The sequence below is a fragment of the Streptomyces sp. NPDC054796 genome (genome assembly GCF_053611545.1).
Genome location: NZ_JBSHAO010000008.1, coordinates 77535 through 134078 on the forward strand (window position 1 = coordinate 77535; position 56544 = coordinate 134078).

The 56544-nt window shown below is 71.9% G+C and carries 51 protein-coding genes, 1 pseudogene and 1 riboswitch (1 of these 53 cut by a window edge); of the genes and pseudogenes, 29 read left to right on the forward strand and 23 right to left on the reverse strand.

What is annotated here, in order from left to right:
- Window positions 1–259 precede the first annotated feature (259 nt).
- Together ACWGJ2_RS09285 and ACWGJ2_RS09290 are read left to right on the forward strand one after the other, a co-directional pair.
- Window positions 260–1033, forward strand: coding sequence for a D-Ala-D-Ala carboxypeptidase family metallohydrolase (locus ACWGJ2_RS09285; RefSeq protein ID WP_453345389.1), 774 nt, complete (start codon window positions 260–262; stop codon window positions 1031–1033).
- 41 nt (window positions 1034–1074) lie between these two features.
- Window positions 1075–1629 (forward strand): hypothetical protein, encoded by a 555-nt coding sequence (locus ACWGJ2_RS09290; RefSeq protein WP_453345390.1) that lies wholly within the window; start codon window positions 1075–1077, stop codon window positions 1627–1629.
- Window positions 1630–1689: 60 nt separating this feature from the next.
- Here ACWGJ2_RS09290 and ACWGJ2_RS09295 read toward each other — a convergent pair whose 3' ends face one another.
- From ACWGJ2_RS09295 to ACWGJ2_RS09325, 7 genes are all read right to left on the reverse strand, one after another.
- On the reverse strand, window positions 1690–2790 hold the full coding sequence (locus ACWGJ2_RS09295; protein ID WP_453345508.1) for a ribonucleotide-diphosphate reductase subunit beta: 1101 nt from the start codon (window positions 2788–2790) through the stop codon (window positions 1690–1692).
- Window positions 2790–5318 (reverse strand): ribonucleoside-diphosphate reductase subunit alpha, encoded by a 2529-nt coding sequence (locus tag ACWGJ2_RS09300; protein ID WP_453345391.1) that lies wholly within the window; start codon window positions 5316–5318, stop codon window positions 2790–2792. Before ACWGJ2_RS09300 ends, ACWGJ2_RS09295 begins: the two co-directional genes overlap by 1 nt.
- Window positions 5319–5454: 136 nt before the next feature.
- Window positions 5455–5595, reverse strand: a riboswitch (cobalamin riboswitch).
- Between the two features lie 157 nt (window positions 5596–5752).
- Window positions 5753–7453: a monocarboxylate uptake permease MctP gene (mctP, locus tag ACWGJ2_RS09305; RefSeq protein WP_453345392.1), complete on the reverse strand. Its 1701-nt coding sequence runs from the start codon at window positions 7451–7453 to the stop codon at window positions 5753–5755.
- Window positions 7450–7749: a DUF3311 domain-containing protein gene (locus tag ACWGJ2_RS09310; protein ID WP_453345393.1), complete on the reverse strand. Its 300-nt coding sequence runs from the start codon at window positions 7747–7749 to the stop codon at window positions 7450–7452. The genes mctP and ACWGJ2_RS09310 overlap by 4 nt, the downstream gene beginning before the upstream one ends.
- 150 nt (window positions 7750–7899) lie before the next feature.
- On the reverse strand, window positions 7900–8097 hold the full coding sequence (locus ACWGJ2_RS09315) for a YbdD/YjiX family protein (protein ID WP_453345394.1): 198 nt from the start codon (window positions 8095–8097) through the stop codon (window positions 7900–7902).
- A gap of 3 nt (window positions 8098–8100) precedes the next feature.
- Window positions 8101–10308, reverse strand: a complete 2208-nt coding sequence (locus ACWGJ2_RS09320; RefSeq protein WP_453345395.1) for a carbon starvation CstA family protein — start codon at window positions 10306–10308, stop codon at window positions 8101–8103.
- Window positions 10309–10528: 220 nt separating this feature from the next.
- Window positions 10529–11425, reverse strand: a complete 897-nt coding sequence (locus ACWGJ2_RS09325; RefSeq protein WP_453345396.1) for a (2Fe-2S)-binding protein — start codon at window positions 11423–11425, stop codon at window positions 10529–10531.
- Between the two features lie 277 nt (window positions 11426–11702).
- On the opposite strand from ACWGJ2_RS09325, the gene ACWGJ2_RS09330 reads away from it, so the two are divergent.
- The 4 genes from ACWGJ2_RS09330 (at window position 11703) to ACWGJ2_RS09345 (ending at window position 18101) form a co-directional block, all read left to right on the forward strand.
- Window positions 11703–12929: an ATP-grasp domain-containing protein gene (locus ACWGJ2_RS09330; protein WP_453345509.1), complete on the forward strand. Its 1227-nt coding sequence runs from the start codon at window positions 11703–11705 to the stop codon at window positions 12927–12929.
- A complete protein-coding gene (locus ACWGJ2_RS09335) occupies window positions 12926–14830 on the forward strand; it encodes an IucA/IucC family protein (RefSeq protein ID WP_453345397.1) in 1905 nt (634 codons plus the stop codon). Before ACWGJ2_RS09330 ends, ACWGJ2_RS09335 begins: the two co-directional genes overlap by 4 nt.
- Before the next feature lie 89 nt (window positions 14831–14919).
- Window positions 14920–16803, forward strand: a complete 1884-nt coding sequence (locus ACWGJ2_RS09340) for an IucA/IucC family protein (RefSeq protein ID WP_453345398.1) — start codon at window positions 14920–14922, stop codon at window positions 16801–16803.
- Window positions 16800–18101 (forward strand): type III PLP-dependent enzyme, encoded by a 1302-nt coding sequence (locus ACWGJ2_RS09345; protein WP_453345399.1) that lies wholly within the window; start codon window positions 16800–16802, stop codon window positions 18099–18101. Before ACWGJ2_RS09340 ends, ACWGJ2_RS09345 begins: the two co-directional genes overlap by 4 nt.
- Before the next feature lie 26 nt (window positions 18102–18127).
- On the opposite strand, the gene ACWGJ2_RS09350 is transcribed toward ACWGJ2_RS09345, so the two are convergent.
- Complete coding sequence (locus ACWGJ2_RS09350; protein ID WP_453345400.1) at window positions 18128–18916, reverse strand: GntR family transcriptional regulator; 789 nt, start codon at window positions 18914–18916, stop codon at window positions 18128–18130.
- 231 nt (window positions 18917–19147) lie between these two features.
- On the opposite strand from ACWGJ2_RS09350, the gene ACWGJ2_RS09355 reads away from it, so the two are divergent.
- From ACWGJ2_RS09355 to ACWGJ2_RS09380, 6 genes are all read left to right on the forward strand, one after another.
- Window positions 19148–20416 carry an extracellular solute-binding protein gene (locus ACWGJ2_RS09355; RefSeq protein WP_453345401.1) on the forward strand — a complete coding sequence of 423 codons (1269 nt, stop codon included), beginning with the start codon at window positions 19148–19150 and terminating at the stop codon, window positions 20414–20416.
- Window positions 20417–20572: 156 nt separating this feature from the next.
- Window positions 20573–21565 (forward strand): carbohydrate ABC transporter permease, encoded by a 993-nt coding sequence (locus tag ACWGJ2_RS09360; RefSeq protein WP_453345402.1) that lies wholly within the window; start codon window positions 20573–20575, stop codon window positions 21563–21565.
- The gene (locus ACWGJ2_RS09365) at window positions 21562–22392 is read left to right on the forward strand and encodes a carbohydrate ABC transporter permease (protein WP_453345403.1); all 831 of its coding nucleotides are present in this window, start codon (window positions 21562–21564) and stop codon (window positions 22390–22392) included. Before ACWGJ2_RS09360 ends, ACWGJ2_RS09365 begins: the two co-directional genes overlap by 4 nt.
- A 116-nt stretch (window positions 22393–22508) precedes the next feature.
- On the forward strand, window positions 22509–24059 hold the full coding sequence (locus ACWGJ2_RS09370; RefSeq protein WP_453345404.1) for a glycoside hydrolase family 3 protein: 1551 nt from the start codon (window positions 22509–22511) through the stop codon (window positions 24057–24059).
- Window positions 24060–24158: 99 nt separating this feature from the next.
- Complete coding sequence (locus ACWGJ2_RS09375) at window positions 24159–25241, forward strand: SIS domain-containing protein (RefSeq protein WP_453345405.1); 1083 nt, start codon at window positions 24159–24161, stop codon at window positions 25239–25241.
- Window positions 25242–25599: 358 nt separating this feature from the next.
- Window positions 25600–27096, forward strand: coding sequence for a PAS domain-containing sensor histidine kinase (locus ACWGJ2_RS09380; RefSeq protein ID WP_453345510.1), 1497 nt, complete (start codon window positions 25600–25602; stop codon window positions 27094–27096).
- A gap of 219 nt (window positions 27097–27315) precedes the next feature.
- Here ACWGJ2_RS09380 and ACWGJ2_RS09385 read toward each other — a convergent pair whose 3' ends face one another.
- Both ACWGJ2_RS09385 and ACWGJ2_RS09390 read right to left on the reverse strand, forming a co-directional pair.
- Entirely contained in the window at window positions 27316–27579 is a 264-nt protein-coding gene (locus ACWGJ2_RS09385) for a WhiB family transcriptional regulator (RefSeq protein WP_016469673.1), read from the reverse strand.
- 319 nt (window positions 27580–27898) lie between these two features.
- The gene (locus ACWGJ2_RS09390; RefSeq protein WP_453345406.1) at window positions 27899–28867 is read right to left on the reverse strand and encodes a diacylglycerol/lipid kinase family protein; all 969 of its coding nucleotides are present in this window, start codon (window positions 28865–28867) and stop codon (window positions 27899–27901) included.
- Window positions 28868–28950: 83 nt separating this feature from the next.
- Between ACWGJ2_RS09390 and ACWGJ2_RS09395 the strand changes: the two genes are divergently transcribed.
- On the forward strand, window positions 28951–29376 hold the full coding sequence (locus tag ACWGJ2_RS09395) for a hypothetical protein (protein WP_453345407.1): 426 nt from the start codon (window positions 28951–28953) through the stop codon (window positions 29374–29376).
- Between the two features lie 91 nt (window positions 29377–29467).
- Here the strand turns inward: ACWGJ2_RS09395 and ACWGJ2_RS09400 are convergent, their stop codons facing one another.
- The 6 genes from ACWGJ2_RS09400 to ACWGJ2_RS09425 all read right to left on the reverse strand — a co-directional run bounded on the left by ACWGJ2_RS09400 (window position 29468) and on the right by ACWGJ2_RS09425 (window position 35026).
- Entirely contained in the window at window positions 29468–30436 is a 969-nt protein-coding gene (locus tag ACWGJ2_RS09400) for an RNA polymerase sigma factor SigF (protein WP_453345408.1), read from the reverse strand.
- On the reverse strand, window positions 30433–30855 hold the full coding sequence (locus ACWGJ2_RS09405) for an anti-sigma regulatory factor (RefSeq protein ID WP_453345409.1): 423 nt from the start codon (window positions 30853–30855) through the stop codon (window positions 30433–30435). The genes ACWGJ2_RS09400 and ACWGJ2_RS09405 overlap by 4 nt, the downstream gene beginning before the upstream one ends.
- 257 nt (window positions 30856–31112) lie before the next feature.
- Window positions 31113–31643, reverse strand: a complete 531-nt coding sequence (locus ACWGJ2_RS09410; RefSeq protein WP_453345410.1) for an N-acetyltransferase family protein — start codon at window positions 31641–31643, stop codon at window positions 31113–31115.
- A gap of 89 nt (window positions 31644–31732) precedes the next feature.
- Complete coding sequence (locus ACWGJ2_RS09415; RefSeq protein WP_453345411.1) at window positions 31733–32641, reverse strand: 1-aminocyclopropane-1-carboxylate deaminase/D-cysteine desulfhydrase; 909 nt, start codon at window positions 32639–32641, stop codon at window positions 31733–31735.
- A 172-nt stretch (window positions 32642–32813) separates the two neighbouring features.
- Entirely contained in the window at window positions 32814–33404 is a 591-nt protein-coding gene (locus tag ACWGJ2_RS09420; protein ID WP_453345412.1) for an N-acetylmuramoyl-L-alanine amidase, read from the reverse strand.
- Between the two features lie 113 nt (window positions 33405–33517).
- Entirely contained in the window at window positions 33518–35026 is a 1509-nt protein-coding gene (locus ACWGJ2_RS09425; protein WP_453345413.1) for a hypothetical protein, read from the reverse strand.
- A gap of 216 nt (window positions 35027–35242) precedes the next feature.
- On the opposite strand from ACWGJ2_RS09425, the gene ACWGJ2_RS09430 reads away from it, so the two are divergent.
- Both ACWGJ2_RS09430 and ACWGJ2_RS09435 read left to right on the forward strand, forming a co-directional pair.
- Window positions 35243–36589: a transcriptional regulator gene (locus tag ACWGJ2_RS09430; protein WP_453345414.1), complete on the forward strand. Its 1347-nt coding sequence runs from the start codon at window positions 35243–35245 to the stop codon at window positions 36587–36589.
- Between the two features lie 155 nt (window positions 36590–36744).
- Window positions 36745–37275, forward strand: coding sequence for an NUDIX hydrolase (locus ACWGJ2_RS09435; RefSeq protein WP_453345415.1), 531 nt, complete (start codon window positions 36745–36747; stop codon window positions 37273–37275).
- A gap of 333 nt (window positions 37276–37608) precedes the next feature.
- Here ACWGJ2_RS09435 and ACWGJ2_RS09440 read toward each other — a convergent pair whose 3' ends face one another.
- On the reverse strand, window positions 37609–37860 hold the full coding sequence (locus ACWGJ2_RS09440) for a hypothetical protein (protein WP_453345416.1): 252 nt from the start codon (window positions 37858–37860) through the stop codon (window positions 37609–37611).
- 216 nt (window positions 37861–38076) lie between these two features.
- Between ACWGJ2_RS09440 and ACWGJ2_RS09445 the strand changes: the two genes are divergently transcribed.
- The 8 genes from ACWGJ2_RS09445 to ACWGJ2_RS09480 all read left to right on the forward strand — a co-directional run bounded on the left by ACWGJ2_RS09445 (window position 38077) and on the right by ACWGJ2_RS09480 (window position 45354).
- Window positions 38077–39063, forward strand: coding sequence for an EamA family transporter (locus ACWGJ2_RS09445; RefSeq protein ID WP_453345417.1), 987 nt, complete (start codon window positions 38077–38079; stop codon window positions 39061–39063).
- A 98-nt stretch (window positions 39064–39161) separates the two neighbouring features.
- Window positions 39162–40334 carry a methyltransferase gene (locus ACWGJ2_RS09450; RefSeq protein WP_453345511.1) on the forward strand — a complete coding sequence of 391 codons (1173 nt, stop codon included), beginning with the start codon at window positions 39162–39164 and terminating at the stop codon, window positions 40332–40334.
- Between the two features lie 664 nt (window positions 40335–40998).
- A complete protein-coding gene (locus ACWGJ2_RS09455; protein WP_453345418.1) occupies window positions 40999–41907 on the forward strand; it encodes a YceI family protein in 909 nt (302 codons plus the stop codon).
- 216 nt (window positions 41908–42123) lie between these two features.
- On the forward strand, window positions 42124–42540 hold the full coding sequence (locus ACWGJ2_RS09460) for a YciI family protein (RefSeq protein ID WP_453345419.1): 417 nt from the start codon (window positions 42124–42126) through the stop codon (window positions 42538–42540).
- A gap of 71 nt (window positions 42541–42611) precedes the next feature.
- Window positions 42612–43049, forward strand: coding sequence for a hypothetical protein (locus ACWGJ2_RS09465; RefSeq protein ID WP_453345420.1), 438 nt, complete (start codon window positions 42612–42614; stop codon window positions 43047–43049).
- A 306-nt stretch (window positions 43050–43355) separates the two neighbouring features.
- Window positions 43356–43988, forward strand: a complete 633-nt coding sequence (locus ACWGJ2_RS09470; protein WP_453345421.1) for a hypothetical protein — start codon at window positions 43356–43358, stop codon at window positions 43986–43988.
- 464 nt (window positions 43989–44452) lie between these two features.
- Window positions 44453–44917 carry a hypothetical protein gene (locus ACWGJ2_RS09475; protein ID WP_453345422.1) on the forward strand — a complete coding sequence of 155 codons (465 nt, stop codon included), beginning with the start codon at window positions 44453–44455 and terminating at the stop codon, window positions 44915–44917.
- 104 nt (window positions 44918–45021) lie between these two features.
- On the forward strand, window positions 45022–45354 hold the full coding sequence (locus ACWGJ2_RS09480) for a hypothetical protein (RefSeq protein WP_453345423.1): 333 nt from the start codon (window positions 45022–45024) through the stop codon (window positions 45352–45354).
- A gap of 204 nt (window positions 45355–45558) precedes the next feature.
- On the opposite strand, the gene sodN is transcribed toward ACWGJ2_RS09480, so the two are convergent.
- A complete protein-coding gene (sodN, locus tag ACWGJ2_RS09485; RefSeq protein WP_020868495.1) occupies window positions 45559–45954 on the reverse strand; it encodes a superoxide dismutase, Ni in 396 nt (131 codons plus the stop codon).
- 144 nt (window positions 45955–46098) lie between these two features.
- Between sodN and sodX the strand changes: the two are divergent.
- Window positions 46099–46407, forward strand: a pseudogene (sodX, locus tag ACWGJ2_RS09490) (nickel-type superoxide dismutase maturation protease); the annotation flags it as partial.
- Window positions 46408–46451: 44 nt separating this feature from the next.
- Here the strand turns inward: sodX and ACWGJ2_RS09495 are convergent.
- The gene (locus ACWGJ2_RS09495) at window positions 46452–47117 is read right to left on the reverse strand and encodes a CGNR zinc finger domain-containing protein (RefSeq protein WP_453345424.1); all 666 of its coding nucleotides are present in this window, start codon (window positions 47115–47117) and stop codon (window positions 46452–46454) included.
- 86 nt (window positions 47118–47203) lie between these two features.
- Here ACWGJ2_RS09495 and ACWGJ2_RS09500 point away from each other — a divergent pair, with 86 nt between their 5' ends.
- Window positions 47204–48001 carry a class I SAM-dependent methyltransferase gene (locus ACWGJ2_RS09500; RefSeq protein ID WP_453345425.1) on the forward strand — a complete coding sequence of 266 codons (798 nt, stop codon included), beginning with the start codon at window positions 47204–47206 and terminating at the stop codon, window positions 47999–48001.
- Window positions 48002–48095: 94 nt separating this feature from the next.
- Here the strand turns inward: ACWGJ2_RS09500 and ACWGJ2_RS09505 are convergent, their stop codons facing one another.
- From ACWGJ2_RS09505 to ACWGJ2_RS09515, 3 genes are all read right to left on the reverse strand, one after another.
- Complete coding sequence (locus ACWGJ2_RS09505) at window positions 48096–49658, reverse strand: alkaline phosphatase D family protein (protein ID WP_453345426.1); 1563 nt, start codon at window positions 49656–49658, stop codon at window positions 48096–48098.
- Entirely contained in the window at window positions 49655–50245 is a 591-nt protein-coding gene (locus tag ACWGJ2_RS09510; protein WP_453345427.1) for a phosphoesterase, read from the reverse strand. Before ACWGJ2_RS09510 ends, ACWGJ2_RS09505 begins: the two co-directional genes overlap by 4 nt.
- Window positions 50246–50500: 255 nt before the next feature.
- Complete coding sequence (locus ACWGJ2_RS09515) at window positions 50501–51697, reverse strand: NAD(P)-dependent malic enzyme (protein WP_453345428.1); 1197 nt, start codon at window positions 51695–51697, stop codon at window positions 50501–50503.
- A gap of 533 nt (window positions 51698–52230) precedes the next feature.
- On the opposite strand from ACWGJ2_RS09515, the gene ACWGJ2_RS09520 reads away from it, so the two are divergent.
- From ACWGJ2_RS09520 to ACWGJ2_RS09535, 4 genes are all read left to right on the forward strand, one after another.
- Window positions 52231–53175, forward strand: a complete 945-nt coding sequence (locus ACWGJ2_RS09520) for an ABC transporter substrate-binding protein (protein ID WP_453345429.1) — start codon at window positions 52231–52233, stop codon at window positions 53173–53175.
- Window positions 53176–53211: 36 nt separating this feature from the next.
- Window positions 53212–54189 (forward strand): amino acid ABC transporter permease, encoded by a 978-nt coding sequence (locus ACWGJ2_RS09525; RefSeq protein WP_453345430.1) that lies wholly within the window; start codon window positions 53212–53214, stop codon window positions 54187–54189.
- Window positions 54186–54953 (forward strand): amino acid ABC transporter ATP-binding protein, encoded by a 768-nt coding sequence (locus tag ACWGJ2_RS09530; RefSeq protein WP_453345431.1) that lies wholly within the window; start codon window positions 54186–54188, stop codon window positions 54951–54953. The genes ACWGJ2_RS09525 and ACWGJ2_RS09530 overlap by 4 nt, the downstream gene beginning before the upstream one ends.
- A gap of 125 nt (window positions 54954–55078) precedes the next feature.
- Window positions 55079–56041, forward strand: coding sequence for a zinc-binding dehydrogenase (locus ACWGJ2_RS09535; protein WP_453345432.1), 963 nt, complete (start codon window positions 55079–55081; stop codon window positions 56039–56041).
- 22 nt (window positions 56042–56063) lie between these two features.
- Here ACWGJ2_RS09535 and ACWGJ2_RS09540 read toward each other — a convergent pair whose 3' ends face one another.
- On the reverse strand, window positions 56064–56544 hold the 3' end of the coding sequence (locus ACWGJ2_RS09540) for an NAD(P)H-dependent flavin oxidoreductase (protein ID WP_453345433.1). 695 nt of this gene lie beyond the right edge of the window; 481 of the gene's 1176 nt are visible here — the last part of the coding sequence; the start codon falls outside the window, past its right edge — the gene reads right to left on this strand; the stop codon is at window positions 56064–56066.

Consider the following 56544-nt stretch of genomic DNA (forward strand, 5'->3'; position numbering starts at 1 on the left):
GCCGTCGACCGTGTGCCGGGTGTCGAGCCGATCCCTGCGTACCGGGAACCGGCCCGGGGCCCTTGTCCGGGCGTTGGTCCGGTCTCTTTCGTGCCGGGCGCCGGCCCGGGTGCCCTGCGGGTGTCGGCGCGCTTCCGAGCCGGCGTCAGCCGGACCCGTACCGCCAGTGGCCTCGTCCAATGGCATTCTCCGCGCGTAGTTGACGGGTCACGCCTGTCACGCCAGTCTCGGATGCCACCCCACAGCGCATGGAGGAACCATGCTCGGACGAATGCCAGGGGCCGTTGCCGGCCTTGTCATGATCGCGGCATCTTTGCTGGTGGGCGGCAGTGCCGCCTCGGCCGCCGCACCCCCGCACGAGCGGGCGGCGCCCGCCGCCACCGTCGCGGACGGCTGCTACACCTGGCCGCGCACCCTCTCCGAGGGCGCCTCGGGCGAGGACGTGCGACAGCTCCAGATCCGCGTCTCCGGCTACCCCGGCAGCGGCTCGGTCCTCGCCGTCGACGGTGCCTTCGGGCCCGCGACCAAGGCGGCGGTCACCCGCTTCCAGCAGGCGTACGGGCTGGCGGCCGACGGAGTCGCCGGGTCCGCGACGTACGCGAAGCTCTACGCGCTCCAGGACGACGACTGCACCCCGGTCCACTTCTCCTACGCGGAGCTGAACAACTGCAACGGCGACTGGAGCGGTGGCGCCGTCAGCGCGGCACAGGCCAAGGCGAACGCGCTGCTCACCATGTGGAAGCTGGAGGCGCTGCGGCACGCGCTCGGTGACCAGTCCATCAGGGTCACCAGCGGCTTCCGGTCCAAGGCGTGCAACGACGCGGTGGGCGGGGCGCCCAGCAGCCGGCACCTCTACGGCGACGCCGCCGACCTGGGCTCGGGGCCGCATTCGCTGTGCACCCTCGCGAAGCAGGCCCGTGCGCACGGGTTCAACGGCATCCTCGGGCCCGGCTATCCGGGGCACGACGACCACACGCACGTCGATCACCGCTCCAGCCGCTACTGGTCGGCGCCCACCTGCGGCGTCTCCTGACGGCCCGGCTCCCCTTCCCCGTACCGAGTGAGAGGACCCCCATGGAACTCCCCCTGAAGAGACGCCTCGTGCGCGGCCTGACCGGAGCGGGCGCGGCCCTCGCGCTCACCGTCGCGGGCGCCGCCGCGGCGACCGCGGCACCCGCCGCGACGGCCACGACGGCGCCCACCTCCGCCTCCGCGCCAGGCGAAGCGCGGCTGCTCGCGAAGCTCACCCACGCGCAGGCCACCAGCAAGTTCCGCGCTGCGGGCATCACCTGGTCGTCCAGCGGCGGCTGCTCCGACCGCAACAACTCCACCTGCACGTCCTTCGACCAGATCAACTCCGCGACGGTCGACGGTGTGATCACGCTCAGGAGTGCCAGCGGCTGCGCGATCAACCTCACAGGCGGCACCGAGACGGGCCACGCCAGCGGCACGTACAGCCACTGGAACGGCTACAAGGTCGACTTCAGCCTCTCCAGTTGCCTGGACAACTACATCACCGGGAACTTCGCCTCCATTGGCGGCTCCAAGTGGAAGTCGGCCTCCGGGAACATCTACTACCGCGAGGGCAACCACTGGGACGTGACGTACTACAACTGCGGGGGCTGCTGACCGGTTCCCGGCGTCCCAGCAGCCCCCGCAGCCCGCCCCTCGGGCCCCTCGGGCCGCCCGTCAGAAGTCGTCGTCGAAGGAGACCGAGCCCTCGACGGCGACCTGGTAGGCCGAGGCGCGCCGTTCGAAGAAGTTGGTCAGCTCCTGGACGTTCTGAAGCTCCATGAAGGAGAACGGGTTCGTGGAGCCGTAGCGGACGGGGAAGCCGAGCCGGGCGAGCCGCTGGTCGGCGACGGCCTCCAGGTAGGCGCGCATGGACTCCGTGTTCATGCCGGGGAGGCCGTCGCCGCACAGGTCGCGGGCGAACTGCAACTCGGCCTCGACCGCCTCCTCCAGCATGGCCGTGACCTGCTTCTCCAGCTCCTCGTCGAAGAGTTCGGGCTCCTCCTGGCGGACGGTGTCCACGACGTCGAAGGCGAAGGACATGTGCATGGTCTCGTCGCGGAACACCCAGTTGGTGCCGGTGGCGAGGCCGTGCAGCAGGCCGCGCGAGCGGAACCAGTAGACGTAGGCGAAGGCACCGTAGAAGAACAGGCCCTCGATGCACGCCGCGAAGCAGATCAGGTTCAGCAGGAAGCGGCGCCGGTCGGCCTTGCTCTCCAGCCGGTCCATCTCCTCCACCGAGTCCATCCAGCGGAAGCAGAACTGGGCCTTCTCGCGGATGGACGGGATGTTCTCGACGGCCGCGAACGCCTCGATCCGCTCGTCCATGTCGGGCAGATAGGTGTCCAGCAGCGTCAGATAGAACTGGACGTGCACGGCCTCCTCGAAGAGCTGCCGCGACAGGTACAGCCGCGCCTCCGGGGAGTTGATGTGCTTGTAGAGGGTCAGCACGAGGTTGTTCGCCACGATGGAGTCGCCGGTCGCGAAGAAGGCGACCAGGCGGCTGATCATGTGCTGTTCGCCTGGCGTGAGCTTGGCGAGGTCGGCGACGTCGGAGTGGAGATCGACCTCCTCCACGGTCCAGGTGTTCTTGATGGCGTCGCGGTAGCGGTCGTAGAAGTGCGGGTAGCGCATCGGGCGCAGCGTCAGCTCGAAGCCCGGGTCGAGCAGGTTCTTCTGCTGTGCGGAGGCCCCGGACGCCGTGGTGGCAGCGGCGGCGGACGTGGCGGGGATTCCGGGGGTTCCGGTGGTTCCGGTGGTCTCGGGTACGGCGGTCATTACTGGCATGCCTCGCAGGACTCGGGGTTTTCCAGGGAGCAGGCGACGGCCTCTTCTGAGAGGCCGCCGGTCTGCTGGGCGGGTACGGGTACGGGCGCGGACGCGGGTGCCGTCGCATCCGTCGCGCCCGTCGCACCCGCCGTGCTGCTCGCCGCGCGCGCGATCCGCGTGGCGGGGCGCGAGCGCAGGTAGTACGTGGTCTTGATGCCGCGCTTCCAGGCGTACGCGTACATCGAGCTGAGCTTGCCGATCGTCGGCGACGCCATGAACAGGTTCAGCGACTGGCTCTGGTCGAGGTACGGCGTGCGCGCCGCCGCCATGTCGATGAGCGCGCGCTGCGGCAGCTCCCACGCCGTGCGGTACAGCTTCCGCACGTCCTCGGGGACCCACGTAAGGCCCTCGACGGAGCCGTTGGACTCGCGCAGCGCCTCCCTGGCGCGGTCGTCCCACAGGCCCTGCCGCTTCAGCTCCTCCACCAGATAGGCGTTGACCTGGAGGAACTCGCCGCTGAGCGTCTCGCGCTTGAAGAGGTTGGAGACCTGGGGCTCGATGCACTCGTAGACGCCGGCGATCGAGGCGATCGTCGCCGTCGGCGCGATGGCCAGCAGCAGCGCGTTGCGCATGCCGGTCTCCGCGATACGGGCGCGCAGCGCCTCCCAGCGCTCGGGCCAGGCCCGCTCGGAGGCGTCCGCGTCCGCGTAGTGGTCCGGGTGCAGCACGCCACGCGCCGTACGGGTCTCGGACCAGGCGGGCAGCGGGCCGTGCCGCTCGGCCAGCGCGGCCGACGCCTCGTAGGCGGCGAGCATGATCCGCTCGGCGATACGGGTGGAGAGCGCGGTGGCCTCGGGCGAGTCGAAGGGCAGCCGCAGCCGGAAGAAGACGTCCTGGAGGCCCATCACGCCCAGGCCGACGGGGCGCCAGCGGGAGTTGGACGTGGCCGCCTGGTCCGTCGGGTAGTAGTTGATGTCCACGACCCGGTCCAGGAAGGTCACGGCCGTGCGGACGGTCGCGTCCAGCTTCTCCCAGTCCATCGCCTCCTCCCAGCCACGGGAGACGTCCCCCAGATGGGCCGCGAGGTTGACGGAGCCGAGGTTGCAGACGGCCGTCTCGCCGTCGTCGGTGACCTCCAGGATCTCGGTGCACAGGTTCGAGGAGTGGACGACGCGGCCCGGCTCGGCCGTCTGGTTGGCGGTGCGGTTGGACGCGTCCTTGAAGGTCATCCAGCCGTTGCCGGTCTGCGCGAGGGTGCGCATCATGCGGGCGTAGAGCTGGCGTGCGGGGACGCGCTTGGCGTAGCGGCCCTCGGCCTCCGCCCTGCGGTAGGCGGCGTCGAACTCGTCGCCCCACAGGTCCACCAGCTCCGGCGCGTCGGAGGGCGAGAGCAGCGACCACTCGGCGTCCGCCTCGACGCGGCGCATGAACTCGTCGGGGATCCAGTGCGCGATGTTGAGGTTGTGGGTGCGGCGGGCCTCCTCGCCCGTGTTGTCCCGCAGCTCCAGGAACTCCTCCAGGTCCGCGTGCCACGTCTCCAGGTAGACGCAGGCCGCGCCCTTGCGCCGTCCGCCCTGGTTCACGGCGGCGACGGAGGAGTCCAGGGTGCGCAGGAACGGGACGATGCCGTTGGAGTGCCCGTTGGTGCCCCGGATCAGCGAGCCCCTGGAGCGGATGCGGGAGAAGGGGATGCCGATGCCGCCCGCGTGCTTCGAGAGGCGCGCCACCTGGTGGTAGCGCTCGTAGAGCGAGTCCAGTTCGTCCAGCGGCGAGTCCAGCAGATAGCAGGAGGACATCTGCGGGTGCCGGGTGCCGGAGTTGAACAGGGTGGGGGACGAGGGCAGATAGGCGAGCGAGCTGGTCAGCCGGTACAGCTCCGCGACCTCGTCCAGCGCCCGCTCCGACGCGTCCTCGGCCAGTCCGCAGGCCACGCGCAGCAGGAAGTGCTGCGGGGTCTCGATGATCTGACGGGATGTCGGGTGGCGCAGCAGATAGCGGGAGTGGACCGTCCGCAGCCCGAAGTAGCCGAAGCGGTCGTCGGCGCCGTCCTCGACGGCCCGCTCGACGAGCGCGTCCAGCCGCTCAGCGTGCGCCCGTACGAACGCGGCCGTGCCGTCCGCGATCAGGCCCTCGCGGTGGCCCGTCGCCACCGAGGCGGAGAAGGAGACCGCGCCCTGCCCGGCGGCCTCTTCGCGCACCGCGAGGGTCAGCAGCCGCGCCGCGAGGCGGGAGTACACCGGCTCCTCGCCGATCAGACCGGCAGCCGCCTCGCAGGCGAGCGAGCGCAACTCGCCCTCGTCGGCGCCCGGCTGGGCCCCGCGCAGCGCGGCGCCCGCGACCCGTCCGGGGTCGGTGCCGGGGAGGTCGGCGGTCAGCTCGGTCAGGGTGCGCAGCAGCGCGGAGCGCTTGGCGGACTCGGCGGGTCCGGCCGCGGTGGCCGGTCCGTTGGGTCCCGCTGCCCCGGCTGCCCCGGCTGATTCGGCTGCCCCGGCTGAGTCGGACTCCGCTTCGACGGGTGCTGCTGGTGCGGTCGTCACTGGACGTGCTCTCCCTCGCTCGGCTGGGGCCGTGCGGGGCGGTGCGCGGGGGCGCGTGCGGGCAGCCCTGACCGTCGCCCGCAGGGGCGGCACGGCACACCACGCAGCGTCCTCCGGCCCAACCCACGAGGCCCGGACGTCATCGATGCTGCCGACAGGTACTCGGACTCGCGGCGGGCTGCGCGTCATGGCACAGATCGGCCCATCGCACACCGTTGCGGGACAGTTCCGGACTCGCACCGGATTCCCCTGCGGCGACAGCGAGCACGAGAATACATGTTGTGCTGGCTTACGCACCCACCCCCATATCTTGTGTCGGTAGGGGGAACGCGCAGCGCCCCGCTGACGCGGAGGCGTCAGCGGGGCGCTGTGGGCCCGGCGGCCGGGCCAGGCGGGTTCGGGGGTGCCGAGGTGATCGCGGGGCGCCCCTGGGGTCAGTGGGCCGCCGTCCTGGCGCCCTCCCCGGAGCCGGCGCCCTCCGTCGTGGCGCCTGCGTCGTTGGCGTCCCCTGTGTCGTCCGCGCCCGTGGGCGGGGGCAGTTCCTCGCGGACGCCGGGGTCGCCCGCGTCCGCCGTGTAGTCGCCGGGGCTCGTCTCGTCGATGCCGTCGGGCGCCTTCACGGCGCGCAGCACGAGGGTCGCGACGACCGTGACGAGGACGTTCAGCACGAAGGCCGTCAGACCGATGTAGCCGATCTCGCCGATGCCGGGGATCGTCGCGTTGCTGCCGCCGAAGTGCTCCTGCGTCGGGCTGGCGACGCCGTACGCGGCGAGCGTGCCGTAGACCATGCCCACGGCCCAGCCCGCCAGCAGGCCCCAGCGGTGGAACCAGCGCGTGAACAGGCCGCCGACCAGCGCGGGGAAGGTCTGGAGGATCCAGATCCCGCCCAGCAACTGGAAGTTGATGGCCACGGTCTTGTCCATGCCCAGGACGAAGACGAGCGCGCCGACCTTCACCAGCAGCGAGACCAGCTTGGAGACCTTGGTCTCCTGCGCCGCCGTGGCGTTCGGACGGAGGAAGTCCTTGTAGATGTTCCGGGTGAAGAGATTCGCGGCTGCGATCGACATGATCGCGGCCGGGACCAGGGCGCCGATGCCGATGGCGGCGAAGGCCACCCCGGCGAACCAGTCCGGGAACATCTCCTCGAACAGCTGCGGCACCGCGAGCTGCCCGTTCTCCACGGTGATCCCCGCCGCGATGGCCATGAAGCCCAGCAGCGCCAGGAAGCCCAGCATCAGCGAGTAGAGCGGCAGGATGGTGGTGTTGCGGCGGATCACCTCGCGGCTGCGGCTGGAGAGCGTCGCGGTGATCGAGTGCGGGTACATGAACAGCGCCAGCGCCGAGCCCAGCGCCAGCGTCCCGTAGGCCCACTGCGCGTTGGGTCCGCTGGCCAGCTCGCCGCGCGGGGCGCCCGTGGCGGGGTTCTCCTCGGCGAAGTAGGCGCCCGCCTTGTCGAAGATCACGTCGAAGCCGCCGAGCTTGATCGGGATGTAGATGATGGCGACGGCGATGACGATGTAGATCAGCGCGTCCTTCACGAACGCGATCAGTGCGGGAGCGCGCAGCCCGGAGGAGTAGGTGTAGGCCGCGAGCACGCCGAACGCGATGAGGATCGGCAGGTCCTTGATGAACCAGTGCGTCGACTCCCCGCCGCCGACGCCCATCACGTCGAGCACCGCCTGGATGCCGACGAGCTGGAGCGCGATGTACGGCATCGTCGCGAGGATGCCCGTCAGCGCCACCGCCAGCGAGAGCCCGCGCGAGCCGAACCTGCCGCGCACGAAGTCCGAGGTCGTCACATAGCCGTGCTTGTGCGAGACGGACCACAGGCGGGGCAGGAAGGTGAAGATCAGCGGGTAGACGAGGATCGTGTACGGGACGGCGAAGAAGCCCGAGGCCCCGGCGGCGTAGATCGCGGCGGGGACGGCCACGAAGGTGTAGGCCGTGTAGAGGTCGCCGCCCAGCAGGAACCAGGTGACCCAGGTACCGAAGCTCCGTCCGCCCAGGCCCCATTCGTCCAGGCTCTGGTCGTTCTCGGCGCGCCGCCAGCGGGCCGCGCGGAAGCCCATGAGGGTCACGGCGGCGAAGAAGAAGAGGAAGACGGCGAGCGCGACGCCGTTGACACCGTCGTTCATCGCTCCGCACCGCCCTCGTGCGCCTCGGCACCGGCGGCGGCATGGGCGTGGGCGCGGCGGGCGCGCTGCTCGCGGCGGACCAGACCGTACGCGACGATCGTCAGCGCGCACGCGATCAGGACCCAGAGCATCTGGTACCAGTAGAAGAACGGGATGCCGATGAGGGTCGGTTCGACCCTCGCGTACGAGCCCACCCAGAGGATCGCGACGAAGGGGGCGAAGAGGCAGAGGCCCGCGACGACACGCGTCGGCGTGACGACGGGCCCTGGCCCGGATCTCTGGGGTGGTGCGGACATGACGCGGCTCTCCTGTCCTCGGATTCCCTGCGGGTCCCGCTGCGGGCCCCTGTATGTGTAATGCGCAGGAAATCTAGGTCAGGTGTTCACGTCATGGAACCTCCTGTCCGGAATACGGACAGGAGGTTCCCTTGTGCAAGTGACGCGGGGTCAGCAGCAGCGGAAGCCCTGACGGGGGTCGCCGTCCCTGGCGTCCGTGCGCTCCCGCTCGAAGTCGCGCCTGCTGGGCACCTCGGCCGCCGGGTCGTGGGCGCGCAGATGGGCGACGTAGCGGTCGTACGCGCTCTCGTCCGTCAGCTCACGCATGTACCAGCGCACCCAGCGCGCGCCCCGCAGCAGCGTCCGCACGGCTCACTCCTCCCGTCCCGTACGGGCACCGGCACCGCTCCCGCCACCGGCACCGGACCCGCCGTCGCCGGCGCCGGAGCCACCGTCCGCGCCCACAGCGGCCAGTTCCGCCTTCTCCTCCTTGGTGGGGATCAGCCCGGCCGGTGCCACGATCTTCGACGCGCGGTACTCCGCCTCGTGCAGCGTCGCCCCGCCCGGCGCCCGCATCGCCTTGACGCAGGTGCGGGCCGCGTCGGCGATCACCACGACGACCAGCAGCGCGAACAGCGCGGCCAGGACGCCGTCCACCGTGGAGTTGGTGACGACGGTCCGCATGTCATCGATGCTCTTGGCGGGCGCCAGTACCTCGCCCTTGTCGATGGCCGCCTGGTAGACCGAGCGCTGCTCGAAGAAGCCGACGCGGGGGTCGGAGGAGAAGACCTTCTGCCAGCTCGCGGTCAGCGTCACCACCGCGTCCCAGACCAGCGGCACGCCCGTGACCCAGGCCCACTTGAGCCTGCCGGACTTGATGAGCAGCGTCGTGGCCACCGCGAGCGCGACGGCGGCCAGCAGCTGGTTGGCGATCCCGAACAGCGGGAAGAGCTGGTTGATCCCGCCCAGCGGCTCATGCACGCCGACCCACAGGAAGTAGCCCCACAGGGCGACGACGATGCCGCTCGTCAGCCACAGCCCTGGCTGCCAGCTCACGTTGCGGAAGGGCTTGTAGACGTTGCCCAGGGTGTCCTGGAGCATGAAGCGGCCCACCCGGGTGCCCGCGTCGAGCGCGGTGAGGATGAACAGCGCCTCGAACATGATCGCGAAGTGGTACCAGAACGCCTTCATCCCGGCCCCGCCGATGACCTGGGAGAAGATCTCCGAGACGCCGACGGCGAGCGTGGGAGCACCGCCCGTGCGGGAGAGCAGCGACTGCTCCTCGACGGCCTTGGCAGCGGCGGCGAGCTGGTCCGGCGAGATCGAGTAGCCGAGCCCCGCGACGGCCTGCGAGGCCGACTGGACGCTGTCCCCGATGACGCCGGCGGGCGCGTTCATCGCGAAGTAGAGGCCGGGGTCGATGATGCTGGCGGCGACCATCGCCATGACCGCGACGAACGACTCCATCAGCATGGAGCCGTAGCCGATCATCCGGATCTGCGTCTCCTTCTGGATCATCTTCGGGGTGGTGCCCGACGAGATCAGCGCGTGGAAGCCGGAGAGCGCTCCGCAGGCGATGGTGATGAAGACGAAGGGGAACAGGGACCCGGCGAAGACCGGTCCGTCGCCCCGCGTGGCGAAGTCGGTGACCGCGTCCATCTTCATCGTCGGCAGGGCGACGACGACGCCGATCGCGAGGAGCCCGATGGTGCCGATCTTCATGAAGGTGGAGAGGTAGTCGCGCGGCGCCAGCAGCATCCAGACGGGCAGCACGGACGCGATGAACCCGTAGACCAGCATCCAGATGACCAGCGTGGACGGCGCGAGCGTGAAGGTGTCGGCCCAGGACGACTCCGCGACCCAGCTCCCCGCGACGATGGCGAGCAGCAGCAGCGCGACGCCGATCAGCGAGACCTCGCTGACCCTGCCGGGGCGCAGGATGCGCAGGTAGACGCCCATGAAGAGCGCGATGGGGATGGTCATCGCGATGGAGAAGGTGCCCCAGGGGGACTCGGCCAGCGCGTTGACCACGACCAGGGCCAGCACGGCGAGCAGGATGATCATGATGGCGAAGACCGCGATCAGCGCGGCTGCCCCGCCGACCGGGCCGATCTCCTCGCGGGCCATCTGGCCCAGCGACTTGCCGTCGCGGCGCATCGAGAAGAAGAGGACGACCATGTCCTGGACGGCGCCCGCGAAGATCACCCCCGCGATGATCCAGATGGTGCCCGGCAGATAGCCCATCTGGGCCGCGAGCACGGGCCCCACGAGCGGCCCCGCGCCCGCGATGGCCGCGAAGTGGTGCCCGAGCAGCACGCGGCGGTCGGTGGGGTGGTAGTCGATGCCGTTGTCGAGCCGTTCCGCTGGGGTGGCGCGCGTCTTGTCGACCTTCAGCACGCGGCGCACGATGAAGCGCGCGTAGAAGCGGTACGCGATGGCGTACGAGCCGAGGGCCGCCGCCACCATCCAGGCGGCGGACACCTCCTCGCCCCGCGCCAGCGCGAGCACGGACCACGCGCCCGCGCCGATCAGCGCGACGGCGGTCCAGATGACGATGGTTCTGGGACTGGCGGTGCGCATCGGCTCGCCCTCCGATACCCGAGATCATTGCGATGTCGGAAGGAACGTAGGGCAGTTCACGTGAGCTGCGCCATACCGGTGCGGTAACGCTGCGGGTCGGGTGTCAGACGGTCGTCAGGGTGGTGTCAGACGGTCGTCAGGGACGGCGGGCACGGACGGGCACGGGCGCGGGGTGGGGGCCCGATGCGGGGTGATGCCGGGTCGCCGCGTGGCGCGGAGGTCAGCTCTCCAGCCTGCGCAGGCGTTCCGCGTCGCAGGTGCGGGGGCAGGTGGCGCACGCCTCGTCGGGGCGCACGGTGTAGTGCAGGCAGCAGCCGATGCGGGTGCGGGTGGGGTACGAGCGTCCGTCGCGGCCCGTCAGCCGCCGGAATGCGGCGCCTCCGGGAAAGGGGGACACCGCGCCGGGCAGCACCTCGTCGGCCGCGCGTACGGCCCGTTCCTCCTGGCCGAGCACGCGGCCGAGGTACCAGATCCCGGAGACCAGGTCGTCCGCGACCATGCCCCACAGGGCGCGGGGGCCGCGCCGGGTCAGCGGGCCGACGGCCGCCAGCAGGGGGCGCAGATGGTCGGCGACGGCGGCCCGCAGCTCCGCGCGCAGTGCCTCCTCGTCGACGACGACCCGCGCCCCCGGCAGTTCGGCAGCGGCGGCGGGGTCGTCGGCGAGACAGGCGAAGCCGGTGCCGGGGACGACCTCCAGGGCTCCGGTCGTCAGATCGAGGCGGACGTCGCGGGTCCTGATACGCGGAACCCTGCGCTCCATGTACCAGGCGCCGCTCATCAGCAGCGCGACCGACCAGGCGTAGCCGTGCAGCGCCCGCGAGGCGGCGACGTCGGGCCGCGCCGTGTGCGCGAAGCGGTCGTGGATACGGGTGGCCTCCGCGCCCGTGAACGCCGCCAGCGTCCCGGTGTCCGTGGTCAGTTCCTCGCCGTCGGTCCAGTTGTGGGGGAGGGGGACGGGGTGGGCGGCGTCGGCGGCGGAAGCGGGTTCGGCGACGTGGACGTCGAGCGCCTCGCAGCGGGCGGTGAGACGGCGGTAGGTCAGGGCGAGCAGGCCCGGGGTGCCGCTCGTGAAGGGGTGGATCTCGGGTGTGCTCCGGGTCCCCGGGGCGGTGGTCATCGGTACTCCTGGTGGATCAAGATAGGGGTCAGGACAGGGATCAGGTGTGGATCAAGACGGAGGCGCAGGGCGGGAGTTGAGAAGGTAAGGCTAACCTTAGTCGCATGATCGGCAAGGCTCTGCCACGCATTCCGCCGCGTGTCGGGGCGTGCACAGGGAAGGATTTGCAGGCTTAGGTTTGCCTAACCTAATGTCCGGTTCCGTGTCCAGGACCGAAAGCGCGGCGCGAGCCGTACGGGACGCTCACGGCTGCCCCGAACCAGAAGGGGCGCAGCGCGTGCGGCTCTACCTCCTCGCCCTCAACCCCACCGACTCGGTCTCCCACGGCTTCCTTCCGGCGGCCCGGCGCCTCGGGCTCCGGGTCACCGTGCTCACCGACCAGCCCGCCGCGCACCGGGCGGCGGGGGCCGACGAGGAGGGGGAGGGGGAGGGCGAGGTGGAGGTGCTGGAGTGCGACGTACGCGACGTCCACGCCGTGATCACCCGGATCTCCACGCACCACACCCCCGACGCCGTCTTCAGCAACAGCGACCACCTCCAGACGCAGACAGCCCTCGCCGCCGCCTACTTCGGCCTCACGGGCAAGGACTGGCGCGCCGCGCTGCGCACCAAGGACAAGGCACTGATGCGCCGCCGCCTCGCGGAGACGGGCGCCGACACGGTGTGGTCCGCCGAACTCGCCGCAGGCCAGGACCCCGGGGAGCTGCGGACCCTGCCCGTCCCGTACCCCTGTGTGCTCAAGCCGCGCGAGGGCGTGGCCAGCGAGGACGTCGTACGCGCCGAGGAACTCGGCGAACTGGTGCGGCAGGCGCGGGGGATACGGGCGCGGCGGGGGGACGTGGCACTGGTCGTCGAGGAGTATCTCGACGGGGAGCTGTACACGCTGGAGACCCTGGGCGACGAGGGCGGCATCCGGCACGTCCTGGGCGGCTTCCACAGCGAGCTGTCCCCGCCGCCGCACTTCATCGAGCTGGGGCACACCTACGTGCCCGCGCATCCGGAGGACATCACCCGTCAGGTGCTGGCCCAGTTGGCCGCGCTCGGCGTCGGGTTAGGCGCCTGCCACACCGAGTTCGTCGTACGGGAAGGGCGGGCGCGCCTCATCGAGGTCAACTACCGGGCCATCGGCGACCAGTGCGATCTGCTGCTCGCCCGGATGCTGGGCATCCCGCTCTTCGAGCACATCCTGCGCACGCACCTGGGCGAGCCACTGGCCGCCGATCTCGGCGCACGGGAGAACGTCCGCGCCCGGGTCGTCTTCCCGCTCGCCGACCGCGCCGGAACGCTCGTCTCCGCGCCCGAGGCCGCCGAGCTGGAAGCGGACGGGGTACGGCTCGCCTACCGCCCCCTGCGCGCGACGGGCGAACGCCACGAGCTGTACCGCACCAACCGCGACTTCCTCGGCGTCGTCCGCGCCTACGGCACCGAAGGCACGGACCAGGCCACGGTCGACCGCGCGGTGGACGCCTTCCTCGCGGCACGCAGCTGGGAGATCGCCCCGTGAGCGCGACGCACCCGTCCGTACGGGGAGACGTGGCCGGCGCCGCTGCGCTCGAGGCCGAAGCGGAACTGCTGCTCCAGGTGCTCGACGCGCTGCTGCGCGAGGACGTGGCGGGACTGCGCACCCGCTCCCGCACCGTGCGCCGCGACGACGGCACATGGCTGCGCCTCGACGCGGGGGAGGGGCGCGGTGCGCTGCTGCTGCCCGTCGCCGAGGACGGGTTCCAGTGCGAGTGGCGGGCCCGGCGCCCGCTGCTGCTGCGCGAGGGCGGGCGTTCGCGCGATGACGGTGCGGGGGGCGACGCGCTCCTCACGTCCACCGACGAGGTCATCGGCGCGCTGCGCGAGCTCGCGGAGCCGCAGGACGCGCCCGGCTACGACGACTTCGCCGCCGAGTGCCGCGAAGCCCGTACGGCCGTGCGCCTCCATGCGCGTACGCGGCGGCGCGTGCTCGACGGGCTCGCGGCACGCTACGGCGACGATCCCGCGCACTGGACAGGGCTCGCCGCGGGGCTGGCCCACGACACGCTCGCGGCCCGCACCGACCACCCCGTCTACCCGACGGGCCGCGCCCGCACCGGGCTCGGTGCGGACGAACTCCGCGCCTACGCGCCCGAGTTCCACCCCCGCTTCACGCTGCGCTGGCTCGCCGTACCCCGCGAGGCGGTCACCCTGGCTGGCACCCCTGCCCCGGGCGCGGCCACGGGCACGGGGCGCTGGCCTGGCCCCGCCGCGCTCGGGCTGCCCGAGCTGGAAGGCACACACCTGGCCCTCCCCGTCCACCCCCTCACGGCGGGTGCCCCGCTGCGCGAGGCCCTGCGCGCCACGGGCCTGGCGGGGCGTGCCAGGCTCGCCCCGCACGGCTGCGTGGAGGTCGCGCCGACGCTGTCCATGCGTACCGTCGCCCTCGCCGCAGACCCGGCGCTGCACCTCAAGCTGCCGCTCGCCACCGCGACCCTGGGGTTGCGCAACCGTCGCACCATCAAGCCCGGCACGCTCGCCGACGGCGCCGCCGTCCAGCGGCTGCTCGCCGAGGTGACCGCGCGCGAGCCCCGGTTCCGTGACACGGTGCTGCACGCCGACGAGCGCGCCTACGCGCACGCGGGCCACGAACTGCTCGCCGCCCTCGTCCGCCGCTACCCGACGGGGCTCGACGGCTGCGTCGTCGCGCCCCTCGCCGCGCTGCTGAGCGAGGAGCCCGGGGGAGGGCTGCTGCTGGAGCGGCTCGCTGACCGCTTCTACGGCGGCGACCCGCTCGCCCTCCTCGACGCGCTCCTCACTCTCCTCCTCGACTGGCAGACCACGCTGCTGGGCTATGGCATCGCGCTGGAGTCCCACCAGCAGAACGTGTCCCTCGTCCTGGACCGCACGGAGCACGCGGACGGTACGGACCGTACGGGCAGCGCGGCGACCCGGCTGCGGCTGCTGTTCAAGGACAACGACGGGCCCCGTATCCACGCGGCGCGCCTGCGCGCCACCCTCGGCACCGCGACCGCCCCCGCACCCGCCACCCCCTTCGCGGACGCGCGCATCCTCACCCGCGACGATCGCCCCGTCATGGACCTGTTCACCACGATCACGCTCCATCTGTGCGCGGGCGCCTACGCGTTCGGGCTGGAGCGGAGCGGGCGCCCGGTGCGGGAGGCGGTGCTCGGGCTGGTGCGCGAGCGGCTCGCCGAGGCGGCGGTACGGCTGGGCACGGGGCCGGGCGAACCGGGTGCCGCGCTGCGCGCCCGCGTGCTGGACGCGCCCGCGCTGCCCGTCAAGGCCATGGTCTCGGCGGGGACGCTGCTGACCAAGGAGCGCTCGGGCGCGGCCGACATCAACAAGCACTACACCTCGGGCCCCAACTATCTGCGCCCTGCCGCCCCGTCGGACGGCCCCCCTTCGCCCGGCACCCGGTGACCCGGGCACCCACCGCCCCCGTACGACCCACGACCCACGACCCCCTCACCTCCCCGCTTCCTCCGCACCCGCACCCGCAGGAGCCGTCGATGCAGTCCGCCACCTCACTCGGCGCCGCCCACGACCACCACCACCCCGACCTCGCGGAACCCCCCGATCTCTCCGGCCGCCCCGGCCTCCCCGAGCCCGCTTCGGCCGCGCCGCGCGGGCTGCCCACCGCCGACGAGGCCGTCGCCCACACCCTGCTCAACTGCCTGCTGCGCGAGGTGTCGGGCCCCGAGCGCCAGACCGCCGTGCGCGGGGGACGGCTGCTGGTGCGGCTGCCGCGTCGCGGGGTGCTGCTGCGGGTGGGGCTGCGGCGTACGTCACTGCTCGGCGCGCACCGCTTCACGGGCCCCGTGGCCGAGCGGTGCGACGGCGGCTGGGCCGAGGTGGGCTGGCGTCGGCTCGCGGAGTACGCGCACGACGAGCTGTTCCTCCGTACGGGGCTGCGCAACGACGAGTTCGGCGAGCAGATCGCCTCCAGCCACCGGGGCGTCACGGCCGCGCTCGCCACCCGTACCCTCGAAGCCGCCCCGCACACCGCGCAGCGCCCGGACGACGCGTCCGATCCCGTCGACGCGCGCTACCTGGACTCCGAGCGCTCCCTCCTCCTCGGCCACCGCTTCCACCCCACCCCCAAGGCCCGCTCAGGCGACGCGCGCTCCTGGTCCGCCTACGCGCCCGAGGCCGGGGCTTCCTTCCCGCTGCGCCTGTTCGCCGTACGGGCCGGTCTGGCCGCGGAGGAGACGGCCGTCCCCGGTGCGGCGGCGCCGCTGGACCGGCTTCGCGGAGACGTACCGGACGGCTACGTACCGCTGCCCGCGCACCCCTGGCAGTACGAGCTGCTGCGGGAGCACCCCGGCCTGCGCGCGGCGCTGGAGCGCGGCGACGTCCTGGACCTGGGCACCGGCGGGCGGCCCTTCGCGCCCACCGCCTCCGTGCGCACGCTCTACGACGGCGAGACCTTCCTGAAGTTCAGCCTCAACGTGCGGATCACCAACTGTCTGCGCAAGAACTCCCGCTACGAGCTGTCCGGCGCCGTCGCGCTCACCCGGCTGCTGGAGCCCGCGCTGACGGAACTGGCCGCCCGCTTCCCCGCGGCGGCCGTCCTGCGCGAGCCCGCCTACCGCAGCCTCGCGCTCCCCGCCCCCGGAGCCGCCGACGGCACCACTGGCCGCGGCGAACCCGACCGCGCGCTGCTGGAGGGCTTCGGCGTCATCGTCCGCGAGGGCCTGCGGCAACGGCTCCTGCCCGGCACCACACCGCTGCTCGCCGCAGCCGTGGCCGACGAGTACCCGACGGGCCCGGCGCACGCCTCGCGACTGCTGGCGGGCGCTGGACCGCGCGCCGTGCTGGACTGGTGGAGCGCCTATCTGCGGCTGCTCGTCCCGCCCGTGCTCGCCGCCTACTTCGACCACGGCGTCGTCCTCGAACCCCACCTCCAGAACGTGCTGCTCTGCGTCGACGCGGACGGCGGACCTGTACAGGTGCTCTTCCGCGACCTGGAGGGCACCAAGCTGCTCCCCGGGCACCACGCCGAGGCGCTCGCCGCACTCCCCGCCGAGGTGGCGGAGCCGATGACGTACGAGGCACAGCGCGGCTGGGACCGCGTCGTCTACTGCCTGCTGGTCAACCACATATCCGAACTGCTCGCCGTGCTCGCCGATCTGCACCCCCGCCAGGAGGCGGCGCTGTGGGGCCGCGTCCGCGCCGTGCTGCGCGATTACGCGCGCCAGTACGGCTGTCCGCCCCAACTGAGCGCGCTGCTCGCGGGCGTACCGCTGCCCGCGAAGGCCAACCTCCTCACGCGCTGGGAGCGCAGGGCCGACCGCGAGGCGGGCTATGTGCGCCTGCCCTCGCCGCTGGCGGGCAAGGCCCTGTCCGGGGCTCCGTCCGGCACGGCCCGCACCGACCCCTGGAGCGACCGATGACCCCGCCCGAGCCCGCACCCGTACCCCGTACCGTCGAGCCCGCGTCCTCCCTCCCCCTCCCCGCCACGGTCACAGGGCGCCTCCGCTCGCTGGGCCCTGACGGGCTGCCCGCCTACCTCTACGACCTGGCCGCGCTGCGCGCGCACGCGTCGGCCGTACGGGCTGCGCTGCCCGAGCGCGTCGAGCTGTACTACGCGGCCAAGGCCAACCCCGAGGCCCGCCTCCTCGCCGCCCTGGCCCCCGCCACCGACGGCTTCGAGGTCTCCTCGGGCGGCGAACTGGCCCACGTACGCGCGGCCGTCCCCGGCGCCCCGCTCGCCTTCGGCGGCCCCGGCAAGACACCGGCCGAGCTGCACGCCGCGCTGGAGGCGGGCGTCGAGCGCTTCCACGTCGAGAGCGAGCACGAGCTGCGCGTGCTGGGGGAGCTGTCCGCGCTGCTGCCGCAGGGCCGCGAGGTGGCGGTGCTGCTGCGCGCCAACCTGCCGATGCCCGCCGCCGGTCTTGCGGGCAGCGCGCTCGCGATGGGCGGAGGGCCCACCCCGTTCGGTCTCGACCCCGACGGCCTCGCGAGCTGTCTGCGGCTGCTGGCCGAGGGCCGCTGGCCCCGGCTGTCGCCGCGCGGCCTCCACGCCCACCTGGCTAGCGGGCTCGACGCGACGGCGCTGCTCGCGGTCGCCGCGCACATCGTGGCCCGCGCCGAGGAGCTGACGGCCGCGTACGGCGTCGCGCTGATCGAGGTGAACGTGGGCGGCGGCATGGCCGTCGACTACGGCGACCCCGCGGCCCGCTTCGACTGGGCCGCCTACGGCGCAGGGCTCGCCCGCCTCCTCGCGGACCGCCCCGGGCTGGTGCTGCGCGTGGAGCCGGGGCGCGCGCTGAGCGCGTACTGCGGCTACTACGCGACGGAGGTGCTGGACGTGAAGGCCAGCCACGGCGAGGAGTTCGCGGTACTGCGCGGCGGCACCCACCATCTGCGCACCCCGGCGGCCAAGGGCCACGACCAGCCGTGCGCCGTCGTCCCCGTCGACCCGTGGCCGCACCCCTGGCCGCGCGGGGCGCTCGCGGGGGAGCGGGCCGGTCTCGTGGGGCAGTTGTGCACGCCGAAGGACGTGCTGGCCCGCGCGGCGCGGGTGGGGCCGCTGCGGACGGGGGACCGGGTCGTGTTCGGGATGGCGGGCGCGTACGCCTGGAACATCTCGCACCACGGCTTCCTGATGCACCCGGCCCCGGCCTTCCACTTCCTGGACGGGGACGTCAGCGGGGACGGGGACGTCAGCGGCGGCGGGGACGGGGCCTGACCTTGGCCGGGCCCGTCCCCGGCCGTTCAGGGCGCCGGGCGCTTGAGGTTGGCGACGAACTTGTAGCGGTCGCCCCGGTACACCGAGCGCACCCACTCCACCGGCTCGCCGTCCGTGTCCAGCGAGTGCCGGGACAGCATCAGCATCGGCAGCCCGACATCGGTGCCGAGCAGCCCGGCCTCGCGCGGGGTGGCCAGGGAGGTCTCGATCGTCTCCTCGGCCTCCACCAGGTGCACGCCGTAGACCTCGGCCAGCGCGGTGTAGAGGGAGGTGTACTTCACCAGGCTGCGGCGCAGCGCGGGGAAGCGCTTCTGCGAGAGGTGGGTGGTCTCTATGGCCATCGGCTCGCCGCTCGCGAGCCGCAGCCGCTCGATGCGCAGCACGCGCCCGCCCGTCGGGATGTCGAGCAGCACGGCGAGCCTGTCGTCGGCGGTGACGTAGCCGATGTCGAGGAGCTGCGAGGTGGGTTCGAGGCCCTGGGCCCGCATGTCCTCGGTGTACGAGGTGAGTTGCAGCGCCTGGGAGACCTTGGGCTTGGCGACGAAGGTGCCCTTGCCCTGGATGCGCTCAAGTCGGCCCTCCACGACGAGTTCCTGGAGCGCCTGGCGCACGGTCGTGCGCGAGGTGTCGAACTCGCTCGCCAGGGTGCGCTCGGGAGGGACCGGGGTGCCCGGGGGCATGGTTTCGGTCATTTCCAGCAAGTGCCGCTTCAGCCGGTAATACTTGGGGACGCGCGCGGTGCGCGTGCCGCCGTTGCCGTTCGCGGGTTCCGCCTCCCCCGCCGCGCCCTGCGCCGCGCCCCCGTCGCTGCTCATGGCACGCCTTCCCGAGTCGTGTCGTGCTGCCGTCACCGGCTTCCTCCGTGTACGTAGGGCCACATCGTGGCACGCGCGCGACCCAGCGGGGCGTCCCAGCTCAGATGTCGTTCCGATAACGGAAGCGACAGCGAGCTTTATACACCGTTGACACCCCTATAGGTCTAGGCCAAGCTGCGGGAACTGGTCTAAACCATTAAAGACCACATCCGGCGCGTAGGGGAGGATGCTGTGAAACGTGGGCTCATAGCCGCTGTGGGAGTCGCGGCTTTGACGGTGGGGGCCGCGGGCTGTGGGTCCGGGGACGAGGGCGGGTCCGGGGCCGACGGCTTCAAGGGCGAGACCCTGACGCTGTGGGCGATGGACGGCTCGACCCCGAAGCAGTGGGAGAAGGACGTCCGCAAGGCGTTCGAGAAGAAGACCGGGGCCAAGCTCAAGCTGGAGGTCCAGCAGTGGAACGGCATCCAGCAGAAGATCACCACCGCGCTCTCCGAGTCGGACCCGCCGGACGTGATCGAGGTCGGCAACACCCAGACCCCCGCGTACGCGAAGACCGGCGGTCTCGCCGATCTCAGTGACCTGAAGAAGTCGATCGGCGCCGACTGGACCGAGTCGATCAACAAGTCGGCGGTCTACGACGGCAAGCAGTACGCGGCCCCGTGGTTCGCGGTCAACCGCACCGTGGTCTACAACAAGAAGATCTGGGCCGACGCGGGCATCAAGGACACGCCCAAGACCCGCGACGAGTTCTTCGACGCGCTGGAGACCATCGAGAAGAAGACCGACGCCGAGCCCATCTACATGCCGGGCCAGAACTGGTACTTCTTCGACGGCCTGCTCATCGGCAACGACGCCGACCTGGTCAAGAAGCAGGGCGGCAAGTGGGTCTCCAACCTCGACGACCCCAAGGTCGGCGAGGCCATGGAGCTCTACAAGAAGTACGCCTCCTACTCCGAGGCCCCCAAGGACAAGGACGAGGCCACCCCGCAGCAGGCCGAGGTCTTCGCCAAGGGCAAGACCGGCGCGTTCATCGGGATGGGCTGGGAGGCCGCGACCGCGATCGAGGCCAACCCGGACATCGAGAAGGACGTCGGCTACTTCACCATCCCGGGCGAGACGGCCGACAAGCCCGAGGGCGTCTTCCTCGGCGGCTCCAACCTCGCCGTCGCCGCGGGCAGCGAGAAGCAGGAACTCGCCAAGGAGTTCCTCAAGATCGCGATGTCCGACAAGTTCGAGGGCGCCCTCGCCAAGGAGGGCGGCGTCATCCCGAACAAGCAGTCCCTGGAGGCGAACCTCAAGGGCAACGCCGCCGCGGAGGCCGCTGCGCCCTCCGTGCCCAGCGGCGGCCTGACCCCGCTCATCCCGGAGTGGGCCGCGGTCGAGAACCCGCCGAACCCGATCAAGACCTATATGACCGCCGTGCTCAAGGGGAAGTCCCACGCGGCGGCGGCCAAGGCGGTCGAGGGCGAGTTCAACAAGCGGCTCGCGCAGAAGCAGTAGCGCCCCACCGCAGCAGCAGTAGCGGAGCAGCGCAGCAGTAGCGCCGCCGCAGGACGGCACGCGGGACGGCATACCGGGCGGCCCCCGCACCCCAGGGTGCGGGGCGCCGCCCGCGGCCGGGCCGTCGGCAACTGGACCGTACGAGCTGGAGAGCAGATGTCAGTGCAGATCGGTGAGGCGCCACCGCCGGTGGACAGCGGGCCTCGACGGGAAGAGCGGGGCGGCGGCGCTCCGCCGGACAAGAGCGGGAAGCGGTCCAGATCCGCCCTGCCCTACCTGCTGCTGCTGCCCGCGCTGGCGGTGACGGCGATCGTCCTGGGCTGGCCGCTGGTGCGCAACGGCATGCTGTCGTTCCAGAACCTCAACATGACGCAGCTCATCCAGCACGTCACCGAGTGGAACGGCTTCGCCAACTACAGCGACACGCTGGGCAGCGAGAACTTCTGGCGGGTCACGGGCCGGTCGATGGTCTTCACCGTCGTCAACGTGGTCCTGATCATGGTCGGTGGCACCCTGACAGGGCTGCTGCTCGCCCGCCTCGGCGCCCGGATGCGGCTGCTGCTGCTCGTCGGGCTCATCCTCGCCTGGGCCATGCCGATCATCGCGGCGACGACGGTGTTCCAGTGGCTGTTCGCGCAGCGCTTCGGCGTCGTGAACTGGGTCCTCGCGCAGCTCGGCTTCACCTCGATGGCCGACTACAACTGGACCGGCACCCAGCTCTCCACGTTCTTCGTGATCTCGGTGCTGATCGTCTGGACGTCCATCCCCTTCGTCGCCGTCAACCTCTACGCGGCGACCACGACCATCCCCCGCGAGCTGTACGAGGCCGCCTCGCTCGACGGGGCCGGTGCCTGGAAGAGCTTCGTCTCCGTGACGCTGCCCTTCCTCAAGCCGTTCCTGCTCGCCACGACGTTCCTCGAAGTCATCTGGATCTTCAAGGCGTTCCCGCACGTCTTCGCGATCAACGAGGGCGGGCCCGACCGGCTCACCGAGACCCTGCCCGTCTACGCCTTCGTCGAGGGCGTCGGAAACCAGCACTACGGGATGGGCGCGGCGATCTCCATCCTCACCATCCTGATCCTGCTGGGCCTCATGTCGTACTACCTGCGCATCGTGCTCAGGCAAGAGGAAGAGGAGGGCGGGCAGTGAGGCGCTCACTCCTCGGCCGGATCTGGCCGAACGCGACCGCGCTGGTACTCTTCGCGGTCTTCGCGTTCCCCGTCTACTGGATGTTCAACACGGCCTTCAAGCCGAACCGCGACATCATCTCCGAGACCCCCGTCTGGTTCCCGGACAGTCCCACCCTCGAACACTTCACGACCGCGGTGAACGCCGAGCACTTCTGGTCACTGGTGCGCAACTCCGTCACCGTCACCGTCCTCGCCGTCGGCTTCTCGCTGGTCGTCGCGCTGCTCGCGTCCTTCGCCCTCGCGCGGATGCGCTTCAAGGGCCGCAAGGGCATCATCCTCACGTTCATGATCGCCCAGATGGCCCCCTGGGAGGTCATGGTCATCGCGATCTACATGCTCGTGCGCGACGCCGACATGCTGAACAGCCTGATCCCCCTCACGGTCTTCTACACGGTCATGGTGCTGCCGCTGACCATCCTGACGCTCCGCGGCTACGTGGCCGCGGTGCCCAAGGAGCTGGAGGAGTCCGCGATGGTGGACGGCTGCACCCGTACGCAGGCGTTCGTGAAGGTCATCTTCCCGCTGCTGGCGCCTGGCCTCATGGCGACCTCGCTCTTCGGGTTCATCACCGCGTGGAACGAGTTCCCCATGGTGCTCATCCTCAACAAGGACGCGGAGGCCCAGACGCTGCCCCTGTGGCTGTCGAAGTTCCAGACCGCGTTCGGCGACGACTGGGGCGCCACCATGGCCGCCGCCTCCCTCTTCGCCATCCCGATCCTCCTGCTCTTCCTCTACCTCCAGCGCAGGGCCGTCAGCGGCCTCACCGCGGGAGCGGTGAAGGGCTGAGGGGTCCTTCGACGTCTCCGCCGCCCCCGTCCGCCGCCGCGCCGCACCCCGGCGGCGGACGGGTCCGGACAGCAGCCAGCAGACAGGTCCAGCTCCAGCGAAGGGACCACGCGCCCATGACCACCCTCGTCCCCAGGACCGACACCCTCACCAAGGACGCCCTCGCCGTCCTCCAGCCGGGCTTCACCGGCACGCGCGCGCCCGCGTGGCTGCTGCGCAGACTCGAAGAGGGGCTCGCCTCCGTCGGCGTCTTCGGCCGCAACGTCGAGACCCCCGGACAGCTCGCCGCGCTCACCGCCGAGCTGCGCGCCGTCCGCCCCGACCTGCTGGTCGCCATCGACGAGGAGGGCGGCGACGTCACCCGCCTCGAAGCCCGCACCGGTTCCTCGTTCCCCGGCAACCTCGCCCTCGGCCGCGTCGACGACCCGGACCTGACCAGAGCAGTCGCCCACGAGCTGGGCCGCCGCCTCGCGGCCTGCGGCGTCAACTTCAACTGGGCGCCCTCGGCCGACGTCAACTCCGACCCCGGCAACCCCGTCATCGGGGTGCGCTCCTTCGGCGACGAACCCGAACTGGTCGCCCGGCACACCGTCGCCTACGTCGAAGGGCTCCAGGCGGCGGGCGTCGCCGCCTGCGTCAAGCACTTCCCCGGGCACGGCGACACCGCCGTCGACTCCCACCACGCGCTGCCCCGCGTCGACGCCGACCTCGACACCCTCCGCGCCCGCGAACTGGTCCCCTTCCGCGCCGCCGTCAAGGCGGGCACCAAGGGCGTCATGAGCGCCCACATCCTGCTCCCCGCGCTCGACGCGGCCCTGCCCGGCACCCTCAGCCCCGCCGCGCTGGGCGGGCTGCTGCGCGCCCCGGCGAGCGAGGGCGGGCTCGGCTACGAGGGCCTGATCGTCACCGACGGCATCGACATGCGGGCCATCGCGGGCACCTACGGCATGGAGCACGGCACCGTCCTCGCCATCGCCGCCGGAGCCGACGCCATCTGCGTCGGTGGAGGCCCCTCGGACGAGGACACCGTGCTGCGGCTGCGCGACGCGCTGGTACGCGCCGTGCGCGACGGCGAGCTGCCCGAGGAACGGCTCGCGGACGCGGCGGCGCGCGTGCGCGACCTCGCGCACTGGACGCGCGAAGCCGCCGCGGGCCCCGACGGCACCGCCGACGAGGAGGTCGGCCTGCGTGCGGCGCGCCGCGCCCTGACCGTCACCCGGCGCGCGGACGACACGCCCTACACGCCCCCGTCCCCGGAGCGCCCGCCCTTCGTCGCCGCCTTCACCCCGCTGGCCAACATCGCCGTCGGCGACCTGACGCCCTGGGGCGTGGCCGCCGAACTGGAGCGCCTGCTCCCGGGCACCGGGACGGCCACCTACGGCGCTGTCGAGGCTGCGGAGGACGGCACATCCGCGCTGGTGGCGAACGTGCTGGCCGCCGCGTCCGACCGTAGGATCGTCGCAGTGGTACGCGACGTGCACCGCCACTACTGGATGGCCGACGCGCTGGACACCCTCCTCGCGGCCCGCCCGGACACGGTCGTGGTCGAGATGGGAGTGCCCCAGGCGCAGCCCTCCGGGGCGCTGCACCTCGCCACCCACGGCGCGGCCCGCGTCTGCGGACGCGCCGCAGCGGAGGTCATCGCGGGCCGGGCGGCCGGCGCCTGACGGCCGCGGGGGCGGCGGGGGTCGCGGGGGCGCGAGCGAGCGGGCCCCGCAAGCCAGCAGCCAGCAGTCAACAGCCAGCAGCCACAGGAGGCACCCAGCATGTCAGCGCCGACAGCCTCGCCCATGGACGGATCCCCGCAGGTGCCGGGCCGGATCATGGCGGGCGAGATGGCCGAGCAGCCCGCCGTCCTGCGCCGCATCCTGGAGGAGGGGGCGCCCAGGATCCGCGAGGTCGCCGAGCACATCGCCGCGCGCAACCCTCGCTTCGTGCTGCTGACCGCGCGCGGCACGTCGGACAACGCGGCGCTGTACGCGAAGTACCTGCTGGAGATCCGGCTCGGCAAGCCCTGCGGCCTCACCTCCATGTCCACCACCACCGCCTACGAGGCCCGGCCCGACCTCACCGACTGCCTGGTCATCACCGTCAGCCAGTCCGGCGGCTCGCCCGACCTGGTGGCCTCCACCAAGGCGGCGCGCGAGGCCGGAGCCCTCACCCTCGCGGTGACGAACAACGCGCGCTCCCCGCTGGCCGAGGTCAGCGAGTTCCACATCGACGTCCTCGCGGGCGCCGAGAAGGCCCTCCCGGCGACGAAGACGTACACGGCGGAACTGCTCGCCCTCTACCTCTTCGTCGAGGGCTGGCGCGGCGGCGACGGCGCGGAGAGCGCCAAGGCGCTGCCAGAGCTGGCCGAGCGGGTCCTCTCCCGCCAGGACGAGGTCAGGCAACTGGCCGGGCGCTACCGCTTCGCCGAGCGCATGGTCCTCACCTCGCGCGGCTACGGCTATCCGACGGCCAAGGAAGCCGCGCTGAAGCTGATGGAGACCAGCTACATCCCCGCCCTCTCCTACTCCGGCGCCGATCTGCTGCACGGCCCCCTCGCCATGGTGGACAACATCTCGCCGGTGATCGCCGTGGTCACCGAGGGCAAGGGCGGAGAGGCGCTCCAGCCCGTGCTGGACCGGCTGCGCGACAGGGGCGCCGATCTCGTCGTCATCGGCAGCCAGGCCCAGACCGAGCGCGCCTCGGCGGGCTTCGCGCTGCCGACGGAGGGGCTGCCCGAGGAACTCCAGCCGATCCTGGAGATCATCCCGCTCCAGATGCTGGCCTACGAGGTGACCATCGCCCGCGGCCAGGACCCGGACGCGCCGAGGGCACTGGCGAAGGTGACGGAGACCCGCTGACGGGGAACGCGCGGCGGCCCGGAAAACACTTCGGGCCGCGGCGCGCGGGTGGGACCCTCAACCCGCCCGGCACCGCAGCCCGGAGCTCGGAGACTCCGGCGCAGTCAGGGCAGAGAGCGCCGTGAGCCTCGTTCTGCCCTCCTGTGCGGGGAGAGCAGAAGTTTCATCATGTGCCGAACCCCATGGGTTCTTTACCTGTTCATTGTGGACTAGACCAGTCTGACCTGTCCATGGCTTGAACGGACTTCTTGTCGCGTCCGTCCGCCGACGTTGATTCTTGCGCACGAGCGGCCCGTACGACAGCCATACGCGGCATCGCCCTCGAACGACCGCCGGTAGGCTCGCACACGTGCCCTCCATGAACGACCTCGTACGCCAGCACACCGCGCTCTCCGACACCGATCTGGAGTGGCTGCACCTGCTGATCTCCGAGTGGCAACTGCTCTCGGACCTCTCCTTCGCCGATCTCGTCCTGTGGGTCCCCACCCTCGACGGCACGCGCTATGTGTCCGTCGCGCAGATGCGGCCCAACACCGGGCCCACCTCGTACCAGGACGACATGGTCGGCCACCTCGTCCCCCGTGGCCGCCGCCCGCTGCTGGACGCCGCGCTCGACGAGGGCAGGATCGTGCGCGAGGGCGACCCGGAGTGGCGCGAGGAGGTGCCCGTACGCGTCGAGTCGATCCCCGTCCGCAGGGAGGGCCGGGTGCTGGGCGTCATCGCCCGTAACACCAACCTCCTCACCGTGCGTACGCCGAGCCGCCTCGAACTCACCTACCTCCAGAGCGCCTCCGATCTCGCCCAGATGATCGCCGCTGGCTCCTTCCCCTTCCCCGGCCAGCAGCTCGACATCGACCACATCCCGCGCGTCGGCGACGGTCTGATCCGGCTCGACGCCGACGGCGTCGTCCAGTACGCGAGCCCCAACGCGCTCTCCGCCTACCACCGGCTCGGCCTCGCCACCGACATCGTCGGCCTCCACCTCGGCCAGGCCACCGCCGACCTCGCGCCCTCCCGGGCCCCCGTCGACGAGGCGCTGGTGAAGCTGGCCTCCGGCTGGGCGCCGCGCGGGGCCGAGGTCGAGGCCAACGACTGCGTCGTCCAGTTGCGCACCATCCCGCTCAAGCCCAAGGGCATCCGCATCGGTTCGCTCATCCTGCTGCGCGACATCACCGAGGTGCGCAGGCGCGAGCGCGAACTGATGACCAAGGACGCCACCATCCGGGAGATCCACCACCGGGTGAAGAACAACCTCCAGACGGTCGCCGCGCTGCTGCGCCTCCAGGCCCGCAGGATGGACTCCGACCGTGGCAAGGAGGCGCTCAACGAGGCCGTGCGCAGGGTCGGTTCGATCGCCATCGTCCACGAGACGCTGTCGCAGACCCTCGACGAGCGCGTCGAGTTCGACGAGATCGCGGACCGGGTGCTGGCGATGGTGGCCGAGATCTCCCCGGGCCGCGTCAAGGGCTACCGCACGGGCCGCTTCGGCGTCCTCGGTGCCGAAGTAGCCACCCCGCTCTCGATGGTGCTGACGGAGGTGCTCCAGAACGCGCTGGAGCACGGCTTCGGCCCGGACCAGCAGGGCGCGATCGAGGTCGGCGCGGTGCGCGGGGGAGGCGTCGGCCAGGAGGAGGGGCGGCTGCTGGTCACGGTGCAGGACGACGGCAACGGGCTGCCGGACGGGTTCGACGCCAAGAGCGCGGGCAATCTGGGGCTCCAGATCGTACGGACGCTCGTGGAGGGCGAGTTGGGCGGCACGTTCGACATGGTCCCCGCGCCGGAGCGCGGCACCAGGGTGATCTTCGACCTGCCGGTCCCGGCGGAGAAGCGCGACAAGCGCGAGAAGGAGAAGTAGCCGGCCCTGAGGTGAAGGGGTGCGCGGGGGCGCCCCGGCGCGCGGGCGCCGTCGCGGAACATACGCATAGCACCGGGCCCCGTGCCCGTAACGGTGGACGTCTGAGCGTCTTCCGTACGGGGCACGGGGCCCGGTGCTATGCGTTTGCGTTGCGCTTATCGCGCATCGGGTGCACTGCGCGCTGCGGCTCGGGGGTGCAGGCGGTGCAGGGCTTCAGTCTCAGGCGGTCGCGGCGTTGTTCCGCGCCCGGTTGCGAGCGGCGCGGCGCTTCATCGCGCGGCGCTCGTCCTCGCTGAGGCCACCCCAGACACCGGAGTCCTGACCGGACTCCAGGGCCCACTGCAAGCACTGCTCCATGACGGGGCAGCGGCGGCAGACGGCCTTCGCTTCCTCGATCTGCAGCAGCGCAGGACCGGTGTTGCCGATGGGGAAGAACAGCTCGGGGTCTTCCTCGCGGCAAACGGCGTGGTGACGCCAGTCCATGGCTGCTACCTCTCCTCGTGTGGTGCGTACTTTGCTTGTGAATGTGAACGCTTTCACGAATCCCCCCACAAGGGAAGGGGCGCCGCCATGCATGTGATGAGGGTCCCACTGGAATGAGGAGGAGGATTCGGGCTCTCAAGGGGGCCTCCGTGAGGGGCCGTCCCGATCGCCATGAAGAGACTCGCAAACCTCGGCGACGGATACAACCCCTTGCGGAAACTTTTTTTTGAATCCACGGTATGGACTAGCTCACAGCCGTACTTCCAGTGGGTGGAGCCTGGTCTAAACGTTCGAGTGGAAGGACTTTCGGCCCTTCCACTTACACAATCACACGCAGTGCACGCCGTACGCCTGTGAAGCTCACGCTCTTTCGCACTCCCAGGTGGTCACCGTCCATCTGAAAGGGCAGTGGCACCTGGGAATGCAAGGTGAAGTCCGTCTGGTCGTGCAGCGTGATCGCGTGCTTGCCGTGAGGGCCGCGTTCGGGCGAGGACGTCAGGAGCTGGGTCGCGTAACGCGACAGCGCGGCGGGGGTCAGCCGGGAGAGTCCCAGCACGTCAAGGGCGGTGTCGAAGGAGGCGGCCGGCGTCGCGTAGACCGGGCGGTTGCCCAGATACGTCCACGGCGAGGTGTTGCACACTATGGACATCACCAGTTCTTCGACGGGCTCGGCGCCGGGCCGCTCCAGCGTGATCGTGCCCCCTCTGCGGTGCTGCTCCTGGAGGAAGGACCGCACGACCTGCCGGATGTAGAGCGCGTGTGTCGAGCGCTTGCCGCGCTCCCGCTGCTGCTCGACGCGGCCGACCACCCCCGCGTCGAAGCCGAACCCCGCGCAGAAGGTGAACCAGCGCGGCGGCACCCCCGCGTCGTCCGTGCCGGGCGCTCCGGACGCCACACCCAGGCCGACGGTGCGCTCACTGCCCTGCTGAAGGGCGTCCAGCAGGGCGCCCGTCGCCTCGACCGCGTGGTTGGGCAGGCCCAGCGCACGCGCGAAGACGTTCGTGGAGCCGCCGGGGACCACGGCCAGGCGCGGCAGGCGTTCTGGATCGGGGCCCTCGTGCAGCAGCCCGTTGACGATCTCGTTCACCGTGCCGTCGCCGCCGAGCGCGATCACCAGCTCGATCTCGCCGCTCTCGGCCGCCAGTCTCGCCAGCTCGCGGGCGTGTCCCCGCGACTCCGTGGTGGCGACCTCCAGCTTGAGATCGCTCGCCAGCGCGTGGGTCAGTACGTCGCGGGTGCGGGCACTGGTGGTGGTGGCTGCCGGGTTGACCACGAGAAGTGCGCGCATGGTGTGCAGCGTACATACCGGGTGGTACACCGGCCCAGCCCCGCACGTGGGGGCGGCAGGGGGCGGCGGGCTACCCTTCCTGTGTGAGTGAGAACCCCGCCTCCGACCACGTGCCCGGCACCCGTCCGCGACGGATCACGGCGGCTGCCGTGCTGACCGCGCTGGAGGGGGTGGTGGTCGCCGGGTTCGGCCTGGCCTCGCTGGTGCTGCTCTTCACCGACAAGCCCGACGACATGACGCAGGCCGTCACGATGGCGGTGACCGTGCTGGCGCTGGCGGCGCTGCCGCTGGCCGCGGCGCGCGGGCTGTGGCTGCGGCGCCGCTGGAGCCGGGGGCCTTCCATGATCGTGCAGTTGATGGCGCTGCCCGTCGGCTGGCAGATGGCGCAGAACGGCGGGATCTGGGTCGCCGCGGGAGCGGCCATCGCGGTGACCGGGGTGGCCGTGCTCTGCTGCCTCGTCAACCCGACGGCGACGGAGGCGCTGGGCATCGGCCCGCGCGACGCCTGACGCATGGCCGCCCGGGGACGGCCGGAGCCGCGGCGCCGGCGGGTGTGAGCGGGGGCGTGGCGTGGGCCGGTGAGCCCACGCCGGTGGTCGCCTATTCCTCGACGAGGAGCTTGTCGCGGAGCTGCGCCAGGGTGCGGGCCAGGAGGCGGGAGACGTGCATCTGCGAGATGCCGACCTCCTGGGCGATCTGGGACTGCGTCATGTTGCCGAAGAACCGCAGCAGGAGGATCTTCTTCTCGCGCGGCGGCAGCTCCTCCAGGAGGGGCTTGAGCGATTCGCGGTACTCGACGCCTTCGAGCGCGTCGTCCTCGGCGCCCAGGGTGTCGGCGACGGCCGGGGACTCGTCATCGGTGTCGGGAACATCGAGGGACAGGGTGCTGTACGCGTTCGCGGACTCCAGCCCTTCGAGAACCTCCTCCTCCGAGATCGACAGCCGCTGGGCCAGCTCGTGCACCGTCGGCGCACGGCCGTGCAACTGGGACAGCTCGGCCGTCGCCGACGTCAGGGAGAGGCGCAGTTCCTGGAGGCGGCGCGGGACACGGACCGCCCAGCCCTTGTCACGGAAGTGGCGCTTGATCTCACCGACGACGGTCGGGGTGGCGTACGTCGAGAACTCCACCCCTCTCTCCGGATCGAAGCGGTCCACGGACTTGATCAGGCCGATGGTCGCGACCTGAGTGAGATCGTCCAGCGGCTCGCCGCGGTTGCGGAAACGGCGGGCCAGGTGCTCCACGAGCGGCAGGTGCATCCGCACCAGGTGGTTGCGCAGTTCGGCCCGCTCCGGAGAGTTCTCCGGGAGCTTGCGCAGTTCGATGAAGAGGCTGCGCGCTCCGGCACGGTCGTGGGGGTCGAACTGCCCGGAGGGGCGGGCCGCTCCGTGCTCGTCCTGCCCCTGCTTCTCGTGCTGCTGCTGGTCCATCGCGTCCGCCCGCTCTGCCTGCTCCGGTCGCTGACTGCTGGGGTCGGCCGGGTGCGGCCGGGCCTGCTGCTCAGGGATGCCCGGGCCGGCCGCTGTCCCGTGGCGGCCCGCCCACAGCTCCCGTGCCTCGTGCTCGGTCACGATGCCCCTGGTCCCGCACCGCGCTTCTTGTGCAGGCTGATGCTGACCGTGCGGTCGTCCGACACCGCCGAGTCCACCTCTCCGGCCAGTGCCGAGAGCACCGTCCAGGCGAAGGTGTCCCGCTCGGGGGCGCGTCCGTCCGTCGTCGGGGCCGAGACGGTGACCCGGAGCGAGTCGCCGACGAGCTTGAAGACGCAGCTCAGGACGGAGCCGGGGACTGCCTGCTGGAGCAGGATCGCGCATGCCTCGTCCACGGCGATCCGAAGATCCTCGATCTCGTCAAGGGTGAAGTCCAAGCGGGCCGCGAGTCCGGCCGTGGCCGTACGCAGCACCGACAGATAGGCGCCCGCGGCGGGCAGCCGGACCTCGACGAAGTCCTGCCCGTCCTGCCCCACGGACTCACCTGCGATCTGGGACACCCTCACCTCCAAGGTGGCACAAGCCGGTTAGGCTCGTTCGCTGTTACGAGTGCGCTGGTCCGGGCCTTCCGAGGCGTGTCATCACCGCAGAAAGCTGACGGGCCGGCGCGATAGATGGTTCGGCTGCGACGCTATCGCGATCCGCGACGCGATGTCGCCCGTACGGATCTAGGTCGCACCATCTCGCAAGCGTCACCCATAGTAAACATATGGGCACTGTCTGTGGCTAGGGGTTGGGCGCCCGAAATCCGGGACGATTACTCTCCGTTGACACCGGCGAGCCTCCGAAGCGGCTCCCCTGACATCCGGAAGACCGTCCACTCGTCCATCGGTTCCGCGCCCAGCGACTTGTAGAAACCGATGGAGGGGTCGTTCCAGTCCAATACCCACCACTCGAAGCGTTCATAGCCCCGCTCGACACAGATTTCGGCAAGGGCTGAAAGCAGCTCCTTCCCGTGGCCCGAGCCGCGCGCCGAAGGACGCACGTACAAGTCTTCCAGATACACACCGTGAGTACCGGTCCAGGTCGAGAAATTCCGGAACCACAGAGCGAAACCAACCACATCACTCTCTGTGACCGATTCCGGGGCGGTTTCCGTGGTCGATCCCGCTTCGGCGGCCGGGGTCTCGGCGATCAGGGCGAAGACGGCGGGGTGCGGCCCGAAGAGCGCCTCGCGCAACTGTTCCTCGGTCGCCCTGGCATGCTCCAGCGCGCGCTCGTACTCCGCGAGTTCGCGGATCATCGCGTGGATCTCGGGGACGTCGGCTGGAGTGGCGGCTCGGATCATGCGGTGCAGGCTAACCGGTGGGTCTGACAGCGGGCCCGGCGGCAGGGGGCGGACGGGAGCGGGGTGGCGTGGGGCGGCGCGAGGGGGCGTCAGCCCGTGACGACCGCCGTGACCGTGGTCCCCGGCGCGAAGGCGCCCTCCTCGGCGAGCGTGGCGAGCCCGTACAGCAGCTTGGCCACGTACACGCGGTCGAGCGGCGGCAGCGCGTGCCGTGCGGAGAAGGCGGCGGCGAAGGCGTCCAGCTCCCCGGTCGTACGGGCGTAGCCGCCGCAGTGGAAGCGGTCGTCCAGGGACCAGTCGCCCCGTACCCCGCCGTAGGCCGCCTGCTGGAGGCGCGCGACCTCGCCGTCGAGGAAGCCGCCCTTGAGCACCGGTATCCCCAGCGCCCGCTGCCCGGGAGCCAGCCCCGCGGCGAGCCCGGCGAGGGTGCCGCCCGTGCCGCAGGCGACGGCCGCGACGTCCGTGCGGCCCCGCAGCTCCCGGCCGAGCGCCGCGCAGCCCTCGACGGCGAGCGCGTTGCTGCCGCCTTCGGGCACCAGGAACACGTCGCCGAAGCGTGCGCGCAGCTCGGCCAGGAACGTTTCGTCGGTCCTGCGGCGGTAGTCGGCACGGGAGACGAAGTGCAGCCGCATGCCGTCGGCGGCGCAGCGCTCCAGCGAGGGGTTCAGGGGGCGCGCGGCCAGTTCGTCGCCGCGGACGACGCCGATGGTGGCGAGGCCCAGGAGGCGGCCTGCGGCGGCGGTGGCGCGCAGGTGGTTGGAGTAGGCGCCGCCGAAGGTCAGCAGGGTGTCGTGGCCCGCCTCGGCCGCGGCCCGCAGATTAGGCGCCAGCTTCCGGTACTTGTTGCCGGGAAGCGCCTCGTGGATCAGATCGTCCCGCTTCAGCAGGAGCCTGACGCCCCGGCGTGCGAAGCCCTCGTCGCGCACGGGGACGAGCGGCGAGGGCAGGCGGGGGGCGAGCGCGTCGGGCGGCAGGGGCGAGAGAGGCGGGAGGGGCACCCCGCCATTCTCGCGCGGTGCGCGCCGCCGCGTACGGGCGGCATGCGCAGCCGGCCGGGCCCGGGTCGGGAGTGGGCAACCGCTCCGTCAGGGGGCACACCCGGACGGGGCCGGGGGGAACGGTTGCCCACACCCCCGTTCTCCATGCGGGGCGGGCCGGGGCGGCGGGCTGCTACTTGAGGCGGGCCGCGATGCGGGCGCGCATGTCGTCCATCGTGAATCCGCGCGGGTCGGACTTCTGGTTCGTCCACTCCAGGTGCCCGATCACCGAGCGCTCGTTCCACCCGTGGTGGCGGCAGAGCGCCGCGGCGGCCTTCTCGATGGCCTCCAGTTGCGCCTCCGGCCACGGGTCCTTGCCGTCGCCGAGGTTCTCGCACTCGAAGCCGTAGAACGAGCGGTTCCCGTCGGTGTTCATCTCGTTCGGCTTCGGCGGGTTCTTCTCCGCGATCACGGCCCGCAGCACGTCGTCGTCGCCGAGTCCTGCGTGGTTGGCGCGGCCGTGGCCCGTCAGATGGACCGTGCCGTCCTTGGTGATGCAGCCGTGGGCGAGCGGGCCGGGGAGCGAGGCGTGACCGTCGTAGATCAGGTCCACCGTCTCCTGGGCGCCCTGGGTGACGGTGTGGTGGATCACGATGCCGTGCACCGGGCCCCAGGGGCCCTTGTGGTTGCGGTTGTGGTTGCGCCAGTCGCGGACTTCCTCGACCTTCACGCCTTCCTTCTTGAGCGCTTCGACGAAGCTGTTCGCGGTGATGGGAGTCGCCATGTAAGCCCCCGTTTTCTCGTGGATGCCGTACGGATTGCCGTGTGTTCGTTGGGTGATGCCCTGCTTACGGTGTGCTTACTCCGGGACCTCCGGTGCGCTTGTTCCGGGACGGGTCACCGTAGGGCACCCTCCCCGGCGAGCACCCCCGCACGGGCGAGGAGCGCCTGCACACAGCGCTCGCGCGCGTACGGCCGCAGCAACTGCGGCATCCGCGCACGGGCGCGTGCCGCGCGCCCGGAGCGGACGAGGGCGCAGTCCTCCAGGAAGACCTGCCACGCCGCGCACGCCTCCTCCAGACGGCCGCAGGACAGCAGCAGTTCGGCCAGCTCGGCGTGGCTGACGGCGCGCGAGCGGCGCTCGCCCGCAGGGCGGGAGCGCAGCGAGGAGCGCAGTTCGCCGATGGCGCCCTCGCGGTCGCCGAGCTCCGCGCGCACCTGGCTGGACTGGTAGAGCAGCGCCGCGTCCTGGTACGTGCCGACGGGCTCGCCGTTCGGGCTCTCGGGGCCCGTGGTGAGGTCCACCGGGGCCCGCGCCAGGGCGTGTTCGGCGCGCCGCAGCGCGTCCAGCGCCTTGTCCCGCTCGCCCTCCGCCGCGCGGGCCACCGCGAGTCCCGCGTAAAGGAACGCGCGGGCCGAGGGCTCCGCGTCGGCCGGTGCCGCCTCGCAGGCGGCCTCGGCCAGCGCGAGGCTGTGGTGGCTGTGGCCGAGCTGGTGCGCCTGGGAGCTGAGGGCGCGGCGCACCAGAGCGACGCCCTCCGGATCGTCGCCCTCCCGCGCGAGTTCGGCCGCGGTGAGGAAGGCGCGCTGGGCCAGGCCGTGGCGCTGTTCGTCGGCGTACACGCGGGCGAGCAGATAGCTCAGCCGTGCCGTCGCCGCCAGCAGTTGGGGGTGGTGCGGTCCGTCCCCGCCGGTGCGCAGGCGGCGCACCAGCCCGGAGAGGCAGGCGGCCAGCGGGGTGCGGATGTGCCCGCCCCCGTGCCGGTCGGCCTGCTGGGCGAAGAAGCGCGCGTGCTCGCGCACGGAGGCGACCTCGTCCGGGCTGGTGCGCCGGGCCGGCCGCCCGCCGGGCCCGCGGTGCGGGCCGGGGAAGGCGGCGCGGGGCGGCCGGTGTTCGGGGTGGACGCGCGTAGCGGGCGCGCGGCCCGCAGGGCCGGGGGTGAGCAGCGTGAGCCGGTACGGGGCCGGGGGCGGGGTGTCGGCGCGGGGCGGGCCCACGACAGGGGCCGTCAGCGCCGCGAGCCGGTCGGCGGGATGCGCCGGTGCCGGTTCGGAAGTCGCCGCGGCCCGCTGTCGCGCCCCCGTGCCGGCGCGCGCCCCCGCGCGCGCCGGCCGCCGCCCCGGGCCGCCGCTGCGGCCGTCCCCCATGCCGAGGTCGGTCACGGGGACGGGGCGGCCGAGTCTCCGGGAGAGCGCTTCGGCGATGAGGCGCTGCACCCGTGGATCGGGGCGGCTGCCGCGTAGCCAGTGCGCCACCGACGTACGGTCGTAGCGCAGTCGCAGTCCCGCTTCGCTGCCCAGCGTGGCGATGGCGTGCGCGAATGCGGCCTGGGTCCACTCAGTCTCTTCCAGCAGCGCCCGCAGCGCGCTGTTCGGGGTCCGGCTGCGCCGGTCAGCGGACTGCATGGCTGTTGCCGAGTCGGAGTCGGATCGGGTCGTTCACGACGTTGAGCCTCCTCTGGGCGCCGTATGCGCCCTTGCGTACGGATTGCTTCCAGCCAAGCGCATCCGCACCGCCTGCGGGAGCATGTGCCTTACGCATGCGTAGGTGGGTCTTTCACACCCCGTGTGAACGGATGTCCGTTACTCTGCGAAACAAGAGATGGACGACCGGAGGGCGGGATGGAGCCCAACAGTCAACTTGACGCACTGCTTGACCAGTCCGGAGTTTCCCGGGCCGGTCTGGCCGCGAGAATCAACCGCCTCGGGAAAGAGGCGGGCGTCACGCTGCGTTACGATCACACGGCCGTGGCCCGCTGGCTCAAAGGGCAGCGCCCACGGGGCCAGGTGCCGGAGCTGATATGCGAGATACTCGGCCGCCAGTTGGAGCGCACTCTCACGCTGGCCGACATCGGCATGGCGGCGCCGCCCCCGGCGCCGGTGCAGGACGTCGGCGACGACGCGAGCCTCGGCCGGTTCGTCGAACGCTCCGCGGTGTTATGGCGCTCGGACCAACTGCACGCGGACTCGGTGGGCCCCTCGCTGCTGACGGGCGCCGCCGCCGTCGCGCCCGTGTGGGAGTGGGAGAACCCGCCCGAGGACCTGGACGTGTCGCACGCGGGGGACCTCCAGGTCGGTGAGTCCGACGTCGCCGTGCTGCACGCGGCCCGCAGCCACTACGAGCACCTGTACCGCAACGCGGGCGGCGTCGCCACGCGCCCGCGCGTCGTGGGCTTCCTGACGGCGGAGGTGGCGCCGCTGCTGCGCGGCACGTACGGGGACGAGACGGGCCGTCAGCTCTTCCGCGCCGCCGGGTCGCTGGCCGCGGTCAGCGGCATCTGCGCCTACGACGCCGACGCGCAGGGCCTCGCCCAGCGCTACTTCCACCAGGCGCTGCGCCTCGGAAAGGCGTCGGGGGACCGGCTGTTCGGCGGCTATGTCGTGGCGCTGCTCGTCAACCAGGCGCTGTTCCTGGGGGACAACCGGCGCGCCATCGCCTGCGCGGAGGCGGTGCTGCGCACGGCCGGGCCGCACGCGAGCCCGGCGCTGGCCACGGACCTGTACGCGATGCAGGCGAAGGCGTACGCGCGGCTGGACGACCGCAGGAGCGCGCACGGCTGCATGCGCTGGGCCGAGGCGTACTCCGAGCGCATACGCCCCGAGGAGGAGCCGGTGGAGACCGGCTACGTCCAACCCGGACTTGTGGAGGTGAGGCTGGCCGAAGCGTTGCTGGTACTCGGCGAGATCGGTGCCGCCGAGAAGTATGCGAAGGAGGCGGCCAGGGCACCTGCCCACGTGCGCGGACGGGTGAACCGGCTGGCCACACTCACCGATGTCGAGCTGCACAGCGGTGCGGCGGAGCGAGCCGCCGCGACGGCGGCCGAAATGGTCGGTTACGCGCAGGGCATCGAGTCGCAGCGGTTGCGCGGACGGATGCGGAAGGTGCGGGACCACTTGGCCCAGCACCCCGGGACGTCGGCGGCCCAGGCAGCGGAACTGATCGAAGAAGCGCTGCGCGTGCCCCTCTGAACGAGGGCACACCGCGTGCGGCGGGGGCCTGCCCCCGCTCATGGCGAGGACACTCCGCAGGCCGCGGAGGGGTGCCCCGCTCCGTGCGCCTCTGTCAGGTGGGCGCCGCAGCGTGTTGGGATGTGCCCAACTTTCGTCAGGAAGGGGGCACATACGTGCAATGGAAGAACCTGGGTGAACACACTGTGTATGAGAACCAGTGGCTTCGGGTCAACCTCGCGGACGTGGAACTGCCCGACGGCCGTCATCTGGACCACTATCTGATCCGGCTGCGTCCAGTGGCGATGGCCACGGCGGTCAACGAGCGGAACGAGGTGCTGCTGCTCTGGCGGCACCGGTTCATCACGGACAGCTGGGGCTGGGAACTCCCGGCCGGTGTCGTGGAGGAAGGAGAAGACCTCGCCGAGGCCGCGGCCCGCGAGATGCTGGAGGAGACGGGGTGGCGGCCGGGACCGCTGGCCCACCTCATGACGGTCGAGCCCTCCAACGGGCTCACCGACGCGCGGCACCACATCTACTGGGCGCAGGAAGCCACGTTCATCGGGCATCCCGAGGACGACTTCGAGTCCGACAAGCGCGAGTGGGTGCCGCTCAAGGAGACGCCCGACCTCATCGCACGGGGTGAGGTCCCGGCCGCGAACATGGCGGCGGCGCTTCTGATGCTCTACCGGCTCCGTTTCGGCTGAGCCGGGCGAGGGCCCGGCTCCGGTTGAGCCCGGCCATGGCTCTGCTGCTTCGACGGAGCCCGCCGAAGGGCCCGGTGAGGGTCCGGAGAGGGCCCAGGGCCCTGCCACCGGCCGGAACCCGCGGACGAGGACGTGCGTACTGCCGTGCCGACGGGCCGCGGCCCGATTCGGCGGCAGCCGCGCGGGCCTCGCCCACGAGGGACCGGCCGGCTGGTCCGCGCCGTGCCGCACGGCCCGCCCCGCCCGGCCCCGCCCGGCGAGGGCGGGAAGAAGCGCGGGGCGCCTGGCGCCGGGCGCGGGAGGGCGACGGTACGACGGCGCGACGGTGCGGGATCAGTGGCCCGAGGTGCCGCCGCCCCGCAGGAACGCGTCGCCGTTCTGGGCGATGTGCGCCTCCAGCGCCGCGAGCGCCTGCTGTACGTCGGCGGGCGAACCGCTGCCGCGCTGCTGTGCGTAGTAGGCGGCGCCGAGCTTGCGCAGCAGATCGTTGCCGGAGCGCTGCGCCTGGACCTCGCCCACCTTCTCCTTGCCCTGTGCGAGTCCGCGCTGTGCCTGTTCCTTGGCCCTGTCGAGGAAACCTGCCATGGCCCTGCCTCCCGGTGCTTCTGGTGCGGAGAGGGATGAGTGCCCTCGACCCGCCAACGTATGCGGTGATCAGCGGGTTCCCGGGCCGCCACCCCGGACACCGCAGCGGCCGGGGCAGGCGCGCGGGTGACGCGGCTCCGTGATCATGCACGGGACGCATAGTCACTGGCGGGCGCGCATTTCACGCGCCGGGTCATGAGTCTTAGCGTGGGGCGCATGACAACAGGCGATCCCGTTACCGGCGCTGCGCGCACGGCGCCGTCGGCGTCCACGGCCCCCACCGTGAGCGGCGCGTGCCCCCTGCCCGATGGGACGGGCGGGACGGGCGAGACGGGCGGGGCCGGTGGCCCGGGGGTGCCCGGAGGCCGGGCGCGGCTCGGTGCCGTCGGCATGGTGATCGGGAGCGCGCTCTCGCTCCAGTTCGGCTCGGCCGTCGCCGCGACGCTGTTCCCGCGCGCGGGCGCGCTGGGCGTGGTCGCGCTGCGGCTGGTCTTCTCGGCCGCCCTCATGCTGGCCGTGTGCAGGCCGAGGCTGCGCGGGCACTCGCGCGCCGACTGGGCCGCCGTCGCCGGGCTCGGGATCGCCCTCGGCACCATGAACTCGCTCTTCTACCAGGCCATCGACCGCATCCCCCTGGGCGCCGCGGTCACCCTGGAACTCCTGGGTCCCCTGGTGCTCTCCGTCGTCGCGTCCCGGCGGCTGCTCAGCCTGGTGTGGGCGCTGCTGGCGCTGGCCGGGGTGTATCTGCTGGGCAGCAGCGGGTTCGACGAGCTGAACTTCGCCGGGGTGGGCTTCGCGCTCGCCGCGGGCGGCATGTGGGTGGCGTACATCGTCTTCAACTCGCGCACCGGTGCCCGCTTCCCCAAGGCGGACGGGCTGGCCCTCGCGATGGGCATCGCGGCGCTGGTCAGCGCGCCCCTGGGCATCCTCGACGCGGGCGGCGCGCTGCTCGACCCGGTGACCCTGGGGCTCGGTGCCGCGGTGGCCGTGCTGTCGTCGGGGCTGCCGTACACCCTGGAGCTGTTCGCCCTGCGACGGCTCCCGGCCGCCACCTTCGCCGTGCTGATGAGCCTGATGCCCGTGGCCGCGACCCTGGCGGGCTTCCTGGTACTCGACCAGCGCCTGAAGCCGCTGGAACTGGTCGCCATCGCGCTGGTGATAGCCGCCAGCGCGGGCGCGGTCCGCACCTCCCGCACCACGTGACCCGTGCCCGTGAGGGGCGGGCCCGTGCCCACGAGGCGGCGGGCCCGTGCCCGGGGACGCCATAGGGTGAGGCGGTGAGCGAGCGGGAGACGGAGACGGTGACGTGGGAAGAGAGCACGGGTTCGGGTACGGGCGCGCGGGCGCGGACGCACCGGGCACGGTGGCGGTCCGAGAGCGGTGCGCGTCCGCCCGCGCGGGTGCGCGTCGCCGACGACCGTACGACGGCCGACGCCGCCTACAAGCTCGCCTGCGAGGGCACGGCGCTCCTGTGGCGCGGTGACTTCCACGGCGCGCGGCAACTGCTGAGCGCGCTGGGCCGCCGCGTCGACCGCAAGCCCGCCAAGCGGGGCGCCGACGCGCGCGAGAGCTTCCATCTGCACCGGCAGGCGCAGTCCCGTCGTGCCCGGATCCTCGGCATGCTGCTGGTCCCGCTGGAAGCGGACCACACCGTGCCGCTGCGCCGCGCCCCTGACGTGCGGGAGGCGTGCGCCGAGGCGTACGGGCCGCCGTCCCCCGACGAGGGGTCCTCCGTGCTCGCGCTGCGCGAGCTGCTCGGCCTGGTCGGGGCGCACGAGTGGAGCCGCAAGGGCGTGGCGATCCCGGCGCTCGGCGGTGACCGGGTGCATCCGGCGTACGGGGTCTTCTCGCCGGTGCGCGGCGAGTACGTCGACCTGGTGGCACGCGCCCCGCTGCCCGGGGGGACCCTCGCCTACGACATCGGTACGGGTACCGGCGTGCTGAGCGCGGTGCTGGCGCGGCGCGGGGTGGCGCGGGTGGTCGCGACGGACCAGGACCCGCGCGCGCTCGACTGCGCCCGCGCGAACCTGGGGCGGCTCGGCGTGGCGGACCGGGTGGAGGTCGTCGCCGCCGACCTCTTCCCGGACGGGACAGGCGCCCCTGGCGCCCCCGCCGCCTCGCTGGTCGTCTGCAACCCGCCCTGGCTCCCGGCCAAGCCCACCTCGCCGCTGGAGCACGCGGTGTACGACCCGGGCAGCCGGATGCTGCGCGGCTTTCTCGACGGTCTGGCCGCGCGGCTCGCGCCCGGGGGAGAGGGCTGGCTGATCCTCTCCGACCTCGCCGAGCAGCTGGGCCTGCGGAGCCGCGAGGAGTTGCTCGGCTGGATCGGGGGCGCGGGGCTGCGGGTCGCGGGCCGCGAGGACATCAGGCCGCGGCACCCGCGCGCCGCCGACCGCGACGATCCGCTGTACGCGGCCCGTGCCGCCGAGGTGACCTCGCTGTGGCGGCTGCGCGCGGCCGGGGAGCCCGCGTAGCCACGTCGGTCCAGCGCCGCCTCGCGCCCCGCCCCTCCTCGTCGAAAACCGGATGCTCATCTCGCCCGACGCGACCCCGCTCGGCCCGGCGGAGCGGCACGGAAACGTGGTACTCGCCACGCTTCGCGCCCCTGGACGGCTCTTCCGGAGTCCGTTCGTCCGTGATCGCCACCTGTGTGCCCGTTCGGCCCTGGAGCGGGGGAAGTTGAAGCGGGGACAACTCATTTACGATCTCTTTGCCGGTTCCCGAGGACGCATCACCCCAGTCGCCCTCGGCCTCAAGGGGAACGACGGGTTCAGTATGATCACCGGACTTGATGGCGACTGCTGGACGCGGGCGGCTGACGCGGTCTCAGTGGAACTGAACCGCGAGCGCGCCGCCGCCGTCATCACCGTCATCGGGCCAGGGCCGGAGTACGAGGACCCGTACGGGGGGCCGGGCCCGGCTGCGGGAGACCGGCGGGGCGGGTCGTCAGCGCGTCGGCCCCGGCAACTCGTACGCCCCCACAACCACATCGCATTCCGCCACCCCGGCGCCGATCCGGGTGCGCGGAAGCCACCGGCCGCTGCACCGCGGCAGATCCTCGGCTCCCCGGCCGGTACGGCGCGAGAGCGCCGTGGACCGGCAGGACATCGTTAGGCAAGAGAGAAAGGCGGTCACCCCATGGGCCTCTCGCTGCTTCCGCGCAGGCGGTCGAAGAGCGGCGGCAGAGGAGCGGGGCTGCTGTCCAGGGTCCCCCTGACAGCCGGAGTCCTGGCCCTCGAAGTCGTGGACCCGATCGGGCATCCGCTCAACGGCGCCGACGTCACGATCAAGTCGAACACCAGCGGTCGGCGGGTGATGAAGGGCCGCACCGACCCGTACGGCATGTTCAACGTCGCCCTCCCGCCCGGCCGTTACGCCGCGCTGATCACCGTGGACGGGCTGCTGCCCGGGCAGTGCACGGTCGAGGTGACGGCGGGCGAGCAGGAGCTGGAGCGCGTCGAGCTGGAACCGGCGCGTCCGCTGGAGCCACCGCAGCCCGGCGTGTGGCTCTTCGACCCGCCGCACACCGCGATCCGCTTCATCGCCCGGCACGTCGGCATGGCCAACGTGCACGGACGCTTCACCCGGTTCGACGGCGGGCTGCGCATCGGCGAACGGCCGGAGGACTCCTACGTCGAGTGCACCATCGACGCCTCCAGCATCACCACGGGCAACAACACGCGCGACAACCACCTGCGCTCGGCGGACTTCCTGGACGTCAAGAACTACCCGTACATCCACTTCGCCAGCAACCGGTTCGCGAACCGCGCGGGCAACAAGTGGTCCGTCCAGGGCACGCTGACCCTGCACGGCGTCAGCCGCTCCGTCGCGCTGGATACCGACTACCTCGGCTTCGTCAACGGCGGCTACGGCGAGGAACTGCGCTGCGCGGCCAAGGCGACGGCCGAGCTGCACCGCGAGGAGTACACCCTCAACTGGCGGAACATGCTCGCCAAGGGCATCGCCGTCGTGGGTCCCACCGTCCAGCTGGAGCTGGACATCCAGGCGATGTACCGCTGCCCTGACACCCCGACCCCGCCTGACTGACCCTCGCGCACTACCGCTTCTCCGGGCCGTCCGCCGTGTGCGGGCGGCCCGGTCCTTTCGTCCGGAAAGCTCGGCGGGTGCACCCCGGTCGCACCCCGGGGGCGCGCCTTCTTTGCCCGCGCGGCCGGAGCGGAGGTGACCGCTCCGCGTTCTCCTGATGAGGGGGGCGCCCACCACGGGCGCCGGGTGGTGGTGGGGGGAGCGAGGAGCCCTGACATGAGGTTCATGCTGCTGATGTACAGCCGTCAGGAGGACTGGGACGCCGTGGGCGCCGTGGGCGAGACGGCGTGGTCCCGGGAGGCGCTCCAGGAGTTGGGCGCCTCCATGGAGGCCCTGAACAAGGAACTGGCCACGGCGGGCGAACTCCTGGACACGGGCGCCCTGGCGGCTCCCTCCACGGCCACGGTCGTACGGGCCAGGCCGGGCGGCTTCCCCGAAGTCGCCGAGGGCAGGCACCCGGACACGGGTCCCGGCGTCCTCGTCTGGTACTGGGTCGTGGACTGCGCGGGGCGCGAGCGTGCCATCGAGATCGCGGCCCGCGCCTCCGCCGTGCCCGGCCGGGGCGGCAGCCGCGGGAACACGCCCGTAGAGGTGCGGCCGATGGTGGACGAGGCGCCGGTGCGGACGGTGTAGGCGCGGGGACGGGGCGTGGACGGGGCGTGGTGCGAAGGTTTCACGCCAGGGTGTGTGGCTACACGGCGAACATGGCTGACAAGAAGACGAGTTCGCACGCGACCACCGGCAAGGCCGTGACGTCGGCGAAGCGCAAGACGGCCGGGAGCGGCACGGACGGGAAGGTCCCCGAGGGCGTAGAGGACGTCGGCAGCGTCACGCCGGGCGAGGCCAAGGACGCCGCGGCGGCCGGCAGAAGAAGGGTGGCCGAGGCGGCGGGCGCGCCGGGCCGCGCCGGACAGCTCGTCTCCCAGGGCGCCGCGGTGGCCAGGGAGAAGGCGGCTGCCGTGCCCGGCAAGGCCGTCGCGACGGCCAGCACAGCCTGGACCGTCCTGCGCGCCCGCAAGGCCGTCGCGATAGCGGCGGGCACCGGGGTGACGGCGGTCTGCTCCGCCTCCTACCTCGCCGGACGGCACGCCGCGAAGAGCGGCTTCGGCCCCCTGACCCGGGCGACCGGGGGCAGGATCTGACCCGCTCCCCTCGCGGGCCCGGACCTCCCCCGCCGCGCCCGCGCGCCCGGTTCCCTCGGCGCCCACGGCTTCTGCCGTGGGCGCCGAGGCGTGTGCGGGGGGGGAGAGGGGGGAGGGGGCAGGCCGGTGCGGGCCGCGAAAAGGGATATGGGCGTACGAACCATTGGGCTGAGCGGAGGACGCGGCGGCGGTGCGCCTTGGTGGTCCCGTACGCGCGGCTGAAGATGCGTTTCGGGCCCACGGGCGTTTCCAGGGGCCTGGCCTCCGCCGTGGCGGGGCCTACCGGAAACAGGGAATGAGGAATCGATGCGCAGAGCAGGAAAGGCCGCCCGTACGGGCCAGACGGCCGCGTTGACCGTGTCGGCCGCGCTGCTGGGCAGCGTGCTGGCGGCCCCGGCACTGGCCGCGGCTCCGGCCCCGGCGCCCGCCGCCAAGCGGACCGCGACGTGTGCGGAGATGAACACGCAGCTCTGGTCCTTCAAGGCCGAGCAGGTCGTGGCCGAGTGCCACGCCAAGCGTGCGGCCCGCGCGGCCGAGCGCGCCAAGCTCGTCGTCGGCAAGGCCCCCGGCAAGGAGGCCAAGAGCTACAGCCGTACAGCGCCGAAGCGCGCCCAGGGCTTCGCCGACCAGGCGATGGCGGCCAAGAACCCCTCGCGGGCGGCGAACAGGGCGTTCCGCACCTCGCAGGAGGCGGCGGCGCTCAGCGGCGCGATCGCCCCGGCCAAGAACCGCCCCCAGGGGGCGGTCCTCTTCGCCACGACCGAGGACAGGGGCTTCTCCGGCAACGGCCTGGAGGCCCGCCAGGCCGCCAGGAACGCCTGGAAGGCCGCCCGTCAGGCCAGCAAGGCCCACGGCAAGGACCGCCGCCTGAACATCGCCGCCGACCGCGCGGAGCTCCAGGCGTGGAAGACGGCGCGCACGGCGGGCTGGATCAAGTAGGCGGGACCCGTGCGGGCCCACGGGCCCGCACGGCGCGGAACCGGTGACGCCGACGGTGCCGGCCGACGCAGACCGACGCCGACCGACACCCGGCCGAGCCGGTGGAACCGCCGGAGAACCGGCCGCGGGGACGGGCCCTGGCCCGTCCCCGCAGCCGTGTGGCCTGCGGGTTCGCGGGGACGAGCGCGCGCCGGGGAAAGACCGGCGCGCGGTGCCCCGCACACGTGCCTTCGCGCACGCGGGGCACGCCTGTCCGGCCTCCCCCTCTGTCACCCCACGGTGTCGCCGGTTCGGGTCACAGCGCGATCATTCGCTCTACGGCCCGGGAGCGGCGGGGCATGCCCCCGTCGACAAGCGCCGTCGCGTACGGCCCTCCACGCGCCGGGCCGGCGAACGGCCGGTCCTCCGCGTGCCACGGGCCGCCTCGCGGAGGTACCGGCACGTTCACCCGAAGGAGGGCTCCAGTGGCCCCCATCACCCAGATCCTCGCTCACGTGCACACCGCGGACGTCGGAGGCGCTGATACCGGCGCCTGGGTCTATCTCGGCATCGGCGGACGGGAGTTCGTGGTCGACAGCACCGGCGCCGACTTCACCGTGGGCGCCAAGCAGGACTTCAGGTTCGGCGACGGCAACAACCTTGAGGAGCCCGAGTACAACGACCCCCGCACGCCTCCGCTGGACACCGACGATCTCGACTACTTCCCCGTCTACTTGCGCTTCGAGCCCGCCGGGAGCAACCCGCCCTGGTGCGTCGAGTGGGTGAAGGTCACGGTCAACCCGGAGTCGGGCCGGGCCCTGAGCTACGTCCATCCGAGCCTTGAGGGTGAGACGGACCGCAACAGGATCTGGCTGGACGACAGCTACGGCAAGGCCCTGTATCTGCGGCCCGAGCATCCCTTCACACCGACCACCCGGTCGGTGAAGTGAGGGGGCAGTACACCTGTCCGGCCGCCGGGCCCGGCCTCTCCGGGCCCGGCCTCTCCGGGCCCGGCGGCCGTTCGTCACCCGTCAGAAAAAATGAGGAGTTGACCATGTCATCCGTTGCTCTGACTCCACGACGCGTACGCCGTGCCGCCGCCGCGGTCGCCGCCGCGACTGTGCTCACCCTGGCCGGCTGGGGCTACACGGCGCCCCTGGCGCGGGCCGCCGACGTCGATTACGACTGCGACGAGGCGGCCCCCGGCGAGCAGAAGGGAACCGTGGTCGGCGAGGGCTGCTCACGCGTCGAGGGGGACCCGGGCGAGCCCACCCACATCGTCGTCGAGTACTACGGCTACGACTGGGCGTGCGCCCGGGTGGAGGTGCAGGCGAGCAGGGTCACCGGCTACGACTGCGAGGACGTCGGCGGCCAGGCCCGCCCCTGAGTCCCGTCGCACGAGGCCGTACGAGAGCGTACGAACACCGTGGGCCCGCTCCGGGCTCCCCGTCTCGCCCCGCTTCGTCCTCCTCCTCGGAAACGCAGACCGCACCCGTCCCGTCACGACACCGAACACGGTGCCGTGCGGGACGGGTGCGGACATGTGGGCCGTGCGGTCACGGGGACCGCGGGCCAGGGTGCCCAGCAGGGCTCAGCCCTTCTTCGTCTCCCAGAAGATCTTGTCGATCTGGGCGATGTAGTCCAGCGCCTTCTGGCCCGTGGCCGGGTCGGTCGAGCCCTTGGCCGCGCTGAGGGCCTTGAGGGTGTCGTTGACGAGCTGGTGCAGCTCCGGGTACTTCTCGAAGTGCGGCGGCTTGAAGTAGTCGCTCCACAGGACCGAGACGTGGTGCTTGGCCAGCTCGGCGCGCTCCTCCTTGATGGTGGTGGCGCGCGCACGGAAGTGCGGGTCCTCGTTGGCCTGGTACTTCTCCTGGACGGCCTTGACCGACTCGGCCTCGATACGGGCCTGGGCCGGGTCGTAGACGCCGCACGGCAGGTCGCAGTGGGCGCTGACCTGCACCTTGGGGGCGAACAGGCGGGAAAGCATAAAGCGTCCTTCCTCGTGATCGTCTTCTCACGTGCGAGATTACTCCGTGGGGGAAGCCTTTTCGCGTGTGCCCCCATGGGCTTAGGACAAAAGTCCAGTCTTGTGCTGGGACTGGCGGAGGAAGGACCGGAGGCGGAGGGCGACATGCCGGAGCGGGCGCGGGAGCAGGGCCAGCCTGGGCAGGGCGGGGCCGGTCCGCTGCGGAGGATCGGGCTCGCGGAGGTCTACAACCCCTCGATGCTGCCCACGCTGCGCCCCGGTGACCAGCTCATCGTCAAGTGGGGCGACGCCGTACGGGCGGGGGACGTCGTGGTCGTGCGGCACCCCTTCCAGCACGACCTGCTCATCGTCAAGCGCGCGGTCGAGCGCCGCGCCGGGGGCTGGTGGGTCATGGGGGACAACCCGGCCGTCAGGAACGACAGCAGGGAGTTCGGGGCCGTTCCGGACGAGCTGGTCGTCGCCCGTGCGTGGGTGCGGCTGCGTCCGCCGCGCGGGATTCAGCCCAACGTGTCATCCGTGGCCGGATGGGTGCTGGGCGCCGTGCGTCCGCTGGTACGGGTGCGCCCGCTGTCGCGGACACGGGCGCGTTCGGCCTCCGCCGCGCTCTCCAGGCGCTTCCGGGCGCGGTAGGCGGCCACGTTGGCGCGGGTCGCGCAGCGGTCCGAGCAGTAGCGGCGCGAGCGGTTCGTCGACGTGTCCAGGTAGGCGTTGCGGCAGGGGTCGGCCTGGCAGACGCCCAGCCGCTCGACGCCGAGGTCGGTGAGGTGGAAGGCGAGGCCCATACAGGCGGTCGCGGCGTACCCGGCGGTGGCGTTGGGCGCGTAGTCGGCCAGGTGCATGTGCCAGCGTGGGCGCCCCTCCTCGTCCAGGAACTCGTGCCCCGAGATCTGCGGGCTCGTCGGGAACTCCATCAGCAGCGAGTTGAGCAGGTCGACCGCGCGTACCTCGTCACCCTCCGACGCGGCCCCGAACACCGCGCGCAGCCGGGTGCGGACGGCGCGCAGCCGGGTCACGTCGGCCTCCGTGGCGCGCCGGGCCATCTGCTGGAGCGGACCGAACAGCTCGCGCACGGACTCGACCGTGGTGAGGGAGTCCTCGCCGCGCTCGGGCCGCTCGGTGTTGACCAGGCGCACCGCCATGTCCGAGTAATAGTTCAGTTCCACTTGTGGTCCTTACGGCTGCGTTCTAAGGTCGGTGAAGGTAGGTAATGGATGACTATGGTTTGAGGGTATTACGCCGAGGAGGGTTCATGTCGGTACGTACGGACGAGAGCGCGGGACACGCGAACGGCCGGACCTGGCAGACGTGGCAGGACAGTTGGGACCGCCAGCAGGAGTGGTACCTCCCCGACCGCGAGGAGCGGTTCCGCGTGATGCTCGACATGGTCGAGGCGCTCGTCGGGCCCGAGCCCCGGGTGCTCGACCTCGCCTGCGGTACGGGCAGTATCTCGGACCGCCTCCTGAAGCGGTTCCCCGGCGCCCGCAGCGTAGGCGTCGACCTCGACCCCGCCCTGCTCACCATCGCGCGCGGCCACTTCGCCGGGGAACGCCGGGCCCAGTTCGTCACGGCCGACCTCGGCGACCCGGCCTGGGTGGACAAGCTTCCCGAGGGCCCGTACGACGCCGTACTCACCGCAACGGCCCTGCACTGGCTCCAGACGGAACCGCTGCGCACGCTGTACGGGCAGATCGGCGGCGTCCTGCGCGAGGGCGGCGTCTTCATGAACGCCGACCACATGCCCGACGAGTCCACCCCGCGCATCAACGAGGCTGCCCACGCCTTCGACAAGGCCCGCCGCGAACGCGAGCGGGAGGGCGGCAGCCAGGACTGGATCGCCTGGTGGCAGGAGATGGCGGCCGATCCGGAGCTGTCCGGGGTCGTCGCCGAGCGCTACCGCATCTTCGGCGACCCAGCGGCGGGCGACCACGTGCACGGCGAGGTCCAGTCGGCGGCCTGGCACGCCGAGGCGCTGCGGTCCGTCGGTTTCGCCGAGGCCCGCCAGGTGTGGTGCTCCCCGGAGGACGGGCTGGTCCTCGGCCTGCGCTGAGCCTCCCCGGGTGCTCAGCCGCGGGGCGCCCTCCTCCGGGTGCCGTGGGAGGTGGGCGCCCCGCGCCGCGTGCCGCGCGCCGCTGCGTATGCCGCTACGTGCGGCGGTAGTGGGCCGGGGAGCCGTCCGTCGACGGGTCCTCGTACGTGCCCGCCTTGCCCCGGTCCACGTGGAAGGTCGTCAGCGTGGAGACGGCGGACGCGGGGTCCGTCAGCGAGCCGACCACGCGCATCGCCGTCGACCAGCGCCGCGCCGTCACGTCGTAGACCGCGTAGCCGTTGTGTCCGCCGTCGAAGTAGGCGAGATGCGGATTGGCCCGGCCCATCAGGGGGCCGTTCGCCTTGTTCCACTCCTCGTCGTAGGCGGCGGAGCTGACCGAGTGCGCCGTGAACTCCGTACCGATGACGGGGGAGTCCGCGTCGTCGAAGTCCGGGCGCACGTCGTCCACGAAGGCGGAGTGCCAGTCGCCCGTGATGACGACGAGGTCCTCCAGGCCCGCTTCGTGCGCGTGGGTCAGGACCTCTTTCCGCTCGGTGAGGAAGCCGTCCCACTGGTCGGTGAACATGAAGTCGCCGCCCGGCCTGCCCCGCAACTGGCTCAGCATGATCGAGTTCACCCAGCAGTGCCAGGCGTCCGGCGCCTCGTCGATGCCCCGCTTCAGCCACCGCTTCTGCGCGTCGCCCAGGATCGTCCCGTCGGGCAGGTTCTGCGCCGAGCGGTAGGAGCGCAGGTCGAGGACGGTGAGGTCGACGAGGTTGCCGTAGAGCCTGCGCCGGTGGATCACCGGGTCAGGGAGTGCCGAGGTGCCCTCGTCGCGGTGCGGCTGGTGCTCGTACCACGCCTGGTACGCCGCGTCCCTGCGCCGCTGGAAGGCCGCGTCGCCGCCGGTGCCGCTGTAGTCGTTGACGACCTCGTGATCGTCCCAGGTCAGATACCAGGGGTGCGCCGCGTGGGCCGCGCGCAGGGACGGGTCGCCCTTGTAGAGCGCGTAGCGCCTGCGGTAGTCGGCGAGGGTGAAGACCTCGGGGCTGTCGTGGTCGCGGACGTGATCGCCGCCGACGGGGCCGTGCTCGTAGATGTAGTCGCCCAGGTGGACCACGAAGTCCAGCTCCTCGCGGGCGATACCGCGGAACGCCGCGTAGTAGCCGTCGTGGAACGCCTGGCAGTTGGCGCCGGCGAAGCGCACGCGCGCCGCCGTGCCCAGGGGCGCCGTCTTCGTGCGGCCCACCCGGCTGGTTCTGCCGCGCGCGGTGAACGCGTACCAGTAGTGGCGTCCGGGGCGCAGGCCGCCCACCGGCACGTGGACGCTGTGGCCGAGCGTCGCGGAAGCGGGCACCGTGCCCCGCGCCACCACCCGTCTCAGCGCGCGGTCCTCCGCGACGACCCAGTCCACCTCGACCACCTCGGGCAGCCCCTGCTCGTCCGCCTCGGCGGCGAACGGCTCGGGCGCCAGCCGCGTCCACAGCACGACGCTGGTGGGCAGCGGATCGCCGGAGGCGACGCCGAGGGTGAACGGCGCGGGATCGTAGGACGCGCCCAGCTCCTGGGCGGCCTCCTTGGCCTGTGCGGGGGAGAGTCCGACGCTCAGCGGCCAGACGAGGTTGAGCGCTCCCGCCGCTCCGGCGGCCCTGAGCACATCGCGTCGGTTCAGCTTCACGAACGGCCTCCGGCGTGGGCGGGAGCGGGGACGAGGGTGAGGGAGAGGGCGTCGGCGTAGCCGTCGTTGGACGTGCCGCCGCCGCTGCGGGTGAGGACGAGCTGGAGCCGCGCCGTACGCGCGCCGGGCGGCAGCGCGGCCTCCGCCGTGCGCTCGACGAGCCCGGTGCGCCCGTCCCGCTCCTCCGGGGTGACGGGGCCGAGGACGGCGAGGGCGAGGGGCGTGCCCTTCGCGTCGCGGAACTCGACGGACAGGCGTGCGCCGTCGCCCTGCCCCGCGTATCCGCCGAGCCAGGCGCCCGCGCGGAAACGGACCCGGCCCGCGTCCACGGCCGCGCGGCCAGTGGAGCCGTGCGCGGGGAGCCTGACGTCCTGGACGAGGGCGGTGCGGGGCGAGTTCCCGCCCGAGAAGAAGCGGCTGCCGCGACGGGGCGGGCCCGGATCCCGCGGCGTGGGGTACCCCTCGGCCGTCCCGTATCCGACGAGGGCCGGCGCGCCCTGCGTCACCTCCCATCCCTCGACGGAGCGGACGGGCTCCGCCGTGCCGCCGGGACCGTGTTCAGCATCGCCGTTGACCACGAGGTTCACTGAGATGACGCCTCCAGTTATGTGAACTTGTCTGAACGAGTGGCGCCCTCGCGCCACGGGCGACATCCCAGCAGCACCTGGTGAACCAGCGGTGGCCGGGGCGGGAAGGCGCGCTCCGGCGCACGTCACGCGCGCCCTGTGCCCGCACCCGCCTGCACCTCACCTGCGCACGCGCACGCGCACGCCAAAAGGGCGGTACGGGACACCCGGCCCGTACCGCCCTTTTGGTCTGCCACCGTCACGCCGTCATCAGCGTCAGCGCCGTGCGATGCCCTCCGCGCGGGCCGCGGCGGCGACCGCCGAGGTGACCGCGGGTGCGACGCGCTCGTCGAACGGCGAGGGGATGACCTTGTCGGCCGACAGCTCGTCCGCGACCACGGCCGCCAGGGCCTCGGCCGCCGCGAGCTTCATGCCCTCGGTGATGTCCGTCGCCCGCACCTGGAGCGCGCCGGCGAAGACGCCGGGGAAGGCGAGGACGTTGTTGATCTGGTTCGGGTAGTCGCTGCGCCCGGTGGCCACGACCGAGGCGTACTTCTTCGCCACGTCCGGGTGGATCTCCGGGTTCGGGTTGGCCATGGCGAAGATGAACGCGCCCTCGGCCATGCGCGCCACCGCGGGCTCCGGCACGGTGCCGCCGCTGACGCCGATGAAGACGTCGGCGCCGTCCATCGCGTCCTCCAGCGAGCCGGAGAGGCCCGCCTTGTTGGTGAAGCCCGCCAGCTCCCGCTTGATGTCCGTCAGGTCCTCGCGCGCGGCGGTGACGACGCCCTTGCGGTCGCAGACCGTGACGTCGCCGATGCCCGCCTCGACGAGGATCTTGGCGATGGCGACACCGGCCGCGCCCGCGCCCGAGATGACCGCGCGCAGCTCGCCGAGCCCGCGCCCGCTCAGCTTCGCCGCGTTGCGCAGCGCCGCGAGCGTGACGATGGCCGTGCCGTGCTGGTCGTCGTGGAAGACCGGGACGTCGAGCCGCTCCTTGAGCCTGGCCTCGATCTCGAAGCACCGGGGTGCCGAGATGTCCTCCAGGTTGACGCCGCCGAACGACGGCGCGAGCCGGGCGACGGTCTCCACGATCTCGTCGGTCTCCCGGCAGTCCAGGGCGATCGGGACCGCGTCCACGCCGCCGAACTGCTTGAAGAGGATGGCCTTGCCCTCCATCACCGGAAGCGATGCTTCCGGCCCGATGTCGCCCAGGCCCAGCACCGCGCTGCCATCGGTCACGACGGCGACCACCTGGGACTTCCAGGTGTAGTCGTCGACCAGCTCGGGCTGGTCGGCGATGGCGCTGCACACCTTGGCGACGCCCGGCGTGTACGCGAGGGACAAATCGTCCGCGTTCCGCACGGGCACCGTTGCCTGCACCGCCATCTTGCCGCCGCGGTGCAGGGCGAAGGCCGGATCGATGACGTCTTCGCCCAGCCCGTCCTTCGAATTGACGATCTCCGCTGCCACTTGTCGAACCCCTTTGTCGAATCTGGTGAGGGTGACCGCTCCCTGGTTGAGGAACGGGCGGGCACCACGTCCGCTTCCCGAGCGGCGGATGGGCCGCCGTCCGGGGGGAGGTGCGGACGCCGGGCGCGCCGCACACGCGCCCTGGTCCCCGGGTGAGGGGTGTAATCGACCTTTCTACCCGACGAGGCCCGCTCGGGACGACCCGCTTGTTCCCCGGCCCCGTGTCAAGGGGGCGTAATGACGACAAAGCGCTGCGTGGGCGGCAAGATGTCCACACAGTGAGACCTGCCCGGCGTGACGTATGTCTCAGAGCGTCCCGTTCCGGAGCGCTTTGGGTGCTTGAGTGCTGCCCAGTACGCGCCCCGGGGCTGCCCAGTAATCGGAACCGGACCTCCGTTATCCGATTTTGACATCGATGGCACCCTGCATCCGCATGTCCGGATGGCAAGATGCCCCCACCCATACGCGGTCGCGACACCCGAAGGTGTGTGCCCGACCGATCGCTACTGCCTCATCCAGCAGGAGGATCCAGCATGACCGCAAGCACCCCCCGTCGCACGGCCGCTTCCCGGGGCCGGATACTCGCGGCCGGAGCCATCGCGGTCACCGGCGCACTGCTGCTGGCCGGTTGCGGCGACCAGACCGACGGCGGGGGTGAGGGCGGGGGCGCCACGAGCGACGCTCCGCTCTTCGACAAGCTGCCGAAGAAGATCCAGGACGAGGGCGTCATCAAGGTCGGCACGGACGCCGCGTACAAGCCCATGGAGTACAAGGACGGGCAGAAGATCGTCGGCCTCGACCCGGACATCGCGGAGGCGATGGGCAAGAAGCTGGGCGTGCGCTTCGAGTTCACCAACGGCACCTTCGACGGCCTCATCACCTCGATGCAGACCGGCCGCTTCGACATGATCATGTCGGCGATGACGGACACCAAGGACCGCCAGGAGGGCCTGGACGACAAGGGCAAGAAGGCGGGCAAGGGCGTCGACTTCGTCGACTACCTGACCGCCGGCTCCTCGATCCTGGTCAAGAAGGGCAACCCGGAGAAGATCGACTCCGTGGAGCAGATGTGCGGCCAGAAGGTCGCCACCCAGCGCGGCACCACCTCGCACGAGATCCTCAAGAAGCAGACCGAGAAGTGCGAGAAGGACGGCGAGAAGGCCATCTCCATCGAGCCCTTCGACACCGACGACGAGGCCCGCGTCCGGCTGAAGGCGGGCGGCGTCGTCGCGGACGTCTCGGACTTCCCCGTCGCCGCCAACGCGGCCAAGGCGGGCAAGGACTTCGAGGTCGTCGGCGAGCAGATGGAGTCCGCGCCCTACGGCATGGCCGTGAGCAAGACCAACACCGAGCTGCGGGACGCCCTCAAGGCGGCCCTGGACGCGGTCATCAAGGACGGCTCGTACGACAAGGCGCTCAAGAAGTGGGGCGTCGAGGACGGCGGGGTCGACTCGGCGAAGATCAACGCCGGCTCCTGACCGGACCGTACGGACGGAAGCTGAAAGGCAATTCCCGTGGCTGTTTCCAAGGACTCCGGGGGCTCCGGGGACGCGGCGCCCGGCGGCGGTACGCCGCCGGCGCGCACCGCGCCCGAGGCCATCAGGGCCATCCCCGTGCGGCACTACGGCCGCTACGTGTCGGCCGTCATCGTGCTCGCGCTGCTCGCGCTGCTCGTCAACGCCTTCGCGACCGCGGACCTCGAATGGGGCGCGGTCGGGGACTTCTTCTTCGACGACGAGATCCTCGAAGGCGTCAAGAACACCCTCGTGGTCAGCGTGCTGGCCATGATCATGGGCCTGGTGCTCGGCATCGTGCTCGCCGTGATGCGGATGTCGAAGAACCCGGTCACCTCCAGCGTGGCCTGGGGCTACATCTGGTTCTTCCGCGGCACGCCCGTCTATGTGCAGTTGCTGCTGTGGTTCAACCTGGCGCTCATCTTCCCGATGCTCAATCTCGGTCCGGTCTACAAGGACGAGATGACGGACGTGATGACGCCGTTCATGGCCGCCCTGCTGGGGCTCGGCCTGAACGAGGCGGCGTACATGGCGGAGATCTGCCGCGCGGGCATCGAGTCCGTGGACGAGGGCCAGGCCGAGGCGTCGCAGGCGCTGGGCATGAGCAACGCGAAGACGATGCGCCGCATCGTGCTGCCCCAGGCGATGCGGGTCATCGTGCCGCCGACGGGCAACGAGTTCATCAACCTGCTGAAGACGTCCTCGCTCTGCGCCGTCGTGATGTTCGAGGAGACGCTCCGCAAGGCCCAGAACATCGGCAACAACGCGGGCGCGGTCGTCGAGATGCTGCTGGTGGCGACCATCTGGTACCTCGCCATCACGACGGTGTTCAGCATCGGCCAGTTCTATCTGGAGCGGTACTACGCGCGCGGCAGCAGGCGGCAGTTGCCCGCGACGCCGTGGCAGAAGGTCAAGCAGAACGTGTTCACGTTCTCGCGCGGCACGGGTTCGGGTTCGGGATCGGGGGCCAAGGCATGACGGCGACGGCAATGGTGAAGGCCGAGGCCGTGCACAAGTCCTTCGGCCACGTCGAGGTCCTCAAGGGCATCGACCTGGAGGTCGCGCCGCGCGAGGTGTTCTGCCTCGTCGGCCCCTCGGGCTCGGGCAAGTCCACCTTCCTGCGGTGCATCAACCACCTGGAGAAGATCAACGCCGGGCGGCTGTACGTCGACGGCACGCTGGTGGGCTACCACGAGCGCGGCGGAAAGCTCTACGAGCTGCGCGACCGCGAGGTCGCGGCCCAGCGCCGCGACATCGGCATGGTCTTCCAGCGCTTCAACCTCTTCCCGCACATGACCGCGCTGGAGAACGTGATGGAGGCGCCGGTCCAGGTCAAGCGCGAGTCGCGGGCCGTGGCACGGGAGCGGGCGCGGGCGCTGCTGGACCGGGTGGGGCTCTCGGACAAGGCCGAGAACTACCCGTCGCAGCTCTCGGGCGGCCAGCAGCAGCGCGTCGCCATCGCCCGCGCGCTGGCGATGGAGCCGAAGCTGATGCTCTTCGACGAGCCGACCTCCGCGCTCGACCCGGAGCTGGTCGGTGAGGTACTGGACGTCATGCGCGGGCTCGCCGAGGACGGCATGACGATGATCGTGGTCACCCATGAGATGGGGTTCGCGCGGGAGGTCGGCGACTCGCTGGTCTTCATGGACGACGGCGTGGTCGTCGAGTCGGGCAACCCCCGGGACGTCCTGACGAACCCGCAGCACGAGCGGACGCAGGCGTTCCTGTCGAAGGTGCTGTAGCCGACGGAGGCGGGCCGGTCCGTCCTTGGACCGGTCCGCCCTCGGGCCGGTCCGTCCCCGTGACATCCGTCGCTTCGCGGAGCGGGGTCTTCAACGACCGGGCTACTCGGGCGTAGCGTCGGATCATGTTTGCTGCCTACGCCGCGCGCATCGACAAGGACCAGCCGCTCAACGGGCTGGAGTTGGGTGACCGCCCCGAGCCCACGGCCCCCGAGGGGTGGACGACGGTCGACGTGAAGGCCGCGTCGCTCAACCACCACGACCTGTGGTCGCTGCGAGGGGTGGGGCTGAGCGAGAAGTCCCTGCCGATGATCCTCGGCTGCGACGCGGCGGGCGTGGACGCCGAGGGCAACGAGGTCGTCCTGCACTCCGTCATCGGCCAGAGCGGCCACGGCGTGGGCCCGGACGAGCCCCGGTCGATCCTCACCGAGAAGTACCAGGGCACCTTCGCCGAGCGGGTGGCCGTGCCCCGGTGGAACGTCGTGCCGAAGCCGCAGGAGCTGTCCTTCGAGGAGGCGGCCTGCCTGCCCACGGCCTGGCTCACCGCCTACCGGATGCTCTTCACCAACGCGAACGTACGGCCGGGCGACAGCGTCCTGGTACAGGGCGCGGGCGGCGGCGTCGCCACAGCCGCGATCGTGCTCGGCGCGGCCGCGGGGCTGCGGGTCTTCGCCACCAGCCGCGACGCGGCCAAGCGCGAGCGGGCCGTGGAACTGGGCGCCGAGGGGGCGCTGGAGAGCGGCGCGCGGCTGCCGCACCGCGTGGACGCGGTGCTGGAGACGGTGGGCGCGGCGACGTGGTCGCACTCGGTGAAGTCGCTGCGGCCGGGCGGCACCCTGGTCATCTCGGGCGCCACCAGCGGCCCCAACCCGCCCGCTGCCGAGCTGAACCGGATCTTCTTCCTGGAACTGCGCGTCGTCGGCTCGACCATGGGCACCAAGGAGGAGCTGGCCTCCCTGCTGAGCTTCTGCGCCGCCAAGGGTGTGCGCCCCGTGATCGACTCGACGCTGCCGCTCGACCGGGCACGCGAGGGCTTCGCGAAGATGGCCGAGGGCGACCTCTTCGGGAAGGTCGTGCTCACGGTCTGAGCGTCGGGCCGGGCCCCTCACGTCACGGTGAGCAGGGCCCCGCGCCCTCCCGTTCCTCCTCCGTCCACTGTTCCTCTGTCACCACCGCGGTGCGCGCCAGCGACGTCAGGACGGTCACGGCCTCGGCGACGGTGGAGTCCACCAGCTCGCGGCACGTCGGCAGGTCCCCGATGACCCCGGCGACCTGGCCAGAGGCCATGACCCCGGCGTCCGTTCGGCCGTCCACCATGGCCGCCTTCAGCAGCATCGGCGTGTTCGCCGCGAGCAGCGTCTGGCTGAGGGAGAGGTCCTTGCCGTGGCGCAGGGCGCGCCCGTCCCGCAGCATGCGGCGCCAGGACAGCCCCGTCAGCCGCCGGAACGCGGCGGCGTGCCGCAGCGCCCGCAGGAGCGAGGCGGCGCGGCCCGAGGACTCCAGCGCCGCGACCATCTCGCTGCGCAGCATCCGGTGCGGGAGCCCGTCCACGCGGGTGGTGACGGTGACATCGGTGACGGCCGCTTCGAGG

Excerpts from the sequence above, each read along its gene's own strand:
- ACWGJ2_RS09285 (WP_453345389.1), top strand. The coding sequence starts at position 260 with ATGCTCGGACGAATGCCAGGGGCCGTTGCCGGCCTTGTCATGATCGCG.
- ACWGJ2_RS09290 (WP_453345390.1), top strand. The coding sequence starts at position 1,075 with ATGGAACTCCCCCTGAAGAGACGCCTCGTGCGCGGCCTGACCGGAGCG.
- ACWGJ2_RS09295 (WP_453345508.1), bottom strand. The coding sequence starts at position 2,790 with ATGACCGCCGTACCCGAGACCACCGGAACCACCGGAACCCCCGGAATC.
- mctP (WP_453345392.1), bottom strand. The coding sequence starts at position 7,453 with ATGAACGACGGTGTCAACGGCGTCGCGCTCGCCGTCTTCCTCTTCTTC.
- ACWGJ2_RS09310 (WP_453345393.1), bottom strand. The coding sequence starts at position 7,749 with ATGTCCGCACCACCCCAGAGATCCGGGCCAGGGCCCGTCGTCACGCCG.
- ACWGJ2_RS09320 (WP_453345395.1), bottom strand. The coding sequence starts at position 10,308 with ATGCGCACCGCCAGTCCCAGAACCATCGTCATCTGGACCGCCGTCGCG.
- ACWGJ2_RS09325 (WP_453345396.1), bottom strand. The coding sequence starts at position 11,425 with ATGACCACCGCCCCGGGGACCCGGAGCACACCCGAGATCCACCCCTTC.
- ACWGJ2_RS09340 (WP_453345398.1), top strand. The coding sequence starts at position 14,920 with ATGCAGTCCGCCACCTCACTCGGCGCCGCCCACGACCACCACCACCCC.
- ACWGJ2_RS09345 (WP_453345399.1), top strand. The coding sequence starts at position 16,800 with ATGACCCCGCCCGAGCCCGCACCCGTACCCCGTACCGTCGAGCCCGCG.
- ACWGJ2_RS09350 (WP_453345400.1), bottom strand. The coding sequence starts at position 18,916 with ATGAGCAGCGACGGGGGCGCGGCGCAGGGCGCGGCGGGGGAGGCGGAA.
- ACWGJ2_RS09360 (WP_453345402.1), top strand. The coding sequence starts at position 20,573 with ATGTCAGTGCAGATCGGTGAGGCGCCACCGCCGGTGGACAGCGGGCCT.
- ACWGJ2_RS09370 (WP_453345404.1), top strand. The coding sequence starts at position 22,509 with ATGACCACCCTCGTCCCCAGGACCGACACCCTCACCAAGGACGCCCTC.
- ACWGJ2_RS09375 (WP_453345405.1), top strand. The coding sequence starts at position 24,159 with ATGTCAGCGCCGACAGCCTCGCCCATGGACGGATCCCCGCAGGTGCCG.
- ACWGJ2_RS09380 (WP_453345510.1), top strand. The coding sequence starts at position 25,600 with ATGAACGACCTCGTACGCCAGCACACCGCGCTCTCCGACACCGATCTG.
- ACWGJ2_RS09385 (WP_016469673.1), bottom strand. The coding sequence starts at position 27,579 with ATGGACTGGCGTCACCACGCCGTTTGCCGCGAGGAAGACCCCGAGCTG.
- ACWGJ2_RS09390 (WP_453345406.1), bottom strand. The coding sequence starts at position 28,867 with ATGCGCGCACTTCTCGTGGTCAACCCGGCAGCCACCACCACCAGTGCC.
- ACWGJ2_RS09410 (WP_453345410.1), bottom strand. The coding sequence starts at position 31,643 with ATGATCCGAGCCGCCACTCCAGCCGACGTCCCCGAGATCCACGCGATG.
- ACWGJ2_RS09420 (WP_453345412.1), bottom strand. The coding sequence starts at position 33,404 with ATGGCGACTCCCATCACCGCGAACAGCTTCGTCGAAGCGCTCAAGAAG.
- ACWGJ2_RS09425 (WP_453345413.1), bottom strand. The coding sequence starts at position 35,026 with ATGCAGTCCGCTGACCGGCGCAGCCGGACCCCGAACAGCGCGCTGCGG.
- ACWGJ2_RS09430 (WP_453345414.1), top strand. The coding sequence starts at position 35,243 with ATGGAGCCCAACAGTCAACTTGACGCACTGCTTGACCAGTCCGGAGTT.
- ACWGJ2_RS09440 (WP_453345416.1), bottom strand. The coding sequence starts at position 37,860 with ATGGCAGGTTTCCTCGACAGGGCCAAGGAACAGGCACAGCGCGGACTC.
- ACWGJ2_RS09445 (WP_453345417.1), top strand. The coding sequence starts at position 38,077 with ATGACAACAGGCGATCCCGTTACCGGCGCTGCGCGCACGGCGCCGTCG.
- ACWGJ2_RS09455 (WP_453345418.1), top strand. The coding sequence starts at position 40,999 with ATGGGCCTCTCGCTGCTTCCGCGCAGGCGGTCGAAGAGCGGCGGCAGA.
- ACWGJ2_RS09460 (WP_453345419.1), top strand. The coding sequence starts at position 42,124 with ATGAGGTTCATGCTGCTGATGTACAGCCGTCAGGAGGACTGGGACGCC.
- ACWGJ2_RS09465 (WP_453345420.1), top strand. The coding sequence starts at position 42,612 with ATGGCTGACAAGAAGACGAGTTCGCACGCGACCACCGGCAAGGCCGTG.
- ACWGJ2_RS09470 (WP_453345421.1), top strand. The coding sequence starts at position 43,356 with ATGCGCAGAGCAGGAAAGGCCGCCCGTACGGGCCAGACGGCCGCGTTG.
- ACWGJ2_RS09480 (WP_453345423.1), top strand. The coding sequence starts at position 45,022 with ATGTCATCCGTTGCTCTGACTCCACGACGCGTACGCCGTGCCGCCGCC.
- sodN (WP_020868495.1), bottom strand. The coding sequence starts at position 45,954 with ATGCTTTCCCGCCTGTTCGCCCCCAAGGTGCAGGTCAGCGCCCACTGC.
- ACWGJ2_RS09500 (WP_453345425.1), top strand. The coding sequence starts at position 47,204 with ATGTCGGTACGTACGGACGAGAGCGCGGGACACGCGAACGGCCGGACC.
- ACWGJ2_RS09520 (WP_453345429.1), top strand. The coding sequence starts at position 52,231 with ATGACCGCAAGCACCCCCCGTCGCACGGCCGCTTCCCGGGGCCGGATA.
- ACWGJ2_RS09530 (WP_453345431.1), top strand. The coding sequence starts at position 54,186 with ATGACGGCGACGGCAATGGTGAAGGCCGAGGCCGTGCACAAGTCCTTC.
- ACWGJ2_RS09535 (WP_453345432.1), top strand. The coding sequence starts at position 55,079 with ATGTTTGCTGCCTACGCCGCGCGCATCGACAAGGACCAGCCGCTCAAC.